At 57.2% G+C, this 56923-nt stretch carries 55 protein-coding genes, 1 tRNA gene and 1 riboswitch; of the genes, 30 read left to right on the top strand and 26 right to left on the bottom strand.

Features of this window, described 5'->3' with window-relative positions; genetic code table 11:
• The first annotated feature begins 263 nt into the window (after positions 1 to 263).
• Together SCT_RS09315 and SCT_RS09320 are read left to right on the top strand one after the other, a co-directional pair.
• Complete coding sequence (locus SCT_RS09315; protein WP_059422053.1) at positions 264 to 704, top strand: PilZ domain-containing protein; 441 nt, start codon at positions 264 to 266, stop codon at positions 702 to 704.
• Between the two features lie 76 nt (positions 705 to 780).
• Positions 781 to 2619 carry an EAL domain-containing protein gene (locus SCT_RS09320; RefSeq protein WP_059422054.1) on the top strand — a complete coding sequence of 613 codons (1839 nt, stop codon included), beginning with the start codon at positions 781 to 783 and terminating at the stop codon, positions 2617 to 2619.
• A gap of 170 nt (positions 2620 to 2789) precedes the next feature.
• On the opposite strand, the gene ppnN is transcribed toward SCT_RS09320, so the two are convergent.
• The 13 genes from ppnN to argH form a co-directional block, all read right to left on the bottom strand.
• Positions 2790 to 4172: a nucleotide 5'-monophosphate nucleosidase PpnN gene (gene ppnN, locus SCT_RS09325; protein WP_059422056.1), complete on the bottom strand. Its 1383-nt coding sequence runs from the start codon at positions 4170 to 4172 to the stop codon at positions 2790 to 2792.
• A gap of 73 nt (positions 4173 to 4245) precedes the next feature.
• Positions 4246 to 4656: a type II secretion system protein gene (locus SCT_RS09330; protein ID WP_059422058.1), complete on the bottom strand. Its 411-nt coding sequence runs from the start codon at positions 4654 to 4656 to the stop codon at positions 4246 to 4248.
• The gene (locus tag SCT_RS09335) at positions 4631 to 5125 is read right to left on the bottom strand and encodes a type II secretion system protein (protein WP_059422060.1); all 495 of its coding nucleotides are present in this window, start codon (positions 5123 to 5125) and stop codon (positions 4631 to 4633) included. Before SCT_RS09335 ends, SCT_RS09330 begins: the two co-directional genes overlap by 26 nt.
• Before the next feature lies 1 nt (position 5126).
• Positions 5127 to 7145 (bottom strand): secretin N-terminal domain-containing protein, encoded by a 2019-nt coding sequence (locus SCT_RS09340; protein WP_059422062.1) that lies wholly within the window; start codon positions 7143 to 7145, stop codon positions 5127 to 5129.
• Positions 7142 to 7648, bottom strand: coding sequence for a hypothetical protein (locus tag SCT_RS09345; protein WP_059422064.1), 507 nt, complete (start codon positions 7646 to 7648; stop codon positions 7142 to 7144). The genes SCT_RS09340 and SCT_RS09345 overlap by 4 nt, the downstream gene beginning before the upstream one ends.
• On the bottom strand, positions 7645 to 8196 hold the full coding sequence (locus SCT_RS09350) for a hypothetical protein (RefSeq protein ID WP_059422067.1): 552 nt from the start codon (positions 8194 to 8196) through the stop codon (positions 7645 to 7647). The genes SCT_RS09345 and SCT_RS09350 overlap by 4 nt, the downstream gene beginning before the upstream one ends.
• Entirely contained in the window at positions 8193 to 8729 is a 537-nt protein-coding gene (locus SCT_RS09355; protein WP_059422069.1) for a PilN domain-containing protein, read from the bottom strand. The genes SCT_RS09350 and SCT_RS09355 overlap by 4 nt, the downstream gene beginning before the upstream one ends.
• A 2-nt stretch (positions 8730 to 8731) precedes the next feature.
• Positions 8732 to 9559, bottom strand: a complete 828-nt coding sequence (locus SCT_RS17320) for a hypothetical protein (RefSeq protein WP_059422071.1) — start codon at positions 9557 to 9559, stop codon at positions 8732 to 8734.
• Positions 9540 to 11204 carry a GspE/PulE family protein gene (locus SCT_RS09365; protein WP_371257736.1) on the bottom strand — a complete coding sequence of 555 codons (1665 nt, stop codon included), beginning with the start codon at positions 11202 to 11204 and terminating at the stop codon, positions 9540 to 9542. Before SCT_RS09365 ends, SCT_RS17320 begins: the two co-directional genes overlap by 20 nt.
• A 98-nt stretch (positions 11205 to 11302) precedes the next feature.
• Complete coding sequence (locus SCT_RS09370; RefSeq protein WP_059422075.1) at positions 11303 to 12493, bottom strand: type II secretion system F family protein; 1191 nt, start codon at positions 12491 to 12493, stop codon at positions 11303 to 11305.
• Positions 12494 to 12499: 6 nt separating this feature from the next.
• Complete coding sequence (gspG, locus tag SCT_RS09375; RefSeq protein WP_371257738.1) at positions 12500 to 12937, bottom strand: type II secretion system major pseudopilin GspG; 438 nt, start codon at positions 12935 to 12937, stop codon at positions 12500 to 12502.
• A gap of 357 nt (positions 12938 to 13294) precedes the next feature.
• On the bottom strand, positions 13295 to 13678 hold the full coding sequence (locus SCT_RS09380; RefSeq protein WP_059422079.1) for a LexA family transcriptional regulator: 384 nt from the start codon (positions 13676 to 13678) through the stop codon (positions 13295 to 13297).
• A gap of 1 nt (position 13679) precedes the next feature.
• Positions 13680 to 15080, bottom strand: a complete 1401-nt coding sequence (gene argH / locus SCT_RS09385; protein ID WP_059422081.1) for an argininosuccinate lyase — start codon at positions 15078 to 15080, stop codon at positions 13680 to 13682.
• Positions 15081 to 15169: 89 nt separating this feature from the next.
• Here argH and SCT_RS09390 point away from each other — a divergent pair, with 89 nt between their 5' ends.
• Both SCT_RS09390 and SCT_RS09395 read left to right on the top strand, forming a co-directional pair.
• A complete protein-coding gene (locus SCT_RS09390) occupies positions 15170 to 16165 on the top strand; it encodes a sensor histidine kinase (RefSeq protein WP_082098272.1) in 996 nt (331 codons plus the stop codon).
• Positions 16158 to 16925: a LytTR family DNA-binding domain-containing protein gene (locus tag SCT_RS09395; RefSeq protein WP_059422086.1), complete on the top strand. Its 768-nt coding sequence runs from the start codon at positions 16158 to 16160 to the stop codon at positions 16923 to 16925. Before SCT_RS09390 ends, SCT_RS09395 begins: the two co-directional genes overlap by 8 nt.
• Here the strand turns inward: SCT_RS09395 and SCT_RS09400 are convergent, their stop codons facing one another.
• The gene (locus tag SCT_RS09400; RefSeq protein ID WP_059422088.1) at positions 16926 to 17417 is read right to left on the bottom strand and encodes a thioredoxin fold domain-containing protein; all 492 of its coding nucleotides are present in this window, start codon (positions 17415 to 17417) and stop codon (positions 16926 to 16928) included.
• 102 nt (positions 17418 to 17519) lie between these two features.
• Between SCT_RS09400 and hemC the strand changes: the two genes are divergently transcribed.
• The 4 genes from hemC to SCT_RS09420 all read left to right on the top strand — a co-directional run bounded on the left by hemC (position 17520) and on the right by SCT_RS09420 (position 21584).
• On the top strand, positions 17520 to 18398 hold the full coding sequence (gene hemC, locus SCT_RS09405) for a hydroxymethylbilane synthase (protein ID WP_059422740.1): 879 nt from the start codon (positions 17520 to 17522) through the stop codon (positions 18396 to 18398).
• Positions 18399 to 18565: 167 nt separating this feature from the next.
• Complete coding sequence (locus SCT_RS09410; protein WP_059422090.1) at positions 18566 to 19348, top strand: uroporphyrinogen-III synthase; 783 nt, start codon at positions 18566 to 18568, stop codon at positions 19346 to 19348.
• On the top strand, positions 19345 to 20406 hold the full coding sequence (locus SCT_RS09415) for a uroporphyrinogen-III C-methyltransferase (protein ID WP_059422092.1): 1062 nt from the start codon (positions 19345 to 19347) through the stop codon (positions 20404 to 20406). Before SCT_RS09410 ends, SCT_RS09415 begins: the two co-directional genes overlap by 4 nt.
• A complete protein-coding gene (locus SCT_RS09420; protein ID WP_059422094.1) occupies positions 20403 to 21584 on the top strand; it encodes a heme biosynthesis protein HemY in 1182 nt (393 codons plus the stop codon). The genes SCT_RS09415 and SCT_RS09420 overlap by 4 nt, the downstream gene beginning before the upstream one ends.
• 637 nt (positions 21585 to 22221) lie before the next feature.
• Here SCT_RS09420 and SCT_RS09425 read toward each other — a convergent pair.
• The 8 genes from SCT_RS09425 to SCT_RS09460 form a co-directional block, all read right to left on the bottom strand.
• Positions 22222 to 23274 (bottom strand): GGDEF domain-containing protein, encoded by a 1053-nt coding sequence (locus SCT_RS09425; RefSeq protein ID WP_144408256.1) that lies wholly within the window; start codon positions 23272 to 23274, stop codon positions 22222 to 22224.
• Between the two features lie 236 nt (positions 23275 to 23510).
• Positions 23511 to 23867: an Hpt domain-containing protein gene (locus tag SCT_RS16785; RefSeq protein ID WP_159107892.1), complete on the bottom strand. Its 357-nt coding sequence runs from the start codon at positions 23865 to 23867 to the stop codon at positions 23511 to 23513.
• Positions 23868 to 23955: 88 nt separating this feature from the next.
• Positions 23956 to 24951, bottom strand: coding sequence for a CapA family protein (locus SCT_RS09435; RefSeq protein ID WP_059422101.1), 996 nt, complete (start codon positions 24949 to 24951; stop codon positions 23956 to 23958).
• Positions 24948 to 25397, bottom strand: a complete 450-nt coding sequence (locus tag SCT_RS09440) for a hypothetical protein (protein ID WP_202812140.1) — start codon at positions 25395 to 25397, stop codon at positions 24948 to 24950. The genes SCT_RS09435 and SCT_RS09440 overlap by 4 nt, the downstream gene beginning before the upstream one ends.
• 68 nt (positions 25398 to 25465) lie before the next feature.
• Entirely contained in the window at positions 25466 to 26284 is an 819-nt protein-coding gene (locus tag SCT_RS09445; RefSeq protein ID WP_059422102.1) for a class I SAM-dependent methyltransferase, read from the bottom strand.
• An 87-nt stretch (positions 26285 to 26371) separates the two neighbouring features.
• Positions 26372 to 27658 (bottom strand): hypothetical protein, encoded by a 1287-nt coding sequence (locus SCT_RS09450; protein ID WP_059422104.1) that lies wholly within the window; start codon positions 27656 to 27658, stop codon positions 26372 to 26374.
• A gap of 143 nt (positions 27659 to 27801) precedes the next feature.
• The gene (locus SCT_RS09455; RefSeq protein ID WP_059422108.1) at positions 27802 to 28824 is read right to left on the bottom strand and encodes a CDP-6-deoxy-delta-3,4-glucoseen reductase; all 1023 of its coding nucleotides are present in this window, start codon (positions 28822 to 28824) and stop codon (positions 27802 to 27804) included.
• A 197-nt stretch (positions 28825 to 29021) separates the two neighbouring features.
• The gene (locus SCT_RS09460; protein WP_059422111.1) at positions 29022 to 29420 is read right to left on the bottom strand and encodes an FxsA family protein; all 399 of its coding nucleotides are present in this window, start codon (positions 29418 to 29420) and stop codon (positions 29022 to 29024) included.
• 14 nt (positions 29421 to 29434) lie between these two features.
• Here SCT_RS09460 and cutA point away from each other — a divergent pair, with 14 nt between their 5' ends.
• The 20 genes from cutA to SCT_RS09560 all read left to right on the top strand — a co-directional run bounded on the left by cutA (position 29435) and on the right by SCT_RS09560 (position 48164).
• On the top strand, positions 29435 to 29764 hold the full coding sequence (gene cutA, locus SCT_RS09465; RefSeq protein ID WP_082098299.1) for a divalent-cation tolerance protein CutA: 330 nt from the start codon (positions 29435 to 29437) through the stop codon (positions 29762 to 29764).
• Positions 29765 to 29856: 92 nt separating this feature from the next.
• On the top strand, positions 29857 to 32052 hold the full coding sequence (gene dsbD, locus SCT_RS09470; protein WP_237759649.1) for a protein-disulfide reductase DsbD: 2196 nt from the start codon (positions 29857 to 29859) through the stop codon (positions 32050 to 32052).
• A gap of 22 nt (positions 32053 to 32074) precedes the next feature.
• Positions 32075 to 32605: a TlpA disulfide reductase family protein gene (locus SCT_RS09475; protein WP_059422124.1), complete on the top strand. Its 531-nt coding sequence runs from the start codon at positions 32075 to 32077 to the stop codon at positions 32603 to 32605.
• Positions 32606 to 32774: 169 nt separating this feature from the next.
• The gene (gene aroQ / locus SCT_RS09480) at positions 32775 to 33224 is read left to right on the top strand and encodes a type II 3-dehydroquinate dehydratase (RefSeq protein ID WP_082098275.1); all 450 of its coding nucleotides are present in this window, start codon (positions 32775 to 32777) and stop codon (positions 33222 to 33224) included.
• A 9-nt stretch (positions 33225 to 33233) separates the two neighbouring features.
• On the top strand, positions 33234 to 33695 hold the full coding sequence (gene accB / locus SCT_RS09485) for an acetyl-CoA carboxylase biotin carboxyl carrier protein (protein ID WP_059422128.1): 462 nt from the start codon (positions 33234 to 33236) through the stop codon (positions 33693 to 33695).
• 108 nt (positions 33696 to 33803) lie between these two features.
• Positions 33804 to 35162, top strand: a complete 1359-nt coding sequence (gene accC, locus SCT_RS09490) for an acetyl-CoA carboxylase biotin carboxylase subunit (RefSeq protein ID WP_059422132.1) — start codon at positions 33804 to 33806, stop codon at positions 35160 to 35162.
• 56 nt (positions 35163 to 35218) lie between these two features.
• Positions 35219 to 36127 (top strand): 50S ribosomal protein L11 methyltransferase, encoded by a 909-nt coding sequence (gene prmA, locus SCT_RS09495; protein WP_059422137.1) that lies wholly within the window; start codon positions 35219 to 35221, stop codon positions 36125 to 36127.
• Positions 36128 to 36192: 65 nt separating this feature from the next.
• A complete protein-coding gene (locus SCT_RS09500; protein WP_159107893.1) occupies positions 36193 to 37335 on the top strand; it encodes a DUF3426 domain-containing protein in 1143 nt (380 codons plus the stop codon).
• 75 nt (positions 37336 to 37410) lie between these two features.
• Positions 37411 to 37502: riboswitch (glycine riboswitch) on the top strand.
• 153 nt (positions 37503 to 37655) lie between these two features.
• A complete protein-coding gene (gene gcvT, locus SCT_RS09505; RefSeq protein ID WP_059422144.1) occupies positions 37656 to 38735 on the top strand; it encodes a glycine cleavage system aminomethyltransferase GcvT in 1080 nt (359 codons plus the stop codon).
• A 108-nt stretch (positions 38736 to 38843) separates the two neighbouring features.
• The gene (gene gcvH / locus SCT_RS09510) at positions 38844 to 39233 is read left to right on the top strand and encodes a glycine cleavage system protein GcvH (protein ID WP_059422150.1); all 390 of its coding nucleotides are present in this window, start codon (positions 38844 to 38846) and stop codon (positions 39231 to 39233) included.
• A gap of 105 nt (positions 39234 to 39338) precedes the next feature.
• Positions 39339 to 40766 carry an aminomethyl-transferring glycine dehydrogenase subunit GcvPA gene (gcvPA, locus tag SCT_RS09515; RefSeq protein WP_059422154.1) on the top strand — a complete coding sequence of 476 codons (1428 nt, stop codon included), beginning with the start codon at positions 39339 to 39341 and terminating at the stop codon, positions 40764 to 40766.
• A gap of 52 nt (positions 40767 to 40818) precedes the next feature.
• Positions 40819 to 41322, top strand: coding sequence for a thiol peroxidase (gene tpx, locus SCT_RS09520; protein WP_059422157.1), 504 nt, complete (start codon positions 40819 to 40821; stop codon positions 41320 to 41322).
• Positions 41323 to 41330: 8 nt separating this feature from the next.
• On the top strand, positions 41331 to 42776 hold the full coding sequence (gene gcvPB / locus SCT_RS09525; protein ID WP_009207463.1) for an aminomethyl-transferring glycine dehydrogenase subunit GcvPB: 1446 nt from the start codon (positions 41331 to 41333) through the stop codon (positions 42774 to 42776).
• 43 nt (positions 42777 to 42819) lie between these two features.
• Positions 42820 to 43188 (top strand): diacylglycerol kinase, encoded by a 369-nt coding sequence (locus SCT_RS09530; protein WP_059422159.1) that lies wholly within the window; start codon positions 42820 to 42822, stop codon positions 43186 to 43188.
• Between the two features lie 63 nt (positions 43189 to 43251).
• Positions 43252 to 44514 (top strand): glycosyltransferase family 1 protein, encoded by a 1263-nt coding sequence (locus tag SCT_RS09535; RefSeq protein ID WP_082098277.1) that lies wholly within the window; start codon positions 43252 to 43254, stop codon positions 44512 to 44514.
• Positions 44444 to 44980, top strand: a complete 537-nt coding sequence (locus SCT_RS09540; RefSeq protein ID WP_059422162.1) for a phosphatase PAP2 family protein — start codon at positions 44444 to 44446, stop codon at positions 44978 to 44980. Before SCT_RS09535 ends, SCT_RS09540 begins: the two co-directional genes overlap by 71 nt.
• Before the next feature lie 98 nt (positions 44981 to 45078).
• Entirely contained in the window at positions 45079 to 46017 is a 939-nt protein-coding gene (locus SCT_RS09545; protein WP_059422164.1) for a carbohydrate kinase family protein, read from the top strand.
• A 3-nt stretch (positions 46018 to 46020) separates the two neighbouring features.
• The gene (locus tag SCT_RS09550; protein WP_059422165.1) at positions 46021 to 46482 is read left to right on the top strand and encodes a glycine zipper 2TM domain-containing protein; all 462 of its coding nucleotides are present in this window, start codon (positions 46021 to 46023) and stop codon (positions 46480 to 46482) included.
• 112 nt (positions 46483 to 46594) lie between these two features.
• On the top strand, positions 46595 to 47362 hold the full coding sequence (locus tag SCT_RS09555; RefSeq protein WP_059422169.1) for a GNAT family N-acetyltransferase: 768 nt from the start codon (positions 46595 to 46597) through the stop codon (positions 47360 to 47362).
• The gene (locus tag SCT_RS09560; RefSeq protein WP_237759650.1) at positions 47331 to 48164 is read left to right on the top strand and encodes a 1-acyl-sn-glycerol-3-phosphate acyltransferase; all 834 of its coding nucleotides are present in this window, start codon (positions 47331 to 47333) and stop codon (positions 48162 to 48164) included. The genes SCT_RS09555 and SCT_RS09560 overlap by 32 nt, the downstream gene beginning before the upstream one ends.
• On the opposite strand, the gene SCT_RS09565 is transcribed toward SCT_RS09560, so the two are convergent.
• Positions 48085 to 48912: a symmetrical bis(5'-nucleosyl)-tetraphosphatase gene (locus SCT_RS09565; protein WP_059422175.1), complete on the bottom strand. Its 828-nt coding sequence runs from the start codon at positions 48910 to 48912 to the stop codon at positions 48085 to 48087. The two genes, SCT_RS09560 and SCT_RS09565, sit on opposite strands and share 80 nt — an antisense overlap.
• Positions 48913 to 49026: 114 nt before the next feature.
• Here SCT_RS09565 and SCT_RS09570 point away from each other — a divergent pair, with 114 nt between their 5' ends.
• Positions 49027 to 51012 (top strand): UvrD-helicase domain-containing protein, encoded by a 1986-nt coding sequence (locus tag SCT_RS09570; RefSeq protein WP_059422177.1) that lies wholly within the window; start codon positions 49027 to 49029, stop codon positions 51010 to 51012.
• A 105-nt stretch (positions 51013 to 51117) separates the two neighbouring features.
• Here SCT_RS09570 and SCT_RS09575 read toward each other — a convergent pair whose 3' ends face one another.
• Positions 51118 to 51603 (bottom strand): cytochrome c5 family protein, encoded by a 486-nt coding sequence (locus tag SCT_RS09575; protein ID WP_059422179.1) that lies wholly within the window; start codon positions 51601 to 51603, stop codon positions 51118 to 51120.
• A gap of 126 nt (positions 51604 to 51729) precedes the next feature.
• On the opposite strand from SCT_RS09575, the gene SCT_RS09580 reads away from it, so the two are divergent.
• Positions 51730 to 51806, top strand: a tRNA-Arg gene (locus SCT_RS09580).
• A gap of 242 nt (positions 51807 to 52048) precedes the next feature.
• On the opposite strand, the gene SCT_RS09585 is transcribed toward SCT_RS09580, so the two are convergent.
• Positions 52049 to 53377 carry a citrate transporter gene (locus SCT_RS09585; protein ID WP_237759651.1) on the bottom strand — a complete coding sequence of 443 codons (1329 nt, stop codon included), beginning with the start codon at positions 53375 to 53377 and terminating at the stop codon, positions 52049 to 52051.
• Positions 53378 to 53547: 170 nt separating this feature from the next.
• Complete coding sequence (locus tag SCT_RS09590) at positions 53548 to 56766, bottom strand: hypothetical protein (protein ID WP_059422187.1); 3219 nt, start codon at positions 56764 to 56766, stop codon at positions 53548 to 53550.
• Positions 56767 to 56923: the final 157 nt, after the last annotated feature.

Below are 56923 nucleotides of genomic sequence, written 5' to 3' on the forward strand. Positions count from 1 at the left end.
TTCTGGGGACTGGCAACGTATTGTGTTCAGTACTTGAAGTGCGCCAATTTGAAAATGAAACGGATAGTTTCTGAAGGTGACTGTAGCAGCCTTATGTTAACTAATTGTGACAAGAAAATAATCTGGGATCCTAGATCAATCCGGGCTCTGATAAACAACCATCTTTCGGATGGATATCGTAATCAACAGCTGGCCAACAATTTCACAAAACTTTCACATTGAGCGGGTAGGGTGTTGAAAGTCAGCTAATTAAACGTCGAATAATGGATAAGCGAAAATCAGAGCGCGTTCAGTTTTTCAACACCAAAGACGAAAATGGCCTGCAACCGGTATGGATCTTTCGACGTACCAGCGCTGATGCCATGCTCGTGCTTTTGGTCGACATCAGCATCGCCGGTGTGCAGATAATTTCGAGCAGAGACACATTTCTCGAAGGCAATATCTACAGAATAATGGTCTTCAATAGCCGGTCCTCCGGCGAGGATCCGTTCCTGACGATGATCGTCAATCGCAAGTGGTCCAAGGAGGACGGGTCGCTTTATTTGCGGCATGGATTCGCATTCGATGATGAGTCAGACGTGTCTATTGATATTGTTAATTCGGTCATTGCCGCACGTGATGAGGGAAAGAAGTGGCTACGCTGCGAGTTGATCGATCTCCGTACCCAAGAAGGCAAGGTACAAACTGACTTGGATTGTCTTTGACTTCAGTTATCGGCTCGGTACGTTTTGAGCCTCTACAAGATTTTACGCGCCCAGCCCGGCTAGGAATCTCATTCCAATGAAAAGAATTCTGTATCAAGATGCTTCAGAAGCGTTCACAGAGTCTAAAATCAATAAGCTGTCGGCCTTCATTAAGCCGGTCAGGGACAGTGACAGTTGCATGACCGCGCTCGATCGCTTTTTCGAAGACAAGAATCTGTTTGCTGTTCCAGTAATTGATCAAGACAATAGACCGGTCGGCTTGATTGAGCGACATCATTTTGTTGAGTTCTTCGGAAAGCCTTTTACGCGCGAGATCCATAGCAAGAAAACAGTCGGCACGATGCTTGCACCGGTGGTCAACATGAATCCCATCGTCGTTGGCTTCTTGACCACGGTCGACGACGTAGCCCAGATCATTATCGATGCTGGCATGGAACACATGGTCAGCGGCGTGATTGTCTCAAACGACGGCGAGTACGCGGGTGTCGTGAACGGGCACGATCTTCTTAATGAGATTACCCAACGTCGCCAAGCCGAACTGTATGCCCTGGCGCACCACGATGCGCTTACTGGCTTGCCCAATCGGCGGCTTTTCCTCGACCGGGTCAACCAGGCTTGCCGGGATGTCAAGCGAACCGCTCTGCTGGTGGCCGTCATGTTCATCGATGTGGACCGGTTCAAGTTAATCAACGACAGCCTGGGTCACGCGGCAGGCGATCACTTGCTTAAGGCAGTTGCCGATCGACTCCAACAGTGCGCCAGAGATTGCGATACGGTAGCCAGGCTCGGGGGTGACGAGTTTGGGATCATCATGGAACGAATACCCAGTAGATTGGATTCTGAGACGATTGCCAGCAGGATCATCGAATCCATGAAGAATCCATTCGTTATTGCGGAACGCGAGTTTTTCGTGACAGTCAGCATAGGCATCGCGATATTTCCTCAAGACGATTTTGCAGTTTCAGGCTTGCTGAACAAAGCCGACGCAGCCATGTATGGGGTCAAGGCAAACGGACGCAATGGGTTCAAATACTTTGTTCCAGGTCTGGCCTCGGAGGCGCTGGATAGCTTGTCGATAGAAACAGAACTGAGAAATGGAATAGCCAGAGATGAACTTGTCCTGCATTATCAGCCTCTAGTCGATCTGAACACTGGACACGTCAATGGTGTGGAAGCGTTGGTCCGATGGCATCATCCAGAGCGCGGCTTGCTTTCTCCAGCACACTTCATTCCAATCGCCGAACAAAGCCACCTCATCGTTGACCTGGGATACTGGGTCCTTCGGGCTGCGTGCCAGCAGTTCACGGTATGGGTTGAAAGCGGATGTCCGCCATTGAAGATATCGGTGAATGTATCCACGCGTCAATTTCAGGAACTTGGCTTCTGTGCCGGGGTTAGGCGCGTCATCGAAGAAACTGGCATGAATACGGCCTTCCTTGAGATTGAACTCACGGAAAGTATCATGATGCACCACGGCAGGCATGCGTTAGAAACGTTAAACGAACTCAAGGCCATGGGTATATCACTGGCGCTGGACGACTTTGGCACCGGTTTTTCGAGTCTTAGCTATTTGCGTCAATATCCCATTGATCGGTTGAAAATAGACCAATCGTTTGTGCGCATGATTGAAAATTCCAGTTCAAGCGAATCGATTGTCAGGGCGATCTCTGCATTGGGGAAGAGCATGTCGATGGAAGTCGTGGCAGAGGGGGTTGAAACCGAGATAGAACTGGGGGTGGTCACGGATTGCAGATGTGACAAAGTTCAAGGGTATTTCTTTTCTAAACCCATTCCTGCCACGGAACTGATGCAATGGTTAAAAGAAAATCCCCGCTATTCTGAATTCCCGCTTATGCAGACTCTTGGCATAGACGCCCACATACATCCCGTCATTAGCAGCCTGGGCCTAAGCTAAAGCGCAGTCGCCGGGAAATGCCGACAGCTTCCTGATTGCCGCTTTGCGGAGCAATGGGTCAGCTGTCACTAGTGCCACGAGTGGTCACAGGCCAGAGCTCCAAAATTATCGCTTTCCCGGTCTGGGACTTTGTCCCCTCGCCGCGGTGCTGAGCGCAAATTGCGCGAGTTCTAGACGACGGTCTCGGCAACAATGCGGTAACAGGGGTTGTATTTCTTACTCGATATCTTCATACGCTTCTGGGCAACGAAAGATGACATCAGGGCATCCATCGGCCCCATGATTGTCGAGTCACCGTGGATCTCAAAGCTGCCGTGTTTTTCAATCTCACGGATGCCCTCGTCCTTGACATTGCCGGCAACAACACCCGAAAATGCGCGCCGCAGGTTGGCAGCAAGGGTGTGCTTCGGCTGATTTTTCTGCAACTTTAGCCTGCGCATGTTCTCGTGGCTGGGATGGAAGGGGCGCTGCAAATCGTGCTCGATCCTGAGCAGGGAGTTGAAGTAGTAGGCATCCCGCTGTTGTTTGCGGAAGTTGCGAACCAGCTTGATGCCGGCCTGGATTTCCCGCGCCACCTGCACCGGATCGTCGATGATGATCTGGTAGCGCCGTTGGGCTTCGGCGCCGAGGGTTGCACCGACGAACTGGTCGATCTGCCGAAAGTAGTCCTCTGCACTCTTAGGTCCAGTAAAGATGAGAGGAAAGGGCTGCTCGGCATTGCTCGGATGAAGCAGTACGCCGAGGACATAAAGGATTTCCTCCGCCGTGCCGACGCCGCCAGGAAAGACGATGAAGCCATGTCCGGCACGAACGAACGCTTCCAGGCGCTTCTCGACGTCGGGGAAAATCACCAGCTCATTGACGATTGGATTCGGCGACTCGGCGGCGATGATCCCCGGCTCGGTGAAGCCGATGTAGCGCCCGTTCCTGATGCGCTGCTTGGCATGGGCGATGGCGGCACCTTTCATCGGTCCCTTCATGGCTCCCGGGCCGCAGCCGGTGCAGATATCGAGGCCGCGCAGGCCCAGCTGGTAACCGATCAGCTTGCTGTAATCATATTCCTCGCGGCCGATAGAATGCCCGCCCCAGCAAACCACTATATTGGGATCGATCATCGGCTGCAGGACACAGGCATTGCGCAGAATGTGGAACACCGTATCGGTAACGCCGTCTGAAGTGTTGAGGGCAAATCGCGGGTTGCCGCGAATCTCTTCGCTGACATAGATGACATCGCGCAGGACGGCGAATAGGTGCTCCCGGATGCCCGTGATCATCTTGCCTTCCACGAAGGCGCTGGCTGGCGCCCCCTTGATGTCGAGCTTGATGCCGCGCTGGCGCTGGATGATGCGGATATCGAAGGCGCGATAGCGCTCCAGCAGTTCTTTGGCATCATCGAGTTCATTGCCGCAATTGAGCACTGCCAGCGAGCAATTGCGATAAAGCTCGTGCAAGCTTCCATGGCCCTCGTCGAGCAACTTGGCCGCTTCCGTTCTGGATAGTACCTCTAGCCGGCCGGTGGGTGAAACTTGCGTGTCGACTACTTCGTATTCCATGGCTGAGATTTTACCTGTATTGAGAATAAGTTGCCCTCTGGTGCTGCGACTTGAATGCGGTTTTTTATTCTGTTCACCATTCGCTGTAAGGCGTGCCATTTCGAGCGTTGCCAAGTGCGCCGCTTTTAACGTCGTAGACACCGCCTTTGGTGGAGTTGTCTGGCGCAATGGTTAGCCAGCTGGCGGTGCTGCCGGCTACGGGATCTTCGGGAATGGAGCGGATATATTTTTTGGTGACCAGATCGTCCAGCGTTGCCGGGTATTTTCCTGTGTCACCATAGTATTTGTCGAGTGCGTCGCGCATCGTATTAAGATTTTGCCGGAGCACGACTTCCTTGGACTTTTCGATGCTATGGAAGTAGCGGGGCGTTGCGATGGACAGCAGGGTGGCGATAATCGCCATGACTACCAGCAATTCGATGAGCGTGAATCCGCCGCGGTCCCGGGAGAAATGGATTTTACCAGTCTTTGTAGGGAATGCCATTGAGTCCTCTTTCTGTGCTCAAGGAATAGATGTCGAACACGTCGTTGCCCTCCTGGGGATTTTCTGCACTGCTGGCATAGCTGCGCTTGCCCCAGGTTTCCGCTGCGGGGATGCTGGGGTCGGTAGACATCGGATCGCGTGGTATGCGGCGCAGGAAGAAAATTTTTGCCTTGGTCGGACTTTTTATATCCTCCACGCCACTCGCTAATAACTCTAACGTTTTGGGGTAACCGGAAGCACCGACGGTGGACTCAGCGATACCGGCTTTCTTGTATGCGTCTATCGCATTACGAATTTGTATCAGCGCCACTCTGAGCTCCTGCTCCTTGTTGCGTTGCACGGTCACTTCGATCATGGGCATGATGCCGGAAGCGAGCACAGCGACGATGGCGACGGTGACCACCAGTTCGATCAGCGTAAAGCCGGATGCCGATGCTCTGGACTGAACTCTGCGGTTGTGGCGAGCCATCTCAATCTTCCCTGAACTTTCCCTCCGCTGCTGGCCCGGGCATTAGTTCCGCTGCCGGGCTGGCGGTTTCACTCGGCGGAATGGCTGTGCTGGAAGGCTGGGGTTCAAGCGCCGGTGGTGCGGATATACCCTGCGGCACTGGGGCGGTCTCGCTACGCTGAATCAACTGCGGCTGAGCAGCAGGCAGCTGCGCCGGTGATACGGAAAAGGCATCCACCGGTTTGATGGCCAGGAGTGGCGCACCGACAAAGGTTTCGGTGCCGGAGGCGAACTCCATGGCCGCGGCATCGGGCTGGATCAGATTTTTGACGATGCGTGGCGTGATCAGCAGGACGATCTCCGTTTTGCTGCCACTGTTCAGACGGCTCGAGAACAGGTGGCCAAGAACAGGGATGTCGCCGAGTCCGGGGATCTTGTTTGCGCTGGCCCGGTCTTCGTCATTGATGAGCCCTGCTAGCGCCTGAGTTTCGCCGTCCTTAAGGCGCAACGTGGTGGAGGCATTGCGGGTGCCGAGCTGGTAGGTCAGCGTCCCGGTGCTGCTCTTGATTTGCTGCACGATGTTGCTGACTTCGAGGTTGACCTTCATCGCCACGTCGTTGTCGAGGTAAATCCTGGGCTCGACCTCGAGCTTGAGGCCGACGTCCAGATAAGTGACGGATTCCGCCACGCCCACGTTGGCGGTGGCGGTGGTGGTGATGACCGGAACCCGGTCGCCGATGTGGATTTTTGCTTTTTCGCGATTGCGCACGCGGATTCTCGGGTTGGCGAGCAGGTTGGTGTCGCTATCCTCGCCGCGCAGGTTCAGGACGGGATTCGGGATGCCGATCTGGCTGCCGTTCAGGTGGCGCAGGTTGTCGACGGTAAGCTGACCCCCGTTAAGCGTGGAATTCGTGATGTTGCCGAAGGCTGTTGCCGTGGTGGAGGTTAGTGGCGGCGCCACGACGGTGAATTTGTTGGGCCATTGCATCCCCAGTTCGGTCAGCTTGGAGCGTTTCACTTCCAGTACTTCCACTTCGAGGACGACCTCGGGTTCGGCCCGGTCGTGCAGTGCAACCAGTTTCTCGGCCAGACGGATGACATTGGGCGTGTCCCGCATCACCAGCAGGTTGAGATTTTCGTCGATGGATATGTCGCGCGTTTTCAGCACCGTCTTGATTTCGCTCATCACCTGTTTCGGGTCCGCGTTCGTCAGGTAGAAGCTCTTAACGACGAGCTCCTGGTAATCTTTGACCTTGGCGGGCGTGTGCGGGTAAATCAGTATGGTGTTGTCGTTGAGCACGCTTTTCTGCAGCTGGTTGGTGACGAGCAGCATATTGATGACATCTTCGACAGAGGAGTTGCGGACCATAATGGTGGCCTTCAGATCAGGCTTCACGTCCTTGTCGAAAACAAAGTTGATGGCCGCAGTGCGGGAAATAACTTCGAAAATGGTTTTCAGATTGACATCCCGGAACTCGATGGTGATCGGTTTTTTGAAACTGGAACTCAGCCCCGAGGAGGGGTTGCTGTTCTGCCAGGTTTTCTCGTCAATTTTCCGCTTGATTTCCCGTGCACCAGGGTTGGCAGGGTCTTCTCCGAGTATGCCGCTCGCCAGTTTTTCGGCGCCGGCCATGTCGCCCGCCTTAAACAGGTTTTCCGCTTTGGTCAGCATGGCGGCGCGACGGCGGCCGCCTTCGATGGCCTGCAAGCCGTTGGTGGCGCGGGTGTTGCCATCCTCGAATTTAAGCGCCTGAAGATACCATGACTCCGCCTCGACAAAATGACCGGAGTTCCGCGCATTGTCTCCCTGGGTCAGCAGTTTCTGGATGTGAAGCTGGCGCTGCCGGTAGAGTTGGGTGCGGAATTCGACGCTGTTCGGCTCTTCTTTGACGGCGGTTTCCAGTTGCGCCAGCCCTTCCTCGGTTCGGCCTTCCGCCAGCAGCGATTTGCCTTCGCGAAAGGCGCGTTCCCCGGCGCATCCCGTAAGGGAGAAAATCATAAGCAGCAGCGCCAGGCGCCAGATCCAGGTCCGGTGTTTCAATTAAATGCTCCAATCGGGAATGTTTGTTTCATATTCAGCGGCAGATAAGTCAGTGTCATCACGGGGGGGAGGATGCTCTCCACGCGGTAGGTTCCTTCGATTACGTCGCCTTCCCTGACAACCAGGTTGCGCTCCTGCCTGCTCATGAAGACCGTCGGTTTGCCGTCCTCGATCATTTTTCCCAAATAGACGAAGGGAATCGGCGGCGGGGCCGGCGGCGGAGGGGGCACCGGTTTGGGCGGTGGCGGGGGAACATGCCAGGACTTGCCCGGGAAAATGTCGGTCGCTTCTTCCGGCGAGTTGGTCCGCTTCAACGTGTCCAGCTGTAATTCGGGTGCATCGATGGAGGTTCGTTTTTCGCGACCTCTTTCCTGAGCCGATTTTTTTACCGGCACGGTTTGTTCGGCTTCCACGCTCTCATCTGGCGCCCAGAACGCGGATGCCACGCTGACGGCAAGCAGGCCAAGCAGCAGTGACCAGCGCTTTTTTTGCGACCAGTTCATGCCGGACCGCCCAGGTAAAGCGTCATCTTGATCACTGCGTTGACCAACGTCAGATCAATCGTCTCGCGCTTGAAGTTGACATCGTCCAGCGACAAGGCGGGAACCTCAGTCAATATTTCGGACAGGAAATGGCGGATCTGTACGTGGCTTCCTTTGATCGGCAGGGTGATCTGGAAGCGCTGGATATTGCCGGTTTCTGCGCCTGCCAGCCGGTAGGCGCCGGTTTCGAGAACGATGTGCTGGCGTTCTGCCGCCGCATAGATTTTCGCCAGACATTCGTCGCTACGGTTCAACGAGGGGAGCTGCCCATAAAATGCCTTGAGCTGCATTTCCCCCGTAGGCGCAGGCTTGCCTTCTCCTCGTTGGTTTTTTACGATATCCCGACGCAGCTGCAACTGCGCTACTTTGAGCGATGCGAGCTGTTCCTGCATCGGCAACACTGTAGTGGCGTAAAAAATCGGGCTGCCCAGCAAAATGGCGAGACCGAGTATGCCGGCCCATCCTGCACGGCGCAGGAAATGCTTTGCAGCAATAGCGGCGGTGCTCATCGTGCTGTTGCCCACTTGGCTGACAGGCTGAAGCGGACTGGCTTGTCGGGGTCCTGAGTTTTTATTTCATGGCTGCTGAGCGCAATTTGCGCGAATGTTTCCTGGCCCCGCAGTTGGGCAAGGTAATCCAGCATGGTTTCCAGGCTTTTCGCTTCTCCGCTGATGTGGATCAGCTGCTTGCGGGCGTCCGGCTGAATGCCAAGCAGCGCGACCTGGTTGTTTGAGGTAGATTCCAGAGCCATAAAAAGCTTGTCCCATGGCAGATTGAGCTGTCGGATGATGTCATTGGCGTGCTTTATTTCCGCGGCGAGCTGGGTCGCGTCCATGGTGCTTTTCTGTTCTGTCCGGGGCGCGGATTCCTGGCGCAGTTCCGCCGTTTCTTGCTTGACCTGGAGCAGTGCCTGGTCCGCTTCGGCGAAGGCCAGGGTCACGGCTACCCCGGCACAAGCTCCGCCCAGCAGCAGCAAGGCGCCCATGCTTCGGCGCAGGAACGGATCGCGTTTGAAGTCCAGTGTTAGTATCGGTGCTGCCATGCTCAAGTGCTCGCGGCCATGGCGAATGGGGCATCGGTGCGCAAATCGAGGCTGGATCCCGAAGAAAATCCAACCAGTTTGAATTTTTTGTGAGTGATGGAGGCCAGGCTGGCAGGTGTAACGCCGGGTGCGTACAGGACTGTCGTGTCCGTTTGCCCGTCCAATCCGGCCAGTTGCTGCTCGCGTTCGATCACGGTCACTAGCGCGGAGAGAGGGTTGTCCGTAGCGAGCGAGCGGCAGTGGATGCTTCGCCATGCGCCGTTCTCCAGGCGCATGATGCAGACGCGCTCCGGTTCAGTCACGGCGAACCAGATACTCCCTTGCGCCAGTTCTGGACGGACACGGTTGTAGGCGGCCATCAGATAGGGCTGTAGCGAGCGAAGCCGGACGCCATGCTTGCTGCAGCAGGCCGTGATCGACCCCAGCAGCTTGACGTGCATGCCGCACGCCAGGTTTTCCGTGCCGGCATTTCCTTCGGCAATGCGTATTTCCCATTCACTGCTGTCACCGTATACCGCGGCCAGCTTGTGGCGTGCGAACGACCGCTGCTCTTCTTCGCCGGCGATGTGCTCGTTCCAGGGCAGCAACTGAAAGCGGGCGAAGCTGTTGGAAACCACCACGCTGGCGTCGGCCCGCTGCCACTCCGGCTTGATGAGCAGGCCGTCCAGTGCCGTCAGCGCGCCGCTCCAGGGCGCATCGCCGGCGCCGGCCGGGCATGCCGCCACGGTTTTTGCCGTGAGTCGCGGTTTCATGCCTTTGCAGAAGCGCATCAGCGCGACATGCGAGGGGCTCAGGCTGATGCGTATCTGATCACGCCACGAAGGTGACACGGTTTATCTCCTGCAAGGTGGTTGCTCCTGTCGCCACCAGATCCAGCGCCGCATCCCGCAGGAACCGCGTGCCGTTGCGGCGTGCGGCTTCCTTGAGATGGCGGATGGGCTCGCGGGCAACGATCATTTCGCGGATTTCGTCATTCAGATTGAGCAATTCTCCGATCGCCCTGCGCCCCTTGTATCCCGTGCCGCGACATTGACCGCAACCCTTGCCAGCCTTGAAGCGGTAAGCGGTCAGATCCGCATCGGCAAGTCCTGAAAGCGCCAGCAATTCCTCGTCCGGTTGCACTGGCTCGGCGCAGTGGGGACAACTCATCCTGACCAGACGCTGCGCCAGAATGCCGTTCATGGCGGCGACAAAGTTGTAAGGGTCCACTTCCATGTGGAGGAAACGGCCGATCACGTCGAATACGTTGTTGGCGTGAACGGTGGTAAAGACCAGGTGCCCGGTCAGGGCAGCCTGCACGGCGATCTGGGCAGTTTCCGAGTCGCGGATTTCTCCGACCATGATTTTGTCCGGGTCATGCCGCAGGATGGAGCGCAGGCCGCGCGCAAACGTGAGGCCTTTCTTTTCATTAACCGGAATCTGGAGCACCCCGGGAAGCTGGTATTCGACCGGATCCTCAATGGTGATGATTTTGTCGAGACCATGGTTGATTTCGGAAATGGCGGCATAGATCGTGGTGGTTTTTCCGCTGCCCGTCGGGCCTGTCACCAGGACCATGCCGTAAGGTTCGTTGCACAGGCGCCGCAGGCGCGTCAGCGAATCGGCATCGAAGCCGATATAGTCGAGACGCAAGCCGCGCATATGGTCGGACAGCGCTTCCTTGTCGAGGATCCGCAGCACCGCATCCTCGCCGAAAATACTGGGCATGATGGAAACCCGGCAGTCGACGTCCCGTCCCTGGGCGGAAACCTTGAAACGCCCATCCTGCGGCGTCCGCCGTTCCGAGATATCCAGTTCCGACATGACCTTGATGCGGGAAATTACCTGTTCGGCGAGATCGCTTCCGGAGATCTCGCCCACCGTCGTCAGCACCCCGTCGATGCGGTACCGGATGGCCAGCCCGGTTGGGGTCTTTTCCAGATGGATATCGCTGGTGCCCATTTTCAGCGCGTCGTATAGCGTCGAGCGCACCAGTTTGACGACCGGGCTGGTATCTTCGCTGATTGCCTTGAGAGATAGATCTTCGATGCCGATACGGCTGCCGATTTCCTTGTTCTCTTCGCCCAGCACGCCATCCATCGCCCGCAGCGATTCTTCCTGCTGGGCCAGGCATGCGGCAAGATCGGCATAGTGGGCAAGATATCCGGCAAAAGGTACACGGATGGTTTCTTCAATCCAGTCCTGTACGGTCTGGTTGTAAGGGTCGCCGATCGCAAGCAGCAACTTTCCTTCCGGGTCGCGAAAGGCGATGCAATCTTTTTGCTGCGCCAGCGTGAAGGGCAGGATGTCAAACGCCGGAACGAGGCGATTCAGGTCTTCCATGGATAGCACGGGATAGTTCAGCGTATGGGCCAACGCCATAACGAATTCCGGCGGGGTCAGCCCGGTTTTTTCTTCCAGGATTTGTACCATGCGCAGGTTAGTCCGGGCCGCATCGATCCTCGCTTCGCGCAGAAGCGTAGGGGTGATTTTCAAGTTGATTTGCCCTCTCTCCAACTCTCTCCCACAGGTGGGAGAGAGGGCAATGGTTTCCCTCTCCCACTTGTGGGAGAGGGGTAGGGGAGAGGGTTCGCTCACTGGATGTTCCCCGCAAGTTCAAAAATCGGCATGTAAAGAAGGATCACGATCAGGCCGATGATCAGGCCGATGACGATCATCAGCAGCGGCTCGAACAGGCGCGTGAACCATTCCACCCAGCGCGCCATCTCGTTGTCGTAGAAGGCGGCGATGTTATCCATCATTTCGCCCATCTTGCCGGTGCGTTCGCCGACGAGCAGCATCCGTTGCGCCACCGGCGTCGTCAGTTCGTTGGCTTCCATGGCGTGGGAAATCGGACGGCCCTCGCTGATGCTCAACGCAGCTCCGCCAAGAGGGGCCTGAAGGACGGGAGGCAGCAGGCCGGCGGCCATTTCCATGGCGGTCACGATCGGGATGCCGGCACGCAGGAGCATGCCGAGCGTCCGGTAAAAGCGTGCCAGCTGATAAATTTTCATGCGTTCTCCCAGTTGCGGAATCAGCCACAATATCGAAACGATCCATTTCCGCGTTGCCGGCCGGCGCAGCCAGTAAACGCCCGCGCCGACGATTCCGGCGACGGTGATGGCGAGAAACAGACCGTTCTTTTCGAGCAGGTTTCCCCATTGAATCAGCAGCCTCGACAGGAAAGGCAGGTCTGTCCCAACGTCCTGGTAAATCTTGCTGAACTTGGGCACTACATAGATCAACAGGAACAGAGTAACCAGTAGTCCCACCGAGATCAGCAGGACCGGGTAAATTGAGGCGCTGATGAGTTTCTTGCGCACCAGGTCCAGCTGGGACTGGTATTCGATGTAGCGCGACAAGGCTTCCGGCAACCCGCTCGACCGTTCGCTGGCTCTTACCGTGGCCACATAGAGCGCGGGAAACGCTGCCGGAAATCGCTCCAGAGCGGCGGACAGGTTGCGGCCCTCGTAGAGTCCGGCAATGACCTGGTCGAGAACTTTGCGGGCGTCGGGACGGGTTTCCTTGACTGCCAGTGTTTGTATCGCCTCCATCAGGCTGAGGCCGGCATTGAGCAGGGCCAGGAGTTCCTGGCTGAAGAGCAGCAGCGGAAATTTGGCTTGCCTGCTTCCCAGCGAGAGGTGCCAGCCCCCGAGCGATCGGACGGAGAGCACCTCATAACCCTGCTCACGGGCCTGGGTGCGCGCATCCTGCGAGTCCGTCGCATCCAGTGCCAGTTTGGCGACGACGTCTCCATCCCTCAAGGCTTTAACTTCGTAGCGCATTATCGGCTACCAGTTGGTGATATCTGCTGCTTCTCCCGTCCCTCCGGGCTGTCCGTCGTGGCCGTACGACAGCAGGTCATAATCGCCATGTTCACCGGGGTACTTGTAGAGGTAGGACTTGCCCCACGGGTCTGGCGGTACGGTGTTTTTTTGCAGGTAGGGGCCATCCCATTTTGTTTCGCCGGTTGGCTGCCCGACCAGTGCTATCAGACCTTGCGAAGTGGATGGGTAGTGGCCGGTGTCTAGCCGGTACTGATCCAGAGCTTTGCCGAGCGCATTGATCTGCGCCTTGGCTGTTTTTATCTCGGATTTGCCAATTTGGGCGAAGTACTTGGGCCCCACGTAACCGGCTAGCAATCCGATAATGACCATGACCACGAGGAGTTCCAGCAAGGTAAACCCACGGCTGCAGATGCGTCGTATGGGCGATTTATTTCGGATAATAAATTTGTTTTTCAAAGTATTAAGCTGAATTTACAGCCTGTCGACTGTGTGCAGGAATGACGACAATATAGCTGTGCCATGTGACAGTTTTATTACATTGCGGATTCGCTTTGAAGTGCGCCACCATTCACAGTGGCGAGGTTGGTAATTCTGGTAATCTTGATGCGGCGTCTCGCCATGTTTTCGTCGGTAGCCGGAAAACATGACCGAGCTCAGCTCCCTTGCCCATCACTGAGCAGCGTAGGGAAGCCCGAAGGGGAGGTGGATGTGGGAGGTTTTCTTATGGCCGTACAAATAAAGTAACCAGCCCGCCGGGCGGCCCCCGGCAATCAATTGCGCGAAGCGCACAACCCCTAACTAATAAGACTTCATCGAGCTCCGCTTGCCCGGTTTTTTCTTCTGCGTGATTACGCCCTTGACTACTTCCAGCCCCGCCACTTCATCGGTGGGGTACAGGTCGTTGAGCGGCTTCAGGTACCAGCGGTCGCTGTGTTGCACCAGCTGGCGGAAGATGTATTCATCCTTGTGCCAGGCAACAACGTAGGAGCCGTCGTGCGCCAGGCCTTCCGGTTCGATGATGATGATTTCGCCCTCCTCGAATTCGGGCAGCATGCTGTCGCCCAGCACCATCAGCGCGTAGGGTTCGGCGCTCGAGCAGGCGCTGGTTTCATCGGCAATTTCCGGCCCTTCGTTGTGGGGGATGATGGGGATGATTTTTTTCTGTGGCAGGGGTGTTTGCATTTTAGAGAGTCTCGATAAATTTACGGCCGCGCTGGATTGCGGACCTGACTTGTTTCGGAGCGGTGCCGCCGATGTGGTTGCGGCTGTTCAGCGAGCCTTCCAGGGTGAGTACGGCGAATACGTCGTCGGCGATCAAGGGTGAGAATTCGAGCAGTTCAGTCAGGGAAAGTTCGCTCAAGTCGCAGCGCTTGCCTTCTGCGTGGCGCACGGCGAGGGCGACGACTTCGTGGGCATCGCGGAAAGGCAGCCCTTTTTTCACCAGGTAGTCGGCCAGGTCGGTGGCGGTGGCGTAGCCCTGGAATGCCGCCTGGCGCATGGCTTCCTTGTCCACCGTGATGCCGCCCATCATGTCGGCGTAGATGCGCAGGGTGGCGGTGAGGGTGTCGACGGTGTCGAACAGCGGTTCCTTGTCTTCCTGGTTGTCCTTGTTGTAGGCCAGCGGCTGGGATTTCATCAGGGTCAGCAGCGCCATCAGGTGGCCGGTGACGCGGGCGGTTTTGCCGCGCACCAGTTCGGGCACGTCCGGGTTCTTCTTCTGCGGCATGATCGAGGAGCCGGTGCAGAAGCGGTCGGCGATGTCGATGAAGCCGACGCGTGGGTTCATCCACAGGATCAGCTCTTCCGACAGGCGCGACAGATGGGTCATGATCAGCGCGGCGGCAGCCGTGAATTCGATGGCGAAGTCGCGATCGGAAACGGCATCGAGCGAGTTTTCGCAGACACCGTCGAAGCCCAGTTCCAGCGCCACTTTTTCCCGGTCGATCGGGTAGCTGGTGCCAGCCAGTGCAGCCGCGCCGAGCGGCAGACGGTTGACGCGCCGGCGACAGTCGCGCATTCTCTCCGCATCGCGCTTGAGCATTTCGAAGTAAGCCATGAGATGATGGCCGAAAGTGACGGGCTGGGCGACTTGTAAATGAGTAAAGCCAGGCATGACGGTATCGGCATGCTGTTCCGCCAGATCGAGCAGGGCCATTTGCAGCCCCTTGATCAAGGTCAGCAGTTCGTCGATGGAGGCGCGCAGCCACAGGCGCACGTCGGTGGCGACCTGGTCGTTGCGCGAGCGGGCGGTGTGCAGCCGCTTGCCGGCTTCGCCTACCAGGGCGGTGAGGCGTTTTTCGATATTCAGGTGGACGTCTTCCAGGTCGAGCAGCCATTCGAATTGGCCGGCGCGGATTTCATCCAGGATCTGCGCGAGGCCCTTGCGGATTGCCTCCAGGTCGTCCGCGGCGATGATGCCGCAGGATTCGAGCATGGAGGCGTGGGCGAGCGAGCCCTGGATGTCGAATTCCGCCAGGCGCTGGTCGAATTCCACCGAAGCGGTATAGCGCTTGACCAGTTCCGCTACCGGCTCGCTGAATCTGCCCGACCAGGCCTTGCCCGTCGCCGAGGGTTTTTGTTGCATATCGTTGCCGCCTTGACCAATATTCGAATATGACAAGTATAAAGCAAAATCCTGCTGCTCCCACAGGGGCTGCGACACCTCCCTCCGGCATGGCCGGGGTGGCGTTGCCGAACTTCTGCAATCTCGGCATCATGCTGCGCATCCTGTTTATCGTGGACGGCATGAGCGTGGTGGCGGCGATGCTGAAGGCGCCCACCTACGATGGAATGTGGCGGGAGATGATGAATCTCTCCGCGCTGGTGCAGCCGGTGCTGCTGCTGTCCCTGCTTGCCCTGTGCCTGGGCCGCGGCGTCCTGTCGCGCCTGCCTTATCGTTTTGGCGTGGCCGCGGTGCTGCTGCTGGAGCTGGTGTTGAGTACGCTGGTGCATATCTTCAGCCAGAGTTTATTCGATGCCGATCTCGGCGCGCTTGAACGCCACTGGCTATTTGTCGTGCTGGTCAGCGCCGTGCTGTTGGGCTACTTTCACCTGCGCAGCCGGGCCTTCTCGCCGGCGATCAGCGAGGCCAGGTTGCAGGCGTTGCAGGCGCGAATCCGCCCGCATTTCCTGTTCAACAGCATCAACGCGGTGCTCAGCCTGATTCGCTCCGATCCAAAACAGGCCGAGCGGGCGCTGGAAGACATGGCCGACCTGTTCCGCGTGCTGATGGCCGATAACCGGCAGTTGGCGCCGCTGGAAAAGGAGGTGGCGCTGTGCCGCCAGTATCTGGAACTGGAGCATCTGCGCCTGGGGGAGCGGCTGAAAGTGGTCTGGCACGTAGAAAAAATGCCGGGTGATGCGCTGATTCCGCCGCTGGTGCTTCAGCCCCTGCTGGAGAATGCGGTTTATCACGGGATCGAGCCCTGCACCGAACCGGGTGAAATCGTGATCAACATTTACCGCGCCCGCAACCAGGTGCATCTGGTGCTGGTCAATCCCTATCGCAGGGAGGGAGGCCACCATTCCGGCAACAAAATGGCGCTGGCGAACATCCGCGAGCGACTGGCGCTGCATTTCGACGCGGAAGCCACGCTGATGACGAAAGTGAACGACAGCAGCTACCAGGTCCACATCATCGTACCTTATGTGAGTGAAAAAAATGCCTGAAGCCCTGCGCGTGTTGATCGTGGATGACGAAGCGCCGGCCCGCAGCCGGCTCAAGGAGCTGCTGCAGGATTGCGCCGCCAGCCAGCCGCTGGAGCTGGTGGGGCAGGCGGCGAACGGGAGGGAGGCGCTGGAGCTGCTGGCGCAGAATTTGGCGGACGTGGTGCTGCTCGACATCCGTATGCCAGGCATGGATGGCATTGAGGCCGCGCAGCACATGCAGCGCCTGCCCCAGCCGCCCGCCGTCATTTTCGTCACTGCTTACGATCATTACGCCGTCCAGGCTTTCGAGGTAAACGCTATCGATTACCTGCTCAAGCCGGTGCGGGCTGAACGCCTCCTTGCCGCGCTGCTCAAGGCGAAGGCGCTGGCGGCCGGGAGCGTGGAGGCATTGCGTGGCCTGGCGCCGCAGGGCAGGGTGCATTTGAGCGTGTACGAGCGTGGCCGGGTAGTTCTGGTTCCGGTGGAAAAGATCGTCTACCTGCGTGCCGAGCTTAAGTATGTCACGGTCAGAACAGCCGAGCGCGAGTATCTGGTGGAAGAATCCTTAAGCAGCCTGGAGCAGGAGTTTGATCAGCGCTTCGTGCGCATCCACCGCAACTGCCTGGTGGCGCGGGCTTATGTCGAGGGTTTCGAGCGCCAGGCGCAGGATGATTCCGGCGAAGTCCAATCCGGCTGGGTGGTGTTGCTGAACGGGATTGCCGAGAGGTTGCCGATCAGCCGGCGTCTGCAGCACGTCGTCAAGGAATTTGGGCGCAGCTGACTAATTTCTGCCGCGCATCTTGGCGAGGGCTTCGTCGATGCGCTGGTCGAGAAAGCCGCCGTAGTAATCCGGCGTGGTGAGGCCGATCAGAGGTTCAGTCAGTTCGCGGCCTTCCGGGTCAAACCACTTGATGGTGGGGGTCAGCTTGATCCGGTGTTCCTTGGCGAAACGGGCGTGGGTGGTGGTTTTGCCGGAAAAGCCGCGAAGCGCCACGTTGGCTGAGATGTCGATACGCCGCATCATGACTTTGGCTTCGTATTCCGGGTTGCGCCGCATCGGTTGCAGGAAATCCCGGTTGAGTAGCAGACAAAAGGGGCAGTTGTGGCTGCCGAATACCAGCATGATCGGCACCCCCCTGGTTTTTGCTTCCTGGGCATCGGTGGCGAGGTTGTGCGCAATCGGCACCTCGGCGCTATCCGCGGCGTGTGCGCCGGCGGCAGTGAACCATGTTAAAATAATCACCAACAGGCCGTTAGCCAGCTTAACGTTCATTATGTAATCTTTGCCTTGGGATATTCGTTGAAAACTCACTCGGACAAAACAAACGCCGGTATCAAGCAGATCACCATTGCAACGCGCGAAAGCGCACTGGCAATGTGGCAAGCCCACCACGTCAGGCAACTGCTACAGGCATTATATCCGCAAATCGAGATAATAATTCTCGGCATGACCACCACCGGCGACCAGATTCTCGACAAGACCCTGTCGAAGATCGGCGGCAAGGGCTTGTTCGTAAAGGAACTGGAACAGGCGATGCAGGAAGGGCGCGCCGACATCGCGGTGCACTCGTTAAAGGACGTGCCGATGGTGATGCCGGAAGGATTTGTTCTCGCTGCCATCGGCGAACGCGAGGATCCGCGCGATGCTTTCGTTTCCAACCAGTTCAAAAAGCTGGAAGAGCTGCCGCCAGGCAGCGTGGTCGGCACTTCCAGTTTGCGTCGCCAATGCCAGATACAGGCGCGGTTTTCGACTCTAAAAATCGAGTCGTTGCGCGGCAACGTGCAAACCCGTTTGCGCAAACTGGATGAAGGCCAGTACGCCGCGATCATCCTCGCTGCGGCGGGGTTGAAGCGTCTTGGTCTGGGTGAGCGCATCACTTCTCTGCTGCCCACCGAGCAAAGCCTGCCCGCTGTGGGGCAGGGCGCGATCGGCATCGAGTGCCGAGCCGGGCGCGACGATTTGATTGCCTTGCTGGCGCCGCTCAATCATTCAGACACCTCTGCCTGCGTCACGGCAGAGCGGGGGATGAGCCGTGCCTTGGGGGGAAGTTGCCAAGTGCCGCTAGGCGGCTTCGCCGAAATTGCCGATGGCGTGCTCCGCCTGCGCGGCTTCGTTTCCAGTGTCGATGGCGTGCGCGTGGTGCGCACGGAAGTGTCGGGCAAGCCTGGCGAGGCAGAGCAGATCGGCAAGGAACTGGCCCAGCGCCTGATCGGCATGGGTGCGGACAAGATACTGGCGGAACTCGAACACTAGGAGCCTGCCGGACTTATGATGAATCAGCTGCAAATCCGTCTGGGCGGGCCATATTTCATCGCTTTTTTGGTCAATAGAATAACTATTGACCTGCAAAACCGGCAAAATCTGTCCGCGTCCAGCCGAATTTTCGCCTTGATCCCTATAAGTCCGACAGGCTCCCGGGGATGAAACCGCTGGAAAATGTTGGCGTGGTGGTGACCCGGCCGGCGCATCAGGCGGGAAATCTGGCTGACTTGATCGAGCGCGCTGGCGGCAGGGCGATCCTGTTTCCCACGCTGGAAATTTTCGATGCGCAGGATATGGGCTCCTTATCCGGGGTGATCGACCGGCTGGAACAGTTCGACCTGGCGATTTTTATCAGCCCCAACGCGGTTAACAAGGCGATGAACCAGGTTCGGGCAAAACGAACCTGGCCACAAAGTTTGCGCTGTGCGGCGGTGGGCAAGGGCAGCGGGAAAGAGCTGGAACGTTTTGGTTGCGAAGATGTGCTCGTGCCACCTGGCCGTTTCGACAGTGAAGCGTTGCTGGCATTGCCCGAATTGCAGGATATGGCCGGCAAGCGGGTGGCGATTTTTCGCGGGGAAGGCGGGCGCGAACTGCTGGGCGACGAGCTGACCCGACGTGGCGCCGAACTGACCATGGTCGAGTGTTACCGGCGCGGCAAGCCTGTCAGCGGGGATGTCGGTCAGCTGCTTAACCAGTGGGTGCGCGGTGAAATAGACGCAATAACCGTGACCAGCGGTGAAAGTATGCGCAATCTGTTTGATCTGGTGGGCAAACTTGGGCAACAATGGCTGAAAAAGACGCCGGTGTTTGTGTTCCATGAAAATATTGCCGAGGTGGCGCGCGAGTTGGGGGTCGAGCAGGTTCATGTTACCCCGGCGGGCGATGAGGGCTTGCTGAGGGGGTTGGTCGAGTGGCGGAAAAAGACGAGAGAGCGGGCATGAGCGAGAATACACAGGACAGGCAAGAGGAAATTCCGGTGCCGGCAGAGGCAAGGCCGGCACTAGCGAGAGCATCCCGTTTCAATCTCGGGTTGGCGGTGGCAGTCGTGGCGCTGGTTCTGATCGGCTGGCAATGGCTGGACAGCCGGCAGCACGGTAATGTTCTCGAGCAGAATCTGGGCCGTCGCCTCGCCGAATTCGACAGCCGCAACAAGGAAAGCCAGATCGTTGCGGCGCGGGCACAGGAGGAATCTCGCCAGGCGATGGTCAAGCTCGGCATGCTGGAGCAGAAGCTGACTGAATCGCAGAACCAGCAGGTGGCGCTGGAATCCCTTTACCAAGAGCTGTCGCGTAACCGCGACGAATGGGTGCTGGCCGAGATCGAACAGGTTCTGCTGATCGCCAGCCAGCAATTGCAGCTCGCCGGCAATCCCAAGGCCGCATTGATCGCGCTGCAAACCGCCGACAGTCGCTTGCAACGGCTCGACAAACCGCAGTTCATCAGCCTGCGCAAGGCGATTGTCACCGATATCGAACGCCTTCAGGCGCTGCCGGCGGTCGATGTGGTCGGTCACAGCCTGCGCCTCGACAGTCTGGCCAACATGGTGGACGACTTGCCGCTGGTGATCGGCAGTGAGCTGCCCGCCGACCGGGTGGCGACGAAAGCGCGTGGCGATGAGCAGCCGCTGGCCAAGCTGGGCCGGGAAATCTGGCTGGACATGAAGCAGCTGGTTCGCATCCAGAATATGGAAAACCCCGATGCGCCGCTGCTCTCCCCGACGCAAGCCTATTTCCTGCGGGAAAACCTGCGGCTACGCTTGTTGTCGGCGCGCATCGCCCTGTTGCGGCACGACGAAGTCACCTACAAAGCCGACCTGAAAGCGGCCGATGCCTGGCTGCGCCGTTATTTTGACGTCAAGGCCAAGTCTACCCAGACTGCGCTTGGGGTTCTCAAGCAGCTTGCCGGCGGCCCGCTAAGCATCGAGATGCCGGATATATCCACCAGCCTGAATGCGGTGCGTAACTATAAACTGGTGCGCGAAAGGTCGGGGATCAAGTGAAGACGCTGTTCTGGATTCTGGCTATCCTGGCCGCTGCGGTGGCGCTGACGCTGGCTGCCAAACATAATGCCGGTTACGTGCTGCTGGTTTATTCCCCGTACCGGATCGAGCTGTCTCTCAACCTTTTTGTGACCCTGCTGCTGGCGGTTTTTGCCGCAGGCTATGGAGCGGTGCGTCTGGCGGTGCATACCTTGAACCTGCCTGCCTATGTGCGCACCTTCCGCCAGGAACGGCGGCGCGACAAGGCGCGCGAGGCGATGGACGATGCATTGCTATCCTTCTATGAAGGGCGCTACGCCAAAGCCGAGAAATTTGCCGCCATAGCGCTGGAATCGCAGGAAGCGCCTCTGGCCAACTCCTTGCTGGCAGCGCACGCCGCCCATGAACTGAAGGCTTACGACCGACGAGATGGTTATCTGGCTCATGCCGAGCAGGTAGGGCGGGATCGGCCGGAGCCACGGCTGATGACCCAGGCCGAGCTGTTGCTCGATCAGCGCGATTTCCAGCAGGCGCTGCATTCCTTGAAGGAATTGCAGGCCACGACACGCAAAAATCTCGCGGCATTGCGGCTGGAATTGAAGGCCCAGTTGCAGGCCAAAAACTGGGATCAGGTGTTGGTGTTGGTTGCCCAGTTGGAAAGACGTGAAGCGATAGACCCGATTCAGGCCGCACAGCAGAAAATCAGTGCCCACCAGGAAAACCTGAAACGCAAGCGGCAGAATTTGGCTGACTTGCGCGAATACTGGCAGAAAATTCCCAGTGCCGACAAGACCAACAGCAAGATCGCGCTGGCTGCGGCGCAAGGTTTCCTGGTCTTCCGCGAGTGCCCAACCGCAATGGCGATCCTGACCGATAGCCTGGAAACTCAGTGGGACAGCGAGGTGGTCAGGTTGTACGGCGAATGCCTGGGTAAGGACACGCTGAAGCAGATCGAACGCGCCGAGAACTGGCTCAAGCAGCACCCGCAGGATGCCGCGCTGCTGCAGACGTTGGGCCGGCTATGCACAAAGCAGGAGCTGTGGGGTAAGGCGCAGAGCTACCTGGAGGCTAGCCTGAGCATCGAACCCAATGCCGGGACGCACCTGGAGCTGGCGCACTTGCTGGAGAAAATCGGACGCGCCGACGAAGCCGGCAAGCATTACCGTGAGAGCATGGCGCTGCTGCCGCAGCGCAACTAATCAACAATCTTTTTTCCGCCGATTGGCGCCGATATCGGCGCCAATCGGAGGTTACTATACTGCTCCGAATTCAAAACACCACCGATTCTGCGGTCGTTTCGTCGCCAAATTGAATGCCAGTTACGGACCGCCGAGCAGCTGCTGCCAGATGTTTTTTTATACTGAAACCGATCATTCGACTGGGTGCGTATTCTGTTCCAGTGTTGTCAGTTGCTGTAATTCAAAATGGCCGTCCCAAATACTCTAAACCGACCGCCCGGTTGATTTGGGTTTCTTGAGCGGCCGCTATCTGGCAGAGAGTAGTCCCAATAAAAGCTGATTGACTGACAGCTTGTTCAGGCAGAAGTGTGCCAGTTCCAGTCACTGACGCAGTGTTGAAGTCGCTCTGACGGAAGTCCGGTCTTTTCGCGATAGGAGACCTTCAGGAACATGAATGCTATGCCGGACCGTCGGCCAAACCGTACCGTGACGAGTTTCTATAATGTCGGCCGGAACGATCCAACCGAATGACCACTATCCAAAATCTCGAACTAGAGTTATCGACACTGTCATTTACGAGCGTTGCTAAAATATACAGCTGAATTGGTTGCGCCTTTTCGCGTAGTTGGTTCAAATACAAGACACGTGATTCTTGGGGTTAGAAAAGCTCAACTTCTCCGTGCATCCGTTTGGAAGTAAGTTGGCCGGATTCGATCAGCGTTGTATAGCACTGTACTTGGTTTCGCCCGTGCTCTTTGGCGTAATAGAGTGCTTCGTCTGCATTGCCAAGAGATACCGAAGCCAACTGCGAGTGCCTTATAGGTGCAAAGCCGATAGAAACCGTTACACGGCCTACCTGCGGGAAGGAATGTTTGATGACCGTGGTGCAAAAGCGCTCCAATGATATGGTGACGTTTTCAAAATCTATGTGACGCATTAGCACTACAAATTCCTCGCCACCGAAACGGTATAGCCTGTCCTGCTGTCGAAATGACTTACGCATCAGGTCTGCCATCAATATCAGAACTTCATCGCCATACAGGTGCCCAAACTGATCGTTGATACGCTTGAAAAAATCAATGTCAATTATAGCAAGCCAATAGTCATCACTGTTGATGGTACGTCGCTCGTTTTCGCTTGATGGATTTGTGCGGCTTACCGCAGACAACAAATTCGCCATGCCGTGGTCAAAGGTCTTGCGATTCAGCAAGCCGGTGAGTTCATCGTGTTGACTATCTTTCAGCAAGCTGAGAAAGTTTCGATAGACCCCAACAATCCCTTCAATGACATCAATTTGATGGGGGGTTAAAAGGGCTTTGGTTTGTACTTCGAAAAAAGCGGCAACCTCATTACCCAATATGACAGGAAGATAAGCGATCAACCCGTCATCTGCGCGAATTTCAGTCAAGGCTGGTTGGGGGGAGTTAAGACATGATAGGTAAGCCGGATGGCTGCCGATTGATCCGAGTTCTGCATTCGAGGGGAAATCAATGTTGCACTGTACCGTGCCGTCTTGAATCCAGGCAGCAAGCGCAACCCTGCTTTGATCGTCACGCTTGATAATTTGGAAAAGACTGATGTACTCGAAATGGAGCAAATCCCTGAGTGCGCTCAGGACGCTGACGTTCAGGGGCACAACGTCCCTATGCCGAGTCAATGCTTCGACATGGCTTAACAAATCACGCTCAACAGATCTTTTTTCGTCGCCCATAAACAAGCATACACTGACAGCTGCATTGTCAGCAATTTTCAGGGAATGGACGGGGGTTATCCAGAGCCAAGCGGAGGGTCAGTGGCTATGACTGCCGGCAGGGGAATAGGCTGGGCACGGATTTTGAGTTTTTCATTATTATTTGCCATAAGCAGACACACCGCCAAGTGTTCGAGTAATCACTGGCCTGGGAAGATTGCTCTCCTCGCTACGAAGCGGGATGATTCCTTCATGACTTAAGCGCTCTTGGACAGAAATATTTCAAGACGGTCCAGCAGTTCGCGCACTTGCTGCCTGTCTGCTTCGCTGGGTGGGGCTTGTGTTTCTTTTGGCAAGGCCGTGAGCCGGGCTATGGTCAGAGTGGGCTGCTCGGCTTCAAGCATTGAGGCCAGGCGTTCGATTTCTTCGACGGGAACCTGTTCGCGGATATTCGCTTCCAGCTCGACTGCCAAAGCCTGAATCTGGCTGGTGCCGAGGGTGCCGGCAGTCCCTTTGAGGGTATGTGCAAGAAGCCGGGCTGCGGAAATCCCCGGTGGCGTAACGCTCGCGCAAGGTGCGCATGTCGCTCCATGACTTTGCGCGTATTGACGCACAGCTGGGCCAGGCTCACTGTATTGTCGCGCACGCTCTTGAGTCCAAGTTCCACGTCGATGTCGGGGATGGCGGCTAGGCGCGCAGGGGCTAGTTCTTGACGCAGGCCGTCGCCTTCTCCTGCCCTCTTTCCCAACATGATCCCAAGGACTGTGGGACTGGATGGGGGGTTCCTTGGTGGTCTATATGCGCTACAAAGGTACGCCATGAGCGTATACCCGTGCGGTCTGCTTCCAGGCGCAGCAGCCAGCCGGTGTTGCTGGCTTGATCGCTGAAACCGTCAAATACGAAGTTGCCCAGGCTGTAGATGATGGGCTTGCCTTGGTACTGCTCCACATCCTGGGTCACGTGGGGGTGCCCACCCACTACGACATCGGCACCGGCATCAATCATGAGCCGAGCCAACTGTCGCTGGCGTGGGCCTGCTAAGCTTTCATGCTCCCAACCCCAGTGCATGACCGGGATTACCAGATCAGCGTGGTAACGGGTGCGTGCGGTGCGGATATCAAACTGGACTTGCTCATCCTCGCTCCAGGCGATGCCGGGCTTGTCAAAGTCGGCTTCAAAACTACGAGGGAAAAACTCATTGTATCCCAGCAGTGCAATCCGCAAGCCATTGCGCTCTATCACCAAGGGCTTATGGGCCTGGGCCAAGTTACGCCCGCCGCCAAAGTAAGTGATTATTTGCCGATCAAGAAGGTCCAGCATTTCGCCAAAGGCGATGGGCCCGTAGTCGCCAGAATGGTTGTTCGCCAGGGCAAGTGCATCGAAGTGGCGTTGGAGCACCTTCAGGGTGCGCGGGTGTGCGCGGAAGGTATATGGCTTCTCCGACTCGGGCGTACCCGTGGTGGCCACCACGCATTCCAGGTTGCCCACACGAATATCTGCGGTATTCAGAAGTGCGGTAAATGGCGCAAAGGGATCTCGCCCGCTCTTGATGACCTTGCCCGGCGATTCGTCGAGCATGATGTCGCCGACAAAAGCTATCGACACAGTCGGCTCTGCCTTTGGTGTTTCTGCCGAGGCAAGCTCACAAAAAATCAGGCACAGTCCTGCCACCAGACCCCAATAATAAGTTCGCTTCATGGTGCTGCCTCTAGCAGCGCACATTCGTATTGTAGCTCCCGCTCCAAGCGGGGGGAGTATACGTAGTTCACTCCGGTTAAGGCTGCGGGCAATGGGTTTGGCTGAACAACGGGCGCCGCATATTTGGCTTCGTGCAACAATACCGGCTGACGCTTTGGGTGATCATAGGTATAAAGCTTTATGTATTCTACCTGCCGTGCGTCGCCCACCACCACAGCCTTGAAGCGAAACCGCCCGTTTATGTCGATGGCTTTGACTGTGTAGGGGTCGTTCACCGGCGTAAACTCCAGCACCTGGGTGCTGCCACCCTGATCAATTTTGCAGCGCAGGAGGGGAGTCGCTAATGTTGCAGCCGGAAATAGACCGACTATCAGGAATCCTGTCGATATGACGGACCGAACCCAGAAGGCGAAATGGGACGTCGGAGCTGCAATAAATTTTGACATCGTCATATATAATCGAACACAAAAAATCATACTGTATGACACTCTTCGATTTCTCTAGGTGGGCTTTTTCATGCTGGTTTGTGCCCCACGCTGATGATCACTTCCACATTCAGCCAAATGCCTTGTTCGGTAGCGAATTTTTCAATTTCTGACCGATGTTCCTGCTTGAAGCTTGTCAATGCGCCTTCCGAAAGCTGGTTGAGCAAGCCGCGGAAACCGCTGTACCACAAAATATCCCACCAGTCGTCGAAGCCAGTAAGGTGATAGCCCGCCTGCATGGTGTGCGTGTTTACCCGCTCCATCCCGGCGGCCTCGTAAAGGGCACGGTGCTTGGCGGCGTCATCCAGTCGCTTCCATGACAATGGGGGAAGCTCAACTCCATGAGTTTGGATGCGGTCGATAAAGCTCTGAGACAGCGGTTCCATTACTGCACCGGTAAAACTTGAAATGCCGATGGTGCCGCCCGGTTTGATGTGGCTCGCAATGATCTTGAACGCCGCCTCCATCTCAGGCAGAAAGAAAATGCCGAAGCCGCAGACCGCGGCATCGAATTTGCCGGCACCGAAATTCATGGATTCAAGATCGGAGCAGAGAAAGCTGATGTTTCCGTGATGTTGGGCCAATGCCTTGGCTCTGGCTTTTTCCAGCATTCCTTCAGATAAATCGACACCCGTGACGTGCCCATGGCTTAGCCGATGAGCGCACGCCAGTGTCACCGTGCCGGTGCCGCAGGCTACATCCAGAATGTGCTCGTCGCCGGAAAATGCCATGTTGTTGGCCAATTGGTCCGCCGCATTGATGAAAAAACGTAGCGCAGGCTTGTCGTAACCCTCTGAGGCGGCGTCGAAGGTGTCCTTGATTTTGTATTTACGGGTTAAGCTATCCATTGCTCATTCCTGATCCAAATTCGGTTAGCTAATTTCAATGTCAAGCCACTACGGCGGCGTGAAGCTCGTTTGAGCCCGGTTCTTTGATTAATGGATTATTTCGGTGGTCAGGGGGGCGCCCCATACGGGTAACTCCTCGTACCCGAAATAATAGGGGAAAACCCTGAGATCTGTCTGGATGCCTCCTTTTGCGGGGGTTTTGCTTAAGCGTATCATGTCCTGTGGGGTAAGCGGTTTTATCTTGGCAAAGTCACGAGACCGGCTGAAAACGCCATTTCTCCATTGGTACACTTCATCCACTTTCTGCTGGTAAGTATAGGAGTGATTATTGTCGTTATAGTAATCGTCGAATTTGTTTCGCCCCAGGTAAATTGCATTGGAACCTTCATACCCCGTCTTTTCATAGGTGATTGGATCCGTATTTAAAAAATAAGACCAGTCTCCAGGAACAAAATTCTTTGGGGCAGCGCCGTATTTAATTTTCAAAAGCTTTCCGGGACGATTGAGTTCCTGTGGATCGAAGTTTTTTTCGAAGGCCCACATTTTTCCTGGTTCGATATCCACCAAGGGTTCTTTATCAATGGAAAGCCTGTCTTCCAATAGCTTTAGTTGCGCGGGGTCTTTCTTGATGCGGTGATAATAATCAAGCGCCCCTTGGATCACTACGAGTTTGGTGGCCGTGTAGCAACCAATTGCATACTGGTTCTGGTTAATGAAAACATCATTGATGGCTTCGTGCAGGGGAAACCCTGGCATGGGAGTGCCGCGCTTCCAATACTTCTTGTTCCATTGCGCAGATCCGCCGTCAGGCCAAACCCACGTTAAGTTTTCCGCCCAGGCCACGGTGTTTTGGCGGATGCTTACATAGTCCTTCAGTGCTTCCATATCGCACGCCCCATCTTTGAACTCGGTTAGTCGCCCATGCTGCAGAAGCGCCAGCAAAATTTCCTTTTTCGAAACGGTATGAATTTTTCTGGTTTTTCCGTGCTTCGTGGGGAGGTGTACGATATCGTCGCGGATCTGTAGTTCTGGTCTGATTTTGAGATCGAGTGTGTTGTAGTCTTCTTTATGCGTATTCAACGTGTAAACCACGACACCATTCTTTCGATCCCATTTTTTTACGACCAAATCAGGAGCGACTTCCAAGGAGTCCAGGTACGTTCCCATTTTGGACTCGATGGTTTCAAGTTGGCCGGGCTTACAAGAAAAACGGATGCCCTCATCAGGAGATGAGTTGTATTGTGCTGCAATGGTTTGGGCTTGTTGCGTAGGGCTGGATCCAGCGAAGAGATGGTTGCTAAAAAGTATGAGCAACAGCATCAGAGGAATATTTTTTTGTAATCGTATTTGACTGAGCTCGACCTTGTTTTTCATGTGCTTAAGCGTGTCACGTTAAGCCGCCACTCGGGCACACTCTGGCCTTGAGTATCCACTTCGAGGTCGAATGCGGGCCTTCGCCCAGAACTGCTGGCTGGTTTTGCATCGCAAAGATGCCGAATTGGGGGTGGAATGCGCGCTTAAGCCTTGGGTTTGCTGAAAGTAAACGCGTCGGAATAAAAATCTTCGTTCGGCAGCTTGCGCTGTGTGGTCAAGGCCTGGTGAGCCGCTTCCACCATCACGGGCGAACCGCAGGCGTAGACCTGGTAGCCTTCCAGATCGGCGTAATCCTCCAGCACTGTGTCGTGCAGGAAGCCGGTTCTGCCTTGCCAGTGGTCTTCCGGTGCGGGTTCGGACAGTACCGGAACAAACTTGAAATTGGCGTGTTCCTGTTCCCATTTTTTCGGCAGATCCAGCATGTACAGGTGGGACAGGTTGTGGGCACCCCAGTAGAAGGTGATCGGACGCTTGATGCCGTGGTGGAAGGCATGCTCGAGCATGGCCTTGACCGGGGCGAAGCCGGTGCCGCTGGCAAGCAGGAGAATCGGCTTGTCGCTGTCTTCGCGCAAAAAGAAGGTGCCCAATGGGCCTTCAAAGCGCAGGAGGGCCTTTTCATGCATTTGCGTGAATACCAGATCGCTGAAACTGCCCCCCGGTACGCGGCGGATGTGCAACTGCAAAAAATCGTCGTCGTGGGGCGCGTTGGCGAGGGAGTATGCGCGGCGTGCACCGTCCTTGAGCAGGATGTCGATATATTGGCCGGCCAGGAATTGCAGGCGTTCATTGGTTGGAAGCTTGAGGTAGAGCACTGCGACATCTTCCGCCGGCGTCTCGATTTTTTCCACCTTGCATGGCATGATTTTGACCGGAATATCCTGTGTATCGGCCACTTCATGCGCTTCTATCACTACGTCGGTTTTAGGCTCGGCGCAGCAGAACAGTGCCAGTCCCTCGATCTTCTCGGATTCGTTCAAGGCATGATCCTGATAGTCGCCATAATCGACGGTGCCTTGCAGAACCTTGCCCTTGCATGCGCCGCAGGCGCCGTTGCGGCAGCCGTAAGGCAGCGTATGGCCCTCGCGTAGGGCTGCATCCAGGATAGTCTCGCCTTCCATGACCGTCACCGAATGCTTGCTCGGCATGATCGTCAATTTGTGTGACATGCGTACTTCCTCTAGATTAAAGTGGCTTTTTTGTTCGCCGACTCGATAAACCTGTTCCATGCTGAAACAACGATTGCTGATTGTGGGCTGCGGCGATATCGCGCTGCGCTTGGCAAAGCGAATAGTGTACCACAGCGCTTGGTCTTTTTGAGGGTGAGACTGGTTTGCACGAGCGTGCGCGATGGGCTGGGGGCGGTCTAGCGCAGCTTGTCGTGCTCGTTGACCCGCGTCCATTCGCCATCGATCACATCGTCGTTGGCTGCGGACGGCATGGTTACCTTGGGGTGGGGCAGGAGAAGCAGGATCAGGGCCAGAAAATCGCTGATGATGCCGGGGAAGATCAGCAGGAGCCCTGCCAGCACGTTGCGAAAGCCGATCAACAGCGAGAAGCTGAGAGAATGACCCGACTGCAGGGCGCCGAACAGACGCAACGGCAACATGGTACCGGCGTCCCGCACCAGCCAGCCGCCGACTATCGCGCTAGCCAGCAACCAGGGCAGCAGCCACCAGCCGACGGTTCCGGCTAGTTTGGCCAGGACATAAATCTCCAGGGCCGGGAAACCGAGTAGAATAAACAAGATTAGAAAGTTACGCATGTATGGGGCTCCAAATGGAAGCAATATTGGTGATCACCAGCTTGCCGGACCGGGAAGTCGCCCAGCGGTTGGCCGGGAGGTTGGTGGAGGAACGGCTTGCGGCCTGCGTCAATATCTTGGCGCCGTGCGAGTCGGTCTATCGCTGGCAAGGCCGAATCGAAACCGCGCAGGAGATCACACTGCTGATTAAAACACTGGGGGCGCATTACGGCAAGGTTGAAAAAACCATACGTCAGTGTCACCCTTACGAACTTCCTGAAATTATCGCAGTCCCAATTACCGCCGGTTTGCCTGCCTATCTTGAATGGCTGGCGGCCGAAACGATTAACCCTGACCCCTCCTAAGGGGCTGCCCTCACCCCAACCCTCTCCCGCAAGCGGGAGAGGGGGCGAACGTGAAGGGCGCTTGTTTTGATTGGTTGAATATGCATTATTTGATGGCTTTTTTTCTGTTGTGTTCCTCGATGGTGAGCGCCGGCGAGGGCGATCTGCTCGAGCCCGAGCAGGCATTCAAGGTTTCCGGCCGCGCGCTGGATGGCCAGACCCTCGAAGTGCGCTACCAGATCGCTGATGGGTATTACCTGTACAAGGAAAAACTCAAATTTCAGGCGGAACCCTCGGATGTCAGTCTCGGAACACCACTGCTGCCCGCCGGCAAAGTCAAGCAGGACGAGTATTTCGGCAAGGTGGAAACCTACCGCCACGATCTGGTGATTCGTCTGCCCTATACCCGCGGCTCTGCATCCCGGATCACCCTGAAGGCGGTTTCGCAGGGATGTGCGGATATGGGAGTGTGCTATCCACCGCAAACCCAACTGGTAAAAATCGATCTTCCCGGCGCTCAGGCGGAGGCCGAAAAGAAGCCTTCCTTCCTCAAGATGCTGGGCGGTGGTCAGGAAGAGTTTTTGCCGGTGGACCAAGCGTTCAAGCTTGTAGTCAAGGCCATCGATAATGACACACTGCTGGCCAGTTTCACGATCACCGAAAGCTATTATTTGTATCGCGACAAGATCAAGTTCTCACTGAAGGGCGGCGGTGCCAGTATCGACGCGGTGGCCATGCCCAAGGGCGAGATCAAGACTGACCCCAATTTCGGTAGTACCGAGGTGTACCATCAATCGTTCCAGGCAACCATCAAGCTGAAGCGTGAAGGCAACGGCGAACAGGCGATCAATCTGGCCGTCGTCTATCAGGGGTGCAGCGAAAAAGGGATTTGCTATCCGCCAGTGCAGAAGACTGTCGCGCTGACTTTGCCAACAGTTGCAGCTGCGCAGCAGTCCGCTGCGGCCGCGGGGGCTGAAATAATCGCACCCTCCAAACCGGTGGAGGCGCAGGGCAACGAGTCTTCCCGTATCGGGGACTTGTTCAAGGGCGGCAGCTTCTGGCTGATCATGGTGAGTTTCTTCGGTTTCGGTCTGCTGCTGGCACTCACTCCTTGCGTGTTTCCCATGATCCCGATTCTTTCCGGCATCATTGTCGGGCAAGGGCATGCGCTGACAAAATCCCGCGCTTTCGGCCTGTCGCTGGCCTATGTGCTTGGCATGGCGCTCACCTATGCGGCTGTCGGCGTGGCGGCGGGCATGTCCGGCACCCTGTTTTCCTCCGCCCTGCAGAACCCCTGGGTGCTGGGCGGTTTTGCCCTTGTTTTCGTGGCACTTGCCTTCTCGATGTTCGGTTTCTATGAGCTGCAGATGCCCAGTTTCATCCAGAACCGCTTCAACGATGCCAGCAACCGCGTCAAGGGCGGGAGTGCGGCCGGGGTGTTCGTCATGGGCGCACTCTCGGCGGTGATTGTGGGCCCCTGCGTGGCGGCTCCGCTGGCCGGGGCATTGCTCTATATCGGCCAGACCGGCGATGTGGTGCTGGGTGGCTCGGCGCTGTTCTCCCTGGCGCTGGGCATGGGCGCTCCGCTCCTGCTGGTAGGAGTTTCCGCCGGTGCATTGTTGCCCAAGGCTGGAGCCTGGATGGAGGCGGTGAAGAGTTTCTTCGGTGTGCTGCTGCTGGGTATGGCGATCTGGCTGATTTCGCCGGTGATCTCCCCGGTAGTTTACATGCTGTTGTGGGCGGGGTTGCTGATTGTTTCCGCCATCTACTTGCGCGCTATCGACCCTCTTCCGCACCCGGCCAGCGGCTTCGCCAAGTTTTGGAAAGGGGTGGGGGTAGTCGCGCTGATTGTTGGCGTGGCATTGCTGATCGGCGCCCTTTCCGGCAACCGTGACATGCTGCAGCCCTTGTCGGGACTGCGTGCCGAAGCGAAAGCGGCGGGCGTGGAGTCTCTCAAGTTCGAGAGGGTGAAAAATGTGGCGGAACTGGAAAGCCGTCTGAAGCAGGCCGACGGCAAAATCGTGATGCTGGATTTCTTCGCCGACTGGTGTGTTTCCTGCAAGGAGTTCGAGCGTTTCACCTTCGGCGATGCCAAAGTTCAGGCCAAGCTGCGCGATGCGGTGCTGCTGCAGGTTGATGTCACGGCTAATAGCGAGGAAGACAAGGCGCTGCTCAAGAAATTTGGATTGTTCGGGCCTCCCGGCATCGTTTTCTTCGACAAAAGTGGCAAGGAGTTAAGCGATGCGCGCGTGGTCGGCTATGAACCGCCGGAGAAGTTTATCGTTACACTGGATGCTATAATCCGCTAGCCCATTTCCTCCAAGACCTTTCATGTCCAAAGCCAAATTATTACTGATTGCCGCAGGGGCTTTTATCGCCTTGGCCGCAGTCTATTTCGCCGTTCCTCAAAAACCGGAACAGGCCGCCGCTTCCCCGGAGATTTCTGCCGAGCCGGTGTTTGCTGCCAGCTTCAAGGATCTCGATGACAAGCTCCAACCGCTCAAGCAATGGCGCGGCAAGGTGGTGGTGCTGAATTTTTGGGCGCCCTGGTGCCCGCCTTGTCGCGAGGAAATGCCGGATTTCATCAAGTTGCAGGACAAGTATCACGAACGCGGTCTGGTGTTCATCGGTGTAGCGCTGGATGAAAAGATCAAGGTGCAGGCTTTTGCCGATGAGATAGGAGTTAATTACCCGATATTTCTGGGAGAAATGGAGGCCGTGGATCTGGCGAAGAAAATCGGCAATCGTTTGGGAGGGTTGCCGTTTACCGTGGTGATAGATCGTAACGGCAGAATTGTGGCTAGTGAAGTGGGTGGATTAACCTTGGCCCGGCTGGAAAAAATCGTATTACCTTTACTATAGAAGCGGGAATATTGGATTTTATCAAGATTAATCAAAATCCAGTGAGATTCTCGTGCGAGGTTATGAACCCTCCGGGTTGGCAACTTCGGGGAAAAACTGGACAAGTTCACCCATTTTGCGGCAAACTTGCCGCCATGAAAAGTGAAAATCAGGGAAGGGGGGAGGTCAGGTGAAAGCCACCAATACCAGAATTCTCGTCCTTCATGGACCCAACCTGAATCTGCTGGGCATGCGCGAACCAGGCCACTATGGGCTCGCCACCCTGGCGCAGATCAATGATCGTTTGCAGAATATGGCGCAGGATGCCGGCGCGATGCTGGAAAACTTTCAGAGCAACAGCGAAACCGAATTGATCAACCGGGTACATCAGGCAAAAGCCGATGCAATGGATTTCATCATCATCAACCCCGCGGCCTATACTCATACCAGCGTTGCTTTGCGCGACGGGCTTGCGGCCGTGGCCATTCCCTTTGTTGAAGTGCATCTTTCCAACGTGTTTGCGCGTGAGGCATTCCGCCACCATTCTTATTTTTCCGATCTGGCTGTTGGCGTTATCAGCGGCCTGGGTGCGAAAGGTTATGAACTGGCGCTGGAGTTCGCGCTGCAACATCAAGCTTAAGGACTAAATATGGATTTGCGAAAAGTTAAGAAACTGATCGATCTGGTCAGTGAATCCGGGATTGCCGAACTGGAAATTACCGAAGGCGAAGAAACCGTGCGCATTAGCCGCTATGGTCAGAACCCGCCGCAGCCGATGATGTATGCGCAGCATCAATCTTTCATGCCTGCTGCCGCACCTGTCGCCGCGTCACCAGCAGCCATCGAGGCTGCGCCCGCCGTTGCTGGTCAGCCCGACGGACATCCCGTCAAGTCGCCGATGGTGGGCACGTTTTACCGTGCCGCTTCGCCTGGCTCGAAAAACTTTGCCGAGGTGGGGCAATCAGTGAGCGCTGGCGATACCCTGTGCATTATCGAAGCGATGAAGCTGCTCAACGAAATCGAAGCAGACCAGGGTGGCGTCATCAAGGCGATTCTGGTCGAAAATGGCCAGCCCGTCGAATACGGCGAGCCTCTGTTTATTATTGGTTAAAAGCTTTTCACCGCGGAGTACGAAAAGGAACGCGGAGGAAAGCACCCCTGGCAAGTCGGGTTTCCTCCGCGTTCTCCGCGTCCTCTGTGGTTCAAATTAGGACTTCAAATGTTTGAAAAAATCCTCATTGCCAACCGCGGCGAAATCGCCCTGCGTATCCAGCGTGCCTGTCGCGAAATGGGCATCAAAACTGTGGCTGTCCATTCCGAGGCGGATGCCGATGCCAAGTATGTGAAGCTCGCCGATGAATCGGTGTGCATCGGCCCGGCCCAGTCCACCTTGAGCTATCTGCATGTTCCCTCGATCATCAGCGCAGCGGAAGTGACCGATGCCGAAGCGATCCATCCCGGCTACGGATTCCTTTCCGAAAATGCCGATTTCGCCGAACGGGTGGAGCAAAGCGGGTTCGTGTTCATCGGCCCGCGCCCGGAGACGATACGCCTGATGGGCGACAAGGTCAGTGCCAAGGATGCGATGAAGGCTTCCGGCGTGCCCTGCGTACCTGGTTCGGAGGGTGCGCTGTCGGACGACTCGGATGAGATTATACGTACCGCCCAGGACGTCGGTTATCCGGTGATCATCAAGGCGGCCGGCGGTGGTGGCGGCCGCGGCATGCGTGTGGTGCACACCGAAGCAGCGCTGCTGAACGCGGTCAGCATGACCAAGAACGAAGCGCAGACGGCATTCGGCAATCCAGTGGTGTACATGGAAAAGTTTCTCGAAAATCCGCGCCACATCGAGATTCAGGTTCTGGCTGACGAGCATGGCAATGCGGCGTTCCTGGGCGAGCGCGACTGCTCGATGCAGCGTCGCCATCAGAAGATTATTGAGGAAGCTCCGGCCCCTGGCCTTGATCCCAAGCTGCGCGACAAAATTGGCGAACGCTGCGCCGAAGCCTGCCGCAAGATTGGTTACCGCGGGGCCGGCACCTTCGAGTTCCTGTATGAGAATGGCGAGTTTTTCTTCATTGAAATGAATACCCGCGTCCAGGTCGAACACCCGGTGACGGAAATGATTACCGGCATCGATATCGTGCAGGAGCAGATCCGCATTGCCGCCGGACTGAAGTTGAGTTTCAAGCAGAAAGATGTTCAGCTTAAAGGGCATTCGATCGAGTGCCGCATTAACGCCGAGGATCCTTACACCTTCGTACCTTCGCCAGGACGCATCACGGTCTACCATGTGCCCGGCGGCCCTGGTATCCGGGTTGATTCCCACGTTTACCAGAATTATGTGGTGCCGCAATACTACGATTCCATGGTCGGCAAGCTGATCGCCTACGGTGCCACTCGCGAGCAAGCCATCGCCCGGATGAAGACAGCCCTTTCCGAAATGGTCATCGAAGGCATCAAGACCAACATACCCTTGCATCAGGATCTGATGCGCGATGCGGCCTTTGTCGCTGGTGGCACCAGCATTCATTACCTGGAGCACAAACTGGCTGCAGCAAAAGCAAAGCCTCAGTAAAGCCTTTAAGGCTGCGCCGTAACTAAAAAAGAGCAATACTTCTTCAAGGAATCTGCATGGCCTGGCTGTCGCTGAAAATCGAGGCGGACGAACAAACCGCCGGCGTGCTGAGCGATGCCCTGCTCGATCTGGGTGCGCTGGCGGCGGATATCGAGGATGCCAATGCCGAAACCGACCGCGAGCAGCCGATCTTCGGAGAACCGGGCGAGCCGGTCGACAGCCTGTGGCAAAACAGCATCGTCAGCGGATTGTTCGCGGAGGATGTCGATATTCCAGCCATCGTTGCCGCCGCAACCAAGGCCGCGCAACTGACCGGGACTCCGCGTTACCGCGTGGATGCCGTCGCCGAGCAGGATTGGGTCAGGCTGACCCAATCCCAGTTCGACCCGATTCAGATTTCACCTCGGCTGTGGATCATCCCCACCTGGCATACCGCTCCCGACCCCGCTGCGATCAATCTCATTCTCGACCCCGGCCTGGCCTTCGGCACCGGCAGTCACCCCACCACCCACCTCTGCCTGCAATGGCTGGAGCGGAATATCCGCGGCGGCGAGTGCGTGCTGGATTACGGTTGCGGCTCAGGCATCCTGGCGATTGCGGCGCTGAAACTGGGTGCCGGGCGTGTGCTGGGTGTGGATATCGATCCTCAGGCGGTGCTCGCCAGCAGGCAGAATGCCGAACAGAACCAGGCTGCGGCCGAGTTCTATCTGCCCAATGAAGCCCCGAAAATCCAGGTCGACGTAGTCGTTGCCAATATCCTTGCCAACCCGCTCAAGGTGCTGGCGCCGATGCTGGCCCAGGCTGTCCGTCCGGGCGGACAGATCGTGCTGTCGGGGGTGTTGGCTCCCCAGGCCGAAGAGACTCTGGCCGTCTACCGGCAATGGTTCGACATCGATATTGCCGGAGAGGTTGAGGGCTGGGTATGTTTGGCTGGAGTGAAGAGATTAGGGCCTGCTCATGAATAACTCGAACATTCTGGCCGCACTGGCAGGCGCGCTGCTGCGTTGCCGGTCGCTTGCATGGAATGGCCATGCGGCACGCCCGACGCCTTGCATCGCATCCTGCCAGCACGCCCATAATTGTCCAACTTATCCATGAACAGGCCCTAGTCATGGTGATGGTCACCACCTGTCCAGCATGCCATACCCGTTTCAGGGTGACCCCTGAGCAGATGGAAGCGCATGGCGGGGACGTGCGTTGCGGGCGCTGTGCCAAGGTATTCAATGCCCATGTTTATCTGGAACACAATCTCGAGGAACTTCAGCATGAGGGGCAGTCGAGGTTGCCGTTCGAAGAGCCCGGCAATCAAGCCGAGATGCCTGAAGAAGAGGCTAAGCAGCAGCCTGCAGCGGTAGAGGAATTCCCGGCGGAGGAGCTTGCAGCCCCTTCGTCTGAAGAAGCTCCAGATGAAGTTGAAGAAGAGCTCGCGCAACCGCTTCAAGCGGTGGATGAGTTGTTGCCCGAATCCCCCGCGGAAGTGGAGAGTTCCATTCCTGAATGGGACGAGGCAGCCTTGTATGAAATGTACGCAGCGGCGGGTGTTCTATTAAAGGAAGAACCCGCTGTTCCGGCTCCCGAGGAATTCGTTACCGTCGAGCCTGTCACGCTGGCGCCGCAGTTTGCTCCTGAACCTGTTACCGAGCGGCCTGTCGCGCGAGACACTTTCGTCGAAATTGAGAGAGCGCCGAAAAAACGCAGCTTTTTCTGGCTGTGGCTGATCGGCGCCCTCCTGCTTTTGGCGAGTCTGGGTGTTCAGGGACTCTATTTTTTCCGCTCTGATCTGGCTGCCCGTTACCCCGAATTCAAGCCGTTTTTGCAGCAGTTCTGCGGCGTGCTGCAGTGCAGCATCCGCCTGCCCGCCAATCCGGATTTGCTCAGCATCGAGACTTCCAATCTCGAGGCTGACCCGCAGCGGGCCAACCTGGTTGCGCTCAACGCCATTCTGCGCAATCGCTCCAAGCTTGCCCAGGAATATCCGCAACTCGAGCTGACACTGACCGATAACCAGGACAGGATGATTGCACGGCGGATCTTCACACCGGGGGAATATGCGAAGGGTTCCAACCTTAAACGCGGTATGGTGCCGAATGAGGAGATCACGGTGAAGCTGTATCTCGACCTGGGTGACCTGAAAGCGGCAGGTTATCGGGTTTTTCTGTTTTATCCGCAATAAAACACCGGTTTTTCAATAAGTTGATTTTATCGCCTTGTCACGGGAAGTGCGGATAAGGTATAGTTCACGCTGCCAAAAACCCATGCGGGAGAGCGTGCGATTATTTTCGCACCACCGAAGGCGCAATCACCCGTAACCGCTCAGGTATCAGGAACCGCATAGAACACGGCAACTCTGGAGAGAGGCGGCTAGTACCGCTCACCGAAGGGGCACGCGATGGTCCTAACCATCGTAATCTCTCAGGTACACAGGACAGAGGGGTGAAGCCGGCTAGCCGGCTTCACCCTTTTTTATTTCTGGCCCGGGAGTTAACAAGAATAATGTTGAAACAAACGCCACTCAATCAAACCCACCGCGACATGGGTGCCCGCATGGTCGATTTCGGCGGCTGGGACATGCCGGTGAACTACGGCTCCCAGATCGAGGAACACCATCAGGTGCGCCGCGCGGCCGGCATGTTCGACGTCTGTCACATGCTGGTGGTGGACGTCACCGGTAGCGGCATCCGCGAATTCCTCCAATATTTGCTCGCCAATAACGTCGACAAACTGAAGGAACCCGGCAAGGCGCTTTATTCCTGCATGCTGAATCCGGCGGGCGGCGTGATCGACGACCTGATCGTGTATTTCATGCGCGAGGACTGGTTCCGGATCGTGGTCAACGCCGGCACGGCGGACAAGGATGTGGCATGGATGGAGCAGCAACTCGCTGCCCGTGCGCCGCAACTGACCATCCAGCCGCGCCGCGATCTGGCGATGATCGCGGTGCAAGGTCCACAGGCAAGGGAGAAGGTGTGGCAGGCGATTCCCGCCGCTCGCGCCGCGACCGAATTCCTCAAGCCGTTCCAGGCGGCCGAATTCGACCAGTATTTTATCGGGCGCACCGGCTACACTGGCGAGGACGGCTTCGAGATCATGCTGCCGGTGTCGGAAGCAGCAGGCTTGTGGAAAACCCTGAATACCCTGGGTGTCGCGCCGATCGGTCTGGGTGCGCGCGATACGCTGCGCCTGGAAGCCGGGATGAATCTCTACGGCCAGGACATGGACGAGGACGTGAATCCGCTCGAAGCCGGACTGGCATGGACCGTGGAGCTGGCCAGTCCGCGCGACTTCATCGGCAAGCCGGCGCTGCTGGCGAAGACGGTGAAAATGCAGATGCTGGGGCTGGTTTTGCTCGACAAGGGTGTGCTGCGCGGCCACCAGAAAGTGGTCACCTCCCATGGCGCGGGCGAGATCACCAGCGGCAGTTTTTCCCCCACCCTGAACCTGTCCATCGCCTTCGCCCGCCTGCCGCTGGCAGTCGCAGTCGGCGACGTGGTGCAGGTGGAGATCCGCGACAAATTACACAATGCAAAAGTGGTGAAGCTACCTTTTGCACGCAACGGCAAGGCATTAATTTGAACCGCAAGGGACGCGAAGGACGCAAGGTAAAGCCAAAGAATTTCTTGTTTTCCTTTGCGAACCTTTGCGTCCTTGGCGGTGAAAAAGAATTTAATTCAGGAGAAAAATATGAGTATCCCTAGCGATCTGAAATACACCAAATCCCACGAGTGGACCAGGCTTGAGGCCGACGGCACGGTCACGGTCGGCATCACCCATCATGCCCAGGAACTGCTGGGCGACATGGTGTATGTGGAAACTCCCGCAGTCGGTCGCCAGCTTGCCGCTGGCGAAGAGTGTGCCGTGGTGGAATCGGTCAAGGCCGCTTCCGACGTCTATGCACCGCTGGCGGGTGAAGTGATTGCCGTCAACGCCGAGGTGGTGGATGCGCCAGAAAAAATCAATCAGGATGCCTATGCGGCCTGGATGTTCAAGATCAAACCTGGCAATCCCGCCGACCTGGATGGGCTGCTCGCTGCCGCCGCCTATCAGGCGCTGGTCGAAAGCGAAGCGCACTGATTTTCACCGCAAAGGACACAAAAGGTGCGCGAGATGATTCGCCTTCTTTTTTCTTCCTTTGCGAACCTTCGCGTCCTTTGCGGTAAATTGTTTTAAAGGTAATTTATGCCCTTCATTCCCCATACCGAAGAAGACATCCAGGCCATGCTGGCCAGCATAGGTGCGGCTTCGATCGAAGACTTGTTCGACGAAATCCCGGCTGCGCTGCGCGCCGACCGGCTTGAAAGCGTGCCACCGGCCCTGAACGAGATGGCTGCAGGCCGCCTGATGCAGGAACGGGCGGAACAGGATGGGCGCTATCTGAATTTTATCGGTGCCGGCGCCTACGAGCACCACATACCGGCGGCAGTGTGGCAGATTGCCGGCCGCGGCGAATTCTATTCCGCCTACACGCCTTACCAGGCGGAGGCGAGCCAGGGCACGCTGCAGCTGCTGTACGAATTCCAGACCATGATGGCCTCGTTGACCGGCATGGACATCTCCAATGCCAGCCTGTACGACGGTGCTTCCGGCTTGGCCGAAGCAGTGTTGATGGCGGTGCGCGCACACAAGTCGGCACGCCGTGTTCTGGTGCCGGCAGCGGTGCATCCGATCTGGCGTCAGGTGACCGATGCCTTGGTAAAAAATCAGGGTATCGAATTGATTCCCGTACCCTATGATGCTCGCAGTGGAAGCACCGTGGCCGAATCGCTGAAAAGCTTCGAAGGCGAGGATTTTGCTGCGCTGGTGATACAGCAGCCGAATTTCTTCGGCGTGCTGGAGGAAGTCGACGAACTGACCGATTGGGCTCATGCCCAGGGTATGCTGGTTATCGGCGCGGTCAATCCGATCTCCCTCGGCATGCTCAAGGCGCCTGGTCAGTGGGGAAGCAAGGGCGCCGACATCGCCGTAGGCGAGGGGCAGCCGCTGGGCGCGCCGCTATCGTCGGGCGGTCCCTATTTCGGTTTTCTGTGCTGCAAGCAGGCGCTGGCGCGGCAGATGCCGGGGCGTATCGTCGGCCGCACGGTGGACATGGACGGCAAGCCCGGCTTCTGCCTGACACTGCAGGCGCGCGAGCAGCATATCCGCCGTGCCAAGGCGACCTCCAACATCTGCACCAACCAGGGGTTGATGGCCACAGCGGCGACGGTTCATCTCGCACTGCTCGGCCAGGAAGGCCTGGAGCGCGTCGCGGCGGCCTGCCACGCCAACACCCGGATGCTGGCCGAGCAGGCGTGCCTGATTGCGGGGGTGGAGCGGGTATTTTCCAACCTCTTCTTCCACGAGGTGGTGATTACCTTCGATCTCCCCGTCGCCGACGTGCTACGCGCCATGGAGGCTCAGGGCATAATGGGAGGGCTGGACTTGACGCCCTGGTATCCGGAGCTGGGCAACGCCCTGCTGGTTTGCGCCACGGAAACCAAAACCCAGGAAGACATCCGGAAATTCCTGGAAAATCTGGAACGCATCGTTTCCCGACGCAGTTCCGGCCCTGCCTGTACTAGACTTAAGCCTGCCGCTGATAATCCGTTTTACCAAAACGGGAACAAATGAAATGGATTACTGGCAAGTAGTAAGTTTGAAACCCTGAAAAAGGAGCGCGATCATGGCAACTGTAACTCTGGAAGGCAACCCCCTCGAAGTTCTCGGTCATTTCCCGCGGCCGGGAGAATCGGTGCACAGCTTCATGCTGGTGGACAAGAACCTGAACGATATTTCCCTGAGCCAGTTCGAGGGAAAGCGCAAAATCCTGAGTATCGTGCCGAGCATCGATACGCCGGTTTGTGCGACTTCAACGCGTCAGTTCAATCGGGAAGCGAGCCAGCTCGATAATGTCGTGGTGCTGGTGATTTCCGCCGACCTGCCGTTTGCTCAGGTGCGCTTCTGCGGCGCTGAAGGGTTGAACAACGTGATCATGCTTTCCACCCTGCGCGGACGCGATTTTTCCAAGGACTACGGCGTGCTGATCAAGACCTATCCGCTTGCCGGCTTGTGCGCCAGGGCGGTGATCGTGCTGGACGAGCACGACCGCGTGCTTTATTCGCAGCTGGTGCCGGAAATAACCGATGAACCTGATTACGATGCGGCGCTGGCCGCAGTGAAAGGATAATCCGCAGTATGTTGATTTTCGAACTGTCCCGTCCGGGACGCAAAAACCTGGCCCAAGCTCCCGCGGCCAAGCCTGAAGCGAACGATATTCCAGCCCATTTGCGTCGCGGCGATAAACCGCTGCTGCCTGAAGTCTCCGAGATGGACGCAGTACGTCATTACACCCGGCTGTCGCAGAAGAACTTCTCGATCGATACCCACTTCTATCCGCTCGGCTCCTGCACCATGAAATACAACCCGCGCGGCGCCAACCAGCATGCCATGTTGCCGCAGTTTCTGGCACGCCACCCGCTGGCGTCGGAGGCTACCGGACAGGGCGTGCTTGCCTGTCTGCACGAACTGCAGGAAATGCTCAAGGATGTGACCGGCATGGCCGCGGTTTCGCTCACACCGATGGCGGGTGCCCAGGGTGAGTTCGCCGGGGTGGCGATGATCCGCGCCTATCACGTTTCCCGCAATGATGCGGCCCGTACCGAAATGCTAGTGCCGGATGCAGCGCACGGCACCAATCCGGCCTCGGCGGTGATGTGTGGCTATACCGTCAGGGAAATTCCTACCGACCGCGATGGCAATGTCGATCTGGAAGCGCTCAGGGCAACCGTCGGGCCAAACACTGCCGGACTGATGCTGACCAATCCCTCCACCCTCGGGGTGTTCGAAAAGAATATCAGCGAGATGCAGCAGATCGTCCACCAAGCCGGCGGTCTGACCTACTACGACGGCGCCAATCTCAACGCCATCCTGGGTCGGGTCAAGCCGGGCGACATGGGTTTCGACGTGATCCACGTCAACCTGCACAAAACCTTTTCCACCCCGCACGGCGGTGGTGGACCCGGTTCTGGCCCGGTGGGTGTCAGTGAGCGCCTGCTGCCGTTCCTGCCGATACCGGTGGTCGCTTTCGAGTCCGGTCGCTACCGTCTGGTGACGGAAAAGGATCTGCCGCAAAGCATCGGACGTCTTTCCGGCTTCATGGGCAATATCGGTGTCCTGCTGCGCGCCTATTCCTACGCGCGCATGCTGGGCGCGGAAGGGATGCGCCGCGTGGCGGATTTCGCCACCCTCAACGCCAACTACCTGATGGCGGAACTGAGCAAGGCCGGCTTCGATATCGCCTTTCCGCAGCGTCGTGCCAGCCACGAGTTCATCGTCACCCTCAAGGGCCTCAAGGAGCAAACCGGGGTGAGCGCGATGGACGTGGCCAAGCGCCTGCTCGACAAGGGCTTCCATGCGCCCACCACCTATTTTCCGATGCTGGTGCCGGAATGCCTGCTGATCGAGCCGACCGAAACCGAGTCGAAACAGACGCTAGATGCCTTCGTCGCGGCATTGAAGGAAATTCTGGACGAGGCCCATGCCAATCCGGAACTGGTCAAGACTGCGCCCCACACCATGCCAGTGCGGCGTCTCGATGACGTCAAGGCAGCACGCGAGCTGGATCTGGTGTGGAAGGCTTAGCCTTCATCAATCTGTAACACGCATCCCATAAACTGGCTTCAACATGGAAAGCCCGCACAAAGGCAAGACCGGCCTGAAACGCCTGTGGAACGCTTTCCACTACTCCCTGGCAGGATTCAAGGCCGCCTACCAGAACGAGGACGCTTTCCGGCAGGAATCTCTGCTGGCAGCGGTCCTGATTCCGCTCGCGCTGTTTCTGCCGGCGGGGGCAGTCGGCAAGGCGCTGATGATTGCCAGCGTGCTGCTGGTGCTTATCGTCGAACTGCTCAATTCGGCGGTGGAAGCCACGGTAGACCGCATTTCTCTGGAAAACCACCATCTGGCCAAACGGGCCAAGGACATCGGCAGCGCCGCCGTGCTGCTGAGCTTGGTCAACCTGACGGTGGTCTGGGCGCTGGTGCTGTTCGGCTAGCCTGTCACAAAAAATTCAACTTGCTGTCACAATAGCTTCTTCTTGCCGCGGCAAACTAGCGGCATGGAAAAACAGTCCCCTTTCATCCCCCTGTATCTGCCTCTCACTCAGCGTTCGTTGCGCGTGGCGGTGGTTACGGAGACCTATCCGCCCGAGATCAACGGCGTCGCCCTGACCATCCAGCACATGGTTGAGGGATTGCGCCAGCGTAATCACCAGATCCAGTTGATCCGGCCGCGCCAGGGAACAGGCGATATGCCTGCCTTCACTGCCAATCTGCAGCAGATTCTGTTGCCGGGTTTTGCCATTCCGCGCTATCCCAACCTGCAGCTGGGGCTGCCGGCCGGATCCGTGCTGCGGAAGCTGTGGCGCGCGAGCCGGCCGGACGTGGTGCACATCGTTACCGAGGGGCCGCTCGGCTGGTCGGCGCTGAACGAGGCGCGCAAGCTGGATATTCCGGTCACCAGCGATTTTCACACCAATTTCCACAGCTACACCCGGCACTATGGAATCGGCTGGATGCGCAGGCCGATCGGCGCCTATCTGCGCCATCTGCACAACAGGGCTCTGTTGACGATGGTGCCAGATCGGGGCTTGCGCCACGAACTTGAAACGCAGGGCTACCAGAATCTGGCCATTGTCGGGCGGGGCGTAGACACCGACCTGTTCAATCCCGCGCGCCGCAGCATGGAATTGCGCCACAGCTGGGGGGTAAGCCGGAACGGTTTGGTGGTGGTCCATGTCGGTCGGCTGGCGGCAGAAAAAAATCTCGAAGCGGTGGTGGACGCCTTTGATGCGATGAGTGCCAGGCACCCCAGGGCAAAGCTGGTGTGGGTGGGCGATGGTCCGCAGCGCTCACTGCTGCAGGCACGCAATTCGGGGCATATTTTTGCCGGCATGCAGACCGGTATCGATCTGGCCGAGCATTATGCCTCCGCCGACGTGTTCCTTTTCCCCAGCCTGACCGAAACCTTCGGCAATGTGACGCTGGAGGCGATGGCCAGCGGTCTGGCGGTGGTGGCCTACAACTATGCCGCAGCGGCAGAACATATCCACCATGGCGAAAATGGCCTGGTGGCGGAGTTCGACAACCTTTCCCTGTTCTGCGACCAGGCGGCGATTCTGGCCGGCCGGCCGGAGATGGTCGCGCGGCTAGGCAGCAATGCCCGTCAGAGCGCTGACGGTCTGGCCTGGAGCAAAATTTGCGAGCGCTTCGAACAACTGTTGCTGGAAATCGTGGACGAAGGAGGGCGGCATGGAAAGCAAGACCGTTTCATACCTGGGTCAGATTCAAATCTGGGACCTGGCGCTATGTCTCCGCTTTAATCGGGCCAACCGTCTCAGGTCCATTGGTCGGCTGTTTGGTGTAATCAGCCGGCTGGGGGATGGGGTGTTCTGGTACGGCCTGATGCTGTTCCTGCTGCTGTGGGAAAAGGAAATGGCGGTGGTGCCGGTGATACACATGGCCGCTGCCGGCTTGGCCTGCGCCCTGCTCTACAAATGGCTCAAGGCCAAAACCCTGCGACCGCGCCCCTTCGAATTCTATCGCGAGATCATTCTCAGCGTGCCGCCGCTCGACAAGTACAGTTTCCCCTCCGGCCATACCCTGCACGCGGTAGCCTTCACGCTGGTGGCGCTGGGCTACTACCCTTCCCTTACCGTGGTGCTGGTGCCGTTCACTCTGCTGGTTGCCACTTCGCGCATGGTGCTCGGCCTCCACTACCCGAGCGACGTGCTGGCAGGTGCGGTGATCGGCGCACTGGTTGGCGGCGCCTCGTTCTGGCTGGTGTGAACCAACGGTCACAGCCTGTCACATTCCGTGAAGTCAGGCCCGCCGCCATAGGGCGGTAAGCTGCTATAATCTGCCGGAATTCATTTTCGGAGTAACCCATGCGCACGCTAATTTGTGGCTCTCTCGCCTACGACACCATCATGGTGTTTCACGACCATTTCAAGAACCACATCCTGCCCGAGCAGATCCATATTCTTAATGTCGCCTTCCTGGTGCCGGACATGCGGCGCGAGTATGGCGGTTGCGCCGGCAACATCGCCTACAACCTGGAGATGATCGGCGGCGAGCCGCAGATCATGGCGACCGTGGGCGACGATTTTCAGCCTTATGCGAAGCGGCTGGAGAAGCTTGGTCTGGCGCAGGAGCATGTGCGCAGCGTACCCGAAACCTTCACGGCACAGGCCTTCATTACCACCGATCTGGCCGACAACCAGATCACCGCTTTTCACCCCGGTGCCATGAACTATTCTCATCACAACCATATTGGCGATGCGAAGAACGTCGGCCTGGGCATCGTCGCGCCGGACGGCCGGGAAGGCATGCTGCAGCATGCCCGCGAGTTTCATGAAGCGGGCATCCCGTTCGTGTTCGATCCCGGTCAGGGCCTGCCGATGTTTGGCGGCGAGGAGTTGCTGAACTTCGTCGAGCTGGCGGATTATGTCGCCCTCAACGACTACGAGGCGCAGCTATTGCAGGAGCGCACCGGGCAGAAAATCGACCAGCTGGCAAAACTTGTCAAGGCGCTGGTTGTCACAAGGGGTGGACAGGGCTCGGAGATTTATGCCGATGGTCAACGTCACGAAATCCCCTGCGTTAAAACAGAGGAGGTGGTCGATCCCACCGGCTGTGGCGATGCCTACCGAGCCGGCCTGTTGTACGGGATTGCTCGCGGCATGGACTGGCAGGTAACCGGGCGGCTGGCTTCGCTGCTGGGCTCGGTCAAGATCGCTAGCCGCGGAGGACAGAACCATACGCTAGCACGCGAAGAGATTAATTCGCGTTTTAAGGAACACTTTGGAATGAACCTTGAGGATTAAACAATGAATACCAGACTGATGAAATTGATTGTGGTTGCGGTGGCATCTGTTGCGGTGCTCGGTGGCTGTGCATCGAGCATGTCGGGCGGGGCTTATAGTCGCGGGCAGGCGCGTCAGGTGCAGGAAGTCCAAATGGGTGTGGTCGAAAGCGTGCGTACCGTCAAGATCGAGGGTACCCAAAGCCCGGTCGGAACCGGTGCGGGTGCGGTGATCGGCGGCATCGCCGGCAGCAATGTCGGGCAGGGCAAGGGCAGCACCGTTGGCACAATACTGGGCGCCGTGGCCGGTGGCGTGGCTGGCTCCATGATCGAAGAGGGCGTGATGAGCAAGGCTGGCCTGGAAATTACCGTCAAGCTGGACAATGGCCGCATGATCGCCGTCACCCAGGAAGCCGACGAGCAGTTCAGGGTCGGCGAGCGGGTACGGGTATTGTCTGGCGGCGGCGTCACGCGCGTCACCCACTGACAACGTTCCAGCCCGTCAGGGCTGTCGTCATATAAATGTCATTCTGCTGACATTTTGCCGTAACACGCCTGGCTTATTGTTCCTCCATCCATCAAACGGACAGGAGGAAAAAATGCAACTACAACAGGCACAAACGCCAGGCAGCGCGGTATCAAAGAAGCTTTTTGTATCTTACGCAAAGTCAACGGACGAGGTGAAAGCGGCGCAACGCCTACGCTACCGGGTGTTTGCAGAGGAAATGGGGGCGCGCCTGTCGGGCAGCGAGGCTGGGCTGGATCAGGATATTTTTGATCCATTTTGCGAGCACCTTCTGGTGCGCGATGGTGATACCGGTGAAGTGGTCGGCACCTATCGCATTCTACCGCCGGATCGGGCCAAGAAAATTGGCGGGCTCTATTCGGCCAGCGAGTTCGATCTTACTCGTCTGTTGCACCTTTCCCCCAGCATGGTGGAGGTGGGGCGCTCCTGCGTACATCCTGATTACCGCAATGGCGCAACCATCAGCCTGCTTTGGTCTGGGCTGGCGAAGTACATGCTTAACCACGGCTATGAATACCTGATGGGTTGTGCCAGCGTCAGCATGGCTGATGGTGGACACGCCGCCGCCAGCCTTTATAATAATCTCAGAGTCGATAACATGAGCCCCATCGAGTGGCGCGTTTTCCCGCGTTGCGCACTGCCCCTGGACAAACTCACTCGCGAGTCTTCCGAGTCTGCTTCTCTTCCCCCGCTGCTCAAGGGGTACTTGCAAGCAGGCGCTTACATTTGCGGTGATCCCGCCTGGGATCCCGATTTCAATACTGCGGACTTTCTGGTGCTGTTGCCCATGTCCAAGGTGAACAGGCGATATGCACGACACTTTATGGGGGCAGCCGCCTAATCGGAGCAACGGATTACTGATCCGCAACTGGCGGCTGGTCCGGCTTGTCCTTCATCTGCTGGTGGGAGTGATCAAGGCAGCGCTGCTGCTTCCCCTGGTTGGCCGGGCTCGGCGCATTGAGTTGATCCGCCGCTGGTCGGTGCGCGTGCTCGCCATTCTCAATGTCAGGCTCAGCGTCAGGGGCGAGGTGCCGGACATTTCGTCGGCAGGCGTGATGTTCGTCGCCAACCATATTTCATGGCTGGATATTTACCTGCTGGATGCGGTATGCCCGGTGCGTTTCGTTTCCAAGGCCGAGGTGCGCGCCTGGCCAGTGATCGGCTGGCTGGCGGTTAAGATTGGAACCCTGTTCATCGAAAGAACGCGGCGCCATGACACTGCGCGCGCCGGGCGTGAAGTGGTCGACGCCCTCAGGCAGGGGGATTGCGTGGCGGTGTTTCCTGAAGGCACCACCAGCAAAGGCACCCTGCTGCGGCCGTTTCATGCCTCCCTGCTGCAATCGGCAATCAACAGCGGATCCCCGCTCTGGCCGGTGGCGATCCGCTACGTGCATCGCGACGGTACGGCAAATTTATCTCCGGCCTATGTGGACGACATGAGCTTCGCCGACTCCCTGTTCAGAATATTGAATGAGCCGGAACTGGTGGCGGAGATTGCCTATCTTGAGCTGCTGCCGGTTCAGGGGCGCAGCCGGCGCGAACTCGCCGCTTTGGCAGAGCAGGCTATTGCCAATGCGTTGAGCTTGACAGCGCCTTGCAGGAAATCTGATAAACCTGTCGATCCTCCAGCCGCACTGCCGTAAGGTCTCCTCCCCACAAACAGCCGGTATCCAGCGCCATCAGATTACTGCGCACCTGCAGCCCCAGCGCCGACCAGTGGCCGAAAATAATTGTGGCATCAGCGCTTTTCCGGTTGGGGGCTTCATACCAGGGTAGATGGCCCGCCGGGAAGATCTCCGGCGGCCCCTTGTGGTCGAATTCCATTTCCCCTGCAGGAGTACAGAAGCGCAACCGCGTCATCGCGTTGGTGATCATGCGCAGCCGCGCCATTCCGCGCAGGTCCTTGCTCCAGGCTTTGGGCTCGTTGCCATACATGTGCGCGAAAAAATCGAGGTAATGCTTGCCGCGCAGTTCCTGTTCAACTTCATGAGCCAGAGAGGAGGATTTCTTCACCGACCATTGCGGCAGCAGGCCGGCATGTACCAGCGCGTAGTCACCTTCGGCGTAAAACAGGTGCTGGTGGCGCAGCCAGTCGAGCAGCTCGGTACGGTCGGGCGCCTCCAGCACTTGAGCAATCGTATCCTTGCGATGCGGTTTGACGAAGCCGTAGGCGACCGCCAGCAGGTGCAGATCATGGTTGCCGAGTACCACCACTGCCTTGTCGCCCAGTGCTTTTGCCCAGCGTAGCACCGCCAGCGAATCCGGCCCGCGGTTAACCAGGTCGCCCACCAGCCACAGCCGGTCGCGCGCGGGATCGAAGTCGATTTTTTGCAGCAGTAGCTGCAGCGCCTGAAAGCAGCCTTGAATGTCGCCGATGGCGTAAGTGGCCATATATAAAGTAATGGGTGATGGGTGATAAGTGAGGGCTATTTTACAGAGGTCGCTTTCCCTCATGTGATAAAATCGGTGTCCGCGCTACTCAAGGCACTCAGCACTCCTCATTCAATGTTGTCCCATCTCAATGCCCCGCAGCGCGAAGCGGTGAAATATCTCGACGGTCCGCTGCTGGTGCTGGCCGGCGCAGGCAGCGGCAAGACCCGCGTGATTACTCACAAGATCGCCTACCTGATCGAGGAATGCGGCTTTTCACCTGCCCATATCGCCGCCATCACCTTCACCAACAAGGCGGCGCGCGAGATGTCCGAGCGCGCGGCCAAGCTGTTGCAGGGCAAGCCCAGTCGGGGGCTGACCGTCACCACTTTCCATTCGCTGGGGATGCAGATATTGCGCAAGGATGCCGCGCACCTCGGCTACAAGCCGCGCTTCTCGATATTCGATGCCGCCGATGCGGCCCAGATACTCAGCGACATCATCAAGACCACAGACAAGGGCGAGATACGGAGCGTGCAGCAGCGCATCTCGCTGTGGAAAAACTCGCTGATCTCGCCCGACCTGGCGCTGAAGCAGTCCGAGAACGACCTCGAACAGCATGCTGCAAAAACCTATTTGGCCTACCAGGACACCTTGCGTGCCTACCAGGCGGTGGATTTCGACGACCTCATCCGCCTGCCGGTAGAGCTGTTCAGCACGGTTCCCGAAGCCCTGGAAAAATGGCGCAACAAGCTGCGCTACCTGCTGATCGACGAGTACCAGGACACCAACGGCTGCCAGTACCAGCTGCTACGGCAGTTGACCGGCAGCGGAGGCGCCTTCACTGCGGTGGGCGACGACGACCAGGCAATCTACGGCTGGCGCGGCGCGGACATCAAGAACCTGCATATCCTGCGCGAGGACAATGAGCATCTGCACGTAGTCAAGCTGGAACAGAACTACCGTTCCACCATCCGCATCCTGCGCGTTGCCAACAGCCTGATCGCCAACAACACCAAGCTGTTCGAGAAGAAGCTGTGGAGCGACCTCGGCCTGGGCGACCCGATCAACGTGCTGGCCGCCAAGGACGAAGAACACGAGGCGGAAAGCGTGGTGATGCGGATGCTGGCGCACAAGTTCGAGCATCGCACCCGCTTCGCCGATTACGCCATCCTGTATCGCGGCAACCATCAGGCGCGGGTGTTCGAGCAGCAGTTGCGCAACGAGCGCATCCCTTACCAGTTGAGCGGCGGCAGCTCGTTTTTCGATAAGGCCGAGATCAAGGATGTGACTGCCTACTTGCGCCTGTTGGCCAATAGCGACGACGACCCCGCCTTCATCCGCGCCGTCACCACGCCAAAAAAAGGCATCGGCACGCAAACCCTGGAAAAGCTCGGCAACTACGCCGCGCAACGCAACCAGAGCCTGTTCGCCGCCGCCTTCGAGGCCGGGGCGGAAAACCAGCTCGGCACCAAGCAGTACCATGCCCTGATGGAGTTCTGTCAGTTCATCAACAACCTGCAATTTCGCGCCGAACGGGAATCCGCCGCCACCATCATCGAGGATTTGCTCAAGGCGATCGGCTACGAGACGCACCTGTTCGACAGCGAAGAGCCGCGCGCGGCGGAAAGCAAATGGAACAACGTGCGGGAATTCGTCGCCTGGCTATCGAAGAAGGGCGAGGAGGACGGCAAGAACATCATCGAACTGACCCAGACCATCGCCCTGATCAACATCCTGGATAACCGCGACAGCCAGGATCTGGATGCGGTGCGCCTGTCCACCCTGCATGCGGCGAAGGGGCTGGAGTATCCCCACGTATTCCTGGTCGGCGTGGAGGACGGCATCCTGCCGCACCGCGAATGCATCGACAACGGGCTGGTGGAGGAAGAGCGCCGGCTGATGTACGTCGGTATCACCCGCGCCCAGCGAGGTCTGACCCTGAGCTACTGTTCGAAGCGCAAGCGCGGCCGCGAATGGCAGGCCTGCGAGCCAAGCCGCTTCATCGCTGAACTGGCGCAGGACGACTTGCGCATCAGCGGACGGGAAAGCACTCCGGAAGTGCAGAAATCAGAAGGCACAGCGCGGCTGGCACAGTTGAAGGCGATGTTGAAAAAATAAGGGCGGCTAAAAAGCCGCCCTTATTTTGAATTCATTTTAATCTACCGATCAACACCCTATTCATTCCCTCTCCCCGACGGGGGAGAGGGCCAGGGTGAGGAGGATTTACTTCGCCATCCCAATCAAGTGTTCCACCGCCGCCTTCACTTCAGCGTCGGACAGAGCCGGGTTGCCACCTTTGGCAGGCATCGCACCGGATTTGCCGGTGAAACCGCCGATGGCATGCTTGAATAGAGTTTCCTTGCCTTGCGCAATGCGTGGGCCCCAGGCGCCCTTGTCGCCAGCCTTCGGCGCGCCCGCGGCGCCAGTACCGTGGCAAGCCTGACAGAGGCCTTCATAGACTTTCTTGCCGTCCACCACGCCGCCAGTATCAGGCTTGGCTTCGCCGATGGCGACTTCACCCACTGGTTTCAGCCGCTTGGCAATTTCTTCCGCCGCTGCCTTGGTGTCTTCAACGTCAACGTGAGTGGCCATGATGCCCATAACCAGTTTGAAAATCAGGAACGCAACAATCAGTACCGGGATCAACGCGCCTACCAGGGCGATCAGGAATTGCGTAACTGTGGTTTTTTCCATTTCGTGGCCACTCATGGGGAAATCCTTGTCTAGTGTAATGTCTAAAACCCGCAATTATAACGGTAATTTAGTCAACTGCAAAAGCCCGGCATGGACGTTGCCATAAAAAACCGCTATGATTTGCGCCTGATTTTCCCAAATGCGCCCGTAGCTCAGCTGGATAGAGTATTGGTTTCCGAAGCCAAGGGTCGCGCGTTCGAATCGCGCCGGGCGCACCAGATTCAAGAAGGGCTTACAGTGCTGTAAGCCCTTTTTTCATTTTTGCCGCAGCCTGATCGAAGGCGGTGTGATTGCCATGGAAATCGGGCCTGTCCAGACTTCATTCCAATCTGACCCGCTACGGGCGCGCGGCAAGTTCGCTTGTGGCAAGCAAAAAAGACCTCCATGTGCTGGAATTCTTTTGATAAGAGTGTTCCCGTAGCCATCATGTTACATGAACGGGGGTGCAGAAAAGTTAAGGTTAGTTTTGTGCTGATAATTGTGACTTGGGTGCCATGGTTAATGGTATTGCAGACGACTGGATTTTGTTCAAGGGTTCAGGATGCCAGCCAACGAAGGCCACAAGGACAATGAACCCGATTACGTAAGCCAGGATCACATGCCAGCCATGACGTAGCCACTGGATGGCAGATTTGGCTTCTGGGTACATGTTAGAAAGGGCAACACCCGCTGAGGAACCAAACCACAGCATAGAGCCGCCATAGCCCACCGCATAGGCTAGAATTCCCCAGTCATAGCCATTCTGTTTGATCGCCAGGGCCGTTAAGGGAATATTGTCAAATACCGATGAAACAAAACCGAGACCGAAAGCGGTATGCCAAGAGGCTGCTGGCAGGCTTTCTACTGGCATCATGGATGCGCAGGAAACCAGGGCGAGTAGAAAGATGGTGCCTTTGAGCGATTCTCCAAGCACTTCCCAGTCATGGCGGCGCACTGGGATGCTAATAACAATAGCAGCCCATACTGCTGCGCCTACGAAGGGAAAAGTATCGCTGATAGCCAAAAAACGAGTATTGACGATTAAATTAATGACTATTGCAAAGCTTAGAATCAAAACCACCACAAAAATTCGTCCCCAGTCCACCCGAGTATGGTGATGGGCGTGTTTGAGGATAGGTGAATAAGCATGCTGCTGCTTGGCGGCAATAATCCCGCTAACAGTCAGAGCAACTGCTGCCCCAGAGAATGCCACTAATACCTGACCAGGTTGGACACCCGCGATCCACATCATGGTAGTTGTGGTGTCACCTACCACGGAGAAGGAGCCACCGGCGTTGGAGGCGGCCACAATTGCAGCAAGATATCCAACATGTACCTTGGCCTTGAATAGTTGATGAGCCATTGAACCACCAATAAGGGCGGCCGCAATGTTATCGAGGAAGCTGGAAATAACGAACACCATGACCAGCAGAACAAATCCGCCCTGCCAGTTTTTTGGCAGGTACTTAGGCAGAATCACCGGTACACGGCTTTTTTCGAAGTGCCTTGCCAGAATGGCAAAGCCCATGAGCAGAGCAAACAGGTTGACCAGAATTACCCACTCATGGGCGAAATGACTGGCTAAGCCGGCCATGCCAATACCAGTCTTGAACCCGGTAAAAATAAGCTTGTACAGGGAAATGCTTGCCAGACCGGTGAGAGCAACGCTGAAAGTCTGGTTGTGGAATAGGGCAACGCCTAACAAGGTTAAGGCAAAAAGGATGAACTCCATCGGAATGCCAACCACGCTTGGTGCTCCTGCGGCATCAGCTATTCCTGTTGTCAGGAACAAAACAAGTACGGCAAGCAAGCGCTTTCCAAAGGGAAATGTCATATCGTAAATCTGGAATCGAAAGAGTTAGTATTCCATCAAGCGGCAAACATGTGTCAAATTGTTATGTAATTTCGAACGTGTTGCAGGAGCTAATGAAGCCGATCAGAACAGAAATAACAGAGGGTGATTAAGTGACGGGGCTGTTCCTACCGGCGCAATACCGGTTGTTTCAGATCACCAGACAAGGTCAGGCGTGCGCTAACCGTGGACGATCTCAATTTCATTTCCACGCTGGTTTTTCCTGACAGTTTCTTGTCCGGCATGATGTCTGCCTCGCCACTGGCGGTGAGCAGGCCTGCCGCGAGTTTCATCTGCCGGTATTGATAGCGCTGGCCATCCAGCGTCATGCTGCCAGAGAGGTTGGCGAACAGGGTTTTTCCGCCGGTGGTTTCGTTGGCTCGCGGCTGGATTGCGCGCGCCAGATCGATGTTGCCGATGGAGCCATCGCGGACGTTAAAGCTGGCCTTGATTCTGGGGTTAACGAAGAGGGTGCCCAGGTCTCTGGCCTGCATCGAATAAACCGTTTTTGCATCGAGCTTGCCGCTCAGGGCGATGTCATTCGTCAGTGCCGGCATCGCTCCGGCCAGCAAGACGTTTTCAATGTTGAGGTCTCCTTCCGCGCTCCACAAGTCGCCCCATTTGATGGTCGCGCTGCCTTTTGCCTTGCCGCTGTAAAGCCTGCTCTCGATCTCGCTGAACTTCATGCCTCCCGAGGTTGCCATGGCCTTGGCGTGCAACTCGGTAAACGTCAGGTTTGGCCAGAGTGGGGGCTGCCAGTCATTGGCGACAATATTGACTTCAAATCCTTCATTTTTCGGGGTGATAGCCACCTCGATTTTCTTGTCCGCGCTGCGGATGTTTGCGTGTTCGAATTTGCCCGTCGCCGCCAGTGCGACATCTGCCTCAAATGGGGGTAGCGGTATGCCTTTCACCTCGATGGTTGCAGTTTTGATGGCGATCCGGCGGACCTGGATTTTTTCGGCGCTGTCGCCTGGCCCAACCCAGGCGATCACCCTGGTCACTGCGTCCTGATCGATCGTGACTGACTCCACCTCGATGGCTTTGATCGTTTTGATTTCGCCGAAAAAAGCTGCCGGCTCGGGCATGACCCGGATCGTGGGGATTTTGATGTCGCGTAATTTGCCGATGGTGATGCCTTCAAGTTGCAGATGGGGCGCAGGCCACAGGGAGGCGCGCATGGAATGGATGGAAACGGGCTCGTGCATTCTGTCCGAGGCCAGTTTTTCAATGGGGGGGATGAAGACGTTCAGGCTCATGACATGCAGCATCACGAGCGGCAATAAAATCAGCGCTGCCAGAGAAATCAGTACAGCCTTGCCCAATTTGACGGGGTGCTTGAATATTTTGGGTTTTGCCAGCGCCTTTTGTTGGGCTTTTTCAGTTTCCTCGGCGCGTGCATTCGCCAGCGCTCTGGCCCGGACTTCGATTTCTGCCCGTTCCCGCTCTTCCTGTTCCTCTTCTTCCCGCGCCTTGCGTTCGGCCTCTGCGCGGGCTTTTGCCAGCGCCTCTTCTTGTGCGCGAATTTTTTCCTCGGCTTCCTGGCGTGCCCATTCTTCGGCTTCGGCTATCGCCCTGGCTTCTGCCTCTTCGCGAGCCTTACGTTCCGCTTCTTCCCGTTCTTTTGCATCGGCCTCGGCCTTTAACCGCGCCGCCTCTTCGGCGCGCGCTTTTTCCTCGGCTTCGACGATGGCTCGTACTTCGGCTTCCCTCTTTTCCCTGGCTTCCTCATCCTCGCGCGCCTTGCGCTCGGCTTCTTCACGTTCTTTGGCTTCAGCCTCGGCTTGTATCCGGGCTTCCTCTTCGGCCCGTGCTTTTTCCTCGGCTTCCCGGCGCGCCCGTTCTTCAGCTTCGGCTTCGAGTCGCTTCTGTTCTTCGGCTTCCGCCTTGGCCTTGGCCTCGGCTTCTTCACGTGCTTTGTTGAGTTCGGCTTCTTCTCGTGCACGGGCTTCCAGCCTGAGCTGCCTGCGGGCTTCGGCTCTGGCTTCTTCCGCTGCCTCCGCCTTTGCTCTGGCCTCGGCTTTTTCCAATGCACGCATTTTTTTGCGCTCGGCTTCTTCTCTCGCCCGGGCTTCCATCCTGAGCTGTTTACTTACCTCGGCCCGCGCTTTTGCTGCAGCTTCTTCCTGCGCCTTGCGTTCTGCCTCCGCTCTGATATGGGCTTCTTTGGCGGCCCTGTCCTGGGCCTCTTTGCGTATTCGTTCTTCGGCTTCAGCCTTTTCCTTTTCTGCCTTTTCACGGAGTGCCTGGCTCTCGGCTTCCTCGCGAGCCTTGCGTTCCGCTTCTTCGCGAGCCTCAGCTTCCCGGCGTGCCCGTTCTTCTGCTTCAGCGATCGCCCTGGCTTCTGCTTCCTGACGAGCCTTGGCCTCGGCAATTTTTTGTTGCTCGGCTTCATGCCGCGCTCGCTCTTCGGCTTCTTCCTGCGCCCTGCGCTCTGCCGCTGCTCTGATTTCCGCTTCTTTTGCCGCCTGCTCCTGGGCCTCCCCGCGTGCTTGTTGTTCGGCTTCGGCCCTGTCTTTTTCCGCTTTTTCCCGGAGAGCCTGCTTCTCGGCTTCTTCCCGAGCTTTGCGCTCAGCTTCTTCGCGAGCCTTGGCCTCGGCAATTTTTTGTTGCTCGGCTTCATGCCGTGCTCGCTCTTCGGCTTCTTCCTGCGCCCTGCGCTCTGCCGCTGCTCTGATTTCCGCTTCTTTTGCCGCCTGCTCCTGGGCCTCCCGGCGAGCTCGTTCCTCGGCTTCGGCCTTGTCTTTTTCTGCCTTTTCCCGGAGAGCCTGGCTCTCGGCTTTCTTGCGAGCCCTGAACGTGGTTTCTTCCAGCGCCATGGCTTCGGCTATTTTTCGTTGCACTGCTTCCTGCCGTGAACGTTCATCAGCTTCGGCAGCTTCCCGCGCCTCAATTTTTCGGCGCATCGCTTCCTCTTCGGCCATTGCCGCTGCTTTTTCCTGAGATTTTTGCCGCGCTTCCTGCGGGTTTTCCGCAGCTTCTTTCATGAGTTTCTTGCGGGCTTCAGTTTCGGCCAGCACCCTGAAAAAGGTTTCGTCGACGGTTTCTGAAACAACCATGGAGGCTGAGGTATCGGGAGTGATCGAAAACTGGGTAAAGGGTTCTCTTGCAACCGCCTTGAGGTAGCCGTCTTTAGCCAGATCGGCCAGGGTCTGTGGCAGCGCAGAGGTAGGGAGTTCCCCGGCTTTTTCCAGGATTTCTTCGACCGTCGCCCTGCCGTCTACCAGGCTGAGTGCTCGCGCGAGGTTGGCGGGCAAGCGTTTGTCTTTCTGGGTGATGGCCTGCACACCCTTGGCGGTTTTGCTGTATACCGTGGTCAAGTCCATATTCAGTTCGTCAATCGGCATGGTGGCATCGAACAGTACCCAACTACGCGCCCCGGTATTTCGGGAAGACAGACTTCAAGTACCGTTGGTTTTTGGCAGGTTGCCAATTCTAATTGATTTATTATGCCACTGAATTAACAAAACTTAATATTGATTATAGGGAGTCGGAACGTTCCAT

The organism is Sulfuricella sp. T08, from assembly GCF_000971475.1.
Taxonomy (GTDB): domain Bacteria; phylum Pseudomonadota; class Gammaproteobacteria; order Burkholderiales; family Sulfuricellaceae; genus Sulfuricella.

Excerpts from the sequence above, each read along its gene's own strand:
- SCT_RS09550 (WP_059422165.1), top strand. The coding sequence starts at position 46,021 with ATGAATACCAGACTGATGAAATTGATTGTGGTTGCGGTGGCATCTGTT.
- SCT_RS09455 (WP_059422108.1), bottom strand. The coding sequence starts at position 28,824 with ATGTCACACAAATTGACGATCATGCCGAGCAAGCATTCGGTGACGGTC.
- SCT_RS09330 (WP_059422058.1), bottom strand. The coding sequence starts at position 4,656 with ATGGCATTCCCTACAAAGACTGGTAAAATCCATTTCTCCCGGGACCGC.
- SCT_RS09450 (WP_059422104.1), bottom strand. The coding sequence starts at position 27,658 with ATGAAAAACAAGGTCGAGCTCAGTCAAATACGATTACAAAAAAATATT.
- SCT_RS09570 (WP_059422177.1), top strand. The coding sequence starts at position 49,027 with ATGTTGTCCCATCTCAATGCCCCGCAGCGCGAAGCGGTGAAATATCTC.
- SCT_RS09535 (WP_082098277.1), top strand. The coding sequence starts at position 43,252 with ATGGAAAAACAGTCCCCTTTCATCCCCCTGTATCTGCCTCTCACTCAG.
- SCT_RS09500 (WP_159107893.1), top strand. The coding sequence starts at position 36,193 with ATGCGGCACGCCCGACGCCTTGCATCGCATCCTGCCAGCACGCCCATA.
- cutA (WP_082098299.1), top strand. The coding sequence starts at position 29,435 with ATGGAAGCAATATTGGTGATCACCAGCTTGCCGGACCGGGAAGTCGCC.
- gcvPB (WP_009207463.1), top strand. The coding sequence starts at position 41,331 with ATGTTGATTTTCGAACTGTCCCGTCCGGGACGCAAAAACCTGGCCCAA.
- SCT_RS09315 (WP_059422053.1), top strand. The coding sequence starts at position 264 with ATGGATAAGCGAAAATCAGAGCGCGTTCAGTTTTTCAACACCAAAGAC.
- SCT_RS09415 (WP_059422092.1), top strand. The coding sequence starts at position 19,345 with ATGAGCGAGAATACACAGGACAGGCAAGAGGAAATTCCGGTGCCGGCA.
- SCT_RS09335 (WP_059422060.1), bottom strand. The coding sequence starts at position 5,125 with ATGGCTCGCCACAACCGCAGAGTTCAGTCCAGAGCATCGGCATCCGGC.
- accC (WP_059422132.1), top strand. The coding sequence starts at position 33,804 with ATGTTTGAAAAAATCCTCATTGCCAACCGCGGCGAAATCGCCCTGCGT.
- SCT_RS09565 (WP_059422175.1), bottom strand. The coding sequence starts at position 48,912 with ATGGCCACTTACGCCATCGGCGACATTCAAGGCTGCTTTCAGGCGCTG.
- SCT_RS09345 (WP_059422064.1), bottom strand. The coding sequence starts at position 7,648 with ATGAACTGGTCGCAAAAAAAGCGCTGGTCACTGCTGCTTGGCCTGCTT.
- gcvPA (WP_059422154.1), top strand. The coding sequence starts at position 39,339 with ATGCCCTTCATTCCCCATACCGAAGAAGACATCCAGGCCATGCTGGCC.
- SCT_RS09400 (WP_059422088.1), bottom strand. The coding sequence starts at position 17,417 with ATGAACGTTAAGCTGGCTAACGGCCTGTTGGTGATTATTTTAACATGG.
- SCT_RS09560 (WP_237759650.1), top strand. The coding sequence starts at position 47,331 with ATGCACGACACTTTATGGGGGCAGCCGCCTAATCGGAGCAACGGATTA.
- SCT_RS09540 (WP_059422162.1), top strand. The coding sequence starts at position 44,444 with ATGGAAAGCAAGACCGTTTCATACCTGGGTCAGATTCAAATCTGGGAC.
- SCT_RS09435 (WP_059422101.1), bottom strand. The coding sequence starts at position 24,951 with ATGAAGCGAACTTATTATTGGGGTCTGGTGGCAGGACTGTGCCTGATT.
- SCT_RS09390 (WP_082098272.1), top strand. The coding sequence starts at position 15,170 with ATGGCCGGGGTGGCGTTGCCGAACTTCTGCAATCTCGGCATCATGCTG.
- ppnN (WP_059422056.1), bottom strand. The coding sequence starts at position 4,172 with ATGGAATACGAAGTAGTCGACACGCAAGTTTCACCCACCGGCCGGCTA.
- SCT_RS09555 (WP_059422169.1), top strand. The coding sequence starts at position 46,595 with ATGCAACTACAACAGGCACAAACGCCAGGCAGCGCGGTATCAAAGAAG.
- SCT_RS09590 (WP_059422187.1), bottom strand. The coding sequence starts at position 56,766 with ATGCCGATTGACGAACTGAATATGGACTTGACCACGGTATACAGCAAA.
- SCT_RS09530 (WP_059422159.1), top strand. The coding sequence starts at position 42,820 with ATGGAAAGCCCGCACAAAGGCAAGACCGGCCTGAAACGCCTGTGGAAC.
- SCT_RS09370 (WP_059422075.1), bottom strand. The coding sequence starts at position 12,493 with ATGCGCTACGAAGTTAAAGCCTTGAGGGATGGAGACGTCGTCGCCAAA.
- SCT_RS09440 (WP_202812140.1), bottom strand. The coding sequence starts at position 25,397 with ATGTCAAAATTTATTGCAGCTCCGACGTCCCATTTCGCCTTCTGGGTT.
- gcvH (WP_059422150.1), top strand. The coding sequence starts at position 38,844 with ATGAGTATCCCTAGCGATCTGAAATACACCAAATCCCACGAGTGGACC.
- SCT_RS09350 (WP_059422067.1), bottom strand. The coding sequence starts at position 8,196 with ATGAGCACCGCCGCTATTGCTGCAAAGCATTTCCTGCGCCGTGCAGGA.
- prmA (WP_059422137.1), top strand. The coding sequence starts at position 35,219 with ATGGCCTGGCTGTCGCTGAAAATCGAGGCGGACGAACAAACCGCCGGC.
- SCT_RS09445 (WP_059422102.1), bottom strand. The coding sequence starts at position 26,284 with ATGGATAGCTTAACCCGTAAATACAAAATCAAGGACACCTTCGACGCC.
- SCT_RS09460 (WP_059422111.1), bottom strand. The coding sequence starts at position 29,420 with ATGCGTAACTTTCTAATCTTGTTTATTCTACTCGGTTTCCCGGCCCTG.
- argH (WP_059422081.1), bottom strand. The coding sequence starts at position 15,080 with ATGCAACAAAAACCCTCGGCGACGGGCAAGGCCTGGTCGGGCAGATTC.
- SCT_RS09475 (WP_059422124.1), top strand. The coding sequence starts at position 32,075 with ATGTCCAAAGCCAAATTATTACTGATTGCCGCAGGGGCTTTTATCGCC.
- SCT_RS09410 (WP_059422090.1), top strand. The coding sequence starts at position 18,566 with ATGAAACCGCTGGAAAATGTTGGCGTGGTGGTGACCCGGCCGGCGCAT.
- SCT_RS09545 (WP_059422164.1), top strand. The coding sequence starts at position 45,079 with ATGCGCACGCTAATTTGTGGCTCTCTCGCCTACGACACCATCATGGTG.
- SCT_RS09395 (WP_059422086.1), top strand. The coding sequence starts at position 16,158 with ATGCCTGAAGCCCTGCGCGTGTTGATCGTGGATGACGAAGCGCCGGCC.
- SCT_RS09425 (WP_144408256.1), bottom strand. The coding sequence starts at position 23,274 with ATGGGCGACGAAAAAAGATCTGTTGAGCGTGATTTGTTAAGCCATGTC.
- SCT_RS09320 (WP_059422054.1), top strand. The coding sequence starts at position 781 with ATGAAAAGAATTCTGTATCAAGATGCTTCAGAAGCGTTCACAGAGTCT.
- accB (WP_059422128.1), top strand. The coding sequence starts at position 33,234 with ATGGATTTGCGAAAAGTTAAGAAACTGATCGATCTGGTCAGTGAATCC.
- SCT_RS09380 (WP_059422079.1), bottom strand. The coding sequence starts at position 13,678 with ATGCAAACACCCCTGCCACAGAAAAAAATCATCCCCATCATCCCCCAC.
- gcvT (WP_059422144.1), top strand. The coding sequence starts at position 37,656 with ATGTTGAAACAAACGCCACTCAATCAAACCCACCGCGACATGGGTGCC.
- SCT_RS09355 (WP_059422069.1), bottom strand. The coding sequence starts at position 8,729 with ATGGCAGCACCGATACTAACACTGGACTTCAAACGCGATCCGTTCCTG.
- tpx (WP_059422157.1), top strand. The coding sequence starts at position 40,819 with ATGGCAACTGTAACTCTGGAAGGCAACCCCCTCGAAGTTCTCGGTCAT.
- SCT_RS09575 (WP_059422179.1), bottom strand. The coding sequence starts at position 51,603 with ATGAGTGGCCACGAAATGGAAAAAACCACAGTTACGCAATTCCTGATC.
- dsbD (WP_237759649.1), top strand. The coding sequence starts at position 29,857 with ATGGCTTTTTTTCTGTTGTGTTCCTCGATGGTGAGCGCCGGCGAGGGC.
- hemC (WP_059422740.1), top strand. The coding sequence starts at position 17,520 with ATGTGGCAAGCCCACCACGTCAGGCAACTGCTACAGGCATTATATCCG.